This is a genomic window from Enterococcus sp. XAF26B05_ASV22 (assembly GCF_056727285.1).
The window spans coordinates 2,018,028-2,075,698 of the sequence record NZ_CM161538.1 but is presented as its reverse complement, the minus strand read 5'-3'; the positions used below and the strand labels follow the sequence as shown (position 1 = coordinate 2,075,698).

At 36.5% G+C, this 57,671-nt stretch carries 59 protein-coding genes, 3 pseudogenes and 1 riboswitch (1 of these 63 only partly in view); of the genes and pseudogenes, 46 read left to right on the top strand and 16 right to left on the bottom strand.

Annotated elements, in window-relative coordinates:
• Window positions 1–147: 147 nt before the first annotated feature.
• Window positions 148–966 (top strand): ZIP family metal transporter, encoded by an 819-nt coding sequence (locus AC1PU0_RS10335; RefSeq protein WP_111247515.1) that lies wholly within the window; start codon window positions 148–150, stop codon window positions 964–966.
• Between the two features lie 53 nt (window positions 967–1,019).
• Here AC1PU0_RS10335 and AC1PU0_RS10330 read toward each other — a convergent pair whose 3' ends face one another.
• Both AC1PU0_RS10330 and AC1PU0_RS10325 read right to left on the bottom strand, forming a co-directional pair.
• Entirely contained in the window at window positions 1,020–1,478 is a 459-nt protein-coding gene (locus AC1PU0_RS10330) for an S-ribosylhomocysteine lyase (protein ID WP_206849579.1), read from the bottom strand.
• 92 nt (window positions 1,479–1,570) lie between these two features.
• Window positions 1,571–3,217 (bottom strand): alpha-keto acid decarboxylase family protein, encoded by a 1,647-nt coding sequence (locus AC1PU0_RS10325; RefSeq protein WP_206849578.1) that lies wholly within the window; start codon window positions 3,215–3,217, stop codon window positions 1,571–1,573.
• Window positions 3,218–3,674: 457 nt separating this feature from the next.
• Between AC1PU0_RS10325 and AC1PU0_RS10320 the strand changes: the two genes are divergently transcribed.
• The 7 genes from AC1PU0_RS10320 (at window position 3,675) to AC1PU0_RS10290 (ending at window position 10,436) form a co-directional block, all read left to right on the top strand.
• Window positions 3,675–4,730, top strand: a complete 1,056-nt coding sequence (locus tag AC1PU0_RS10320) for an aspartate-semialdehyde dehydrogenase (RefSeq protein WP_206849577.1) — start codon at window positions 3,675–3,677, stop codon at window positions 4,728–4,730.
• 351 nt (window positions 4,731–5,081) lie between these two features.
• A complete protein-coding gene (dapA, locus tag AC1PU0_RS10315) occupies window positions 5,082–5,954 on the top strand; it encodes a 4-hydroxy-tetrahydrodipicolinate synthase (RefSeq protein WP_206849575.1) in 873 nt (290 codons plus the stop codon).
• Window positions 5,955–5,985: 31 nt separating this feature from the next.
• Complete coding sequence (locus AC1PU0_RS10310) at window positions 5,986–7,674, top strand: RNase J family beta-CASP ribonuclease (protein WP_206849573.1); 1,689 nt, start codon at window positions 5,986–5,988, stop codon at window positions 7,672–7,674.
• Between the two features lie 215 nt (window positions 7,675–7,889).
• Window positions 7,890–9,071, top strand: a complete 1,182-nt coding sequence (locus AC1PU0_RS10305) for an AI-2E family transporter (RefSeq protein WP_206849571.1) — start codon at window positions 7,890–7,892, stop codon at window positions 9,069–9,071.
• Between the two features lie 195 nt (window positions 9,072–9,266).
• The gene (gene amaP, locus AC1PU0_RS10300; protein ID WP_111247485.1) at window positions 9,267–9,830 is read left to right on the top strand and encodes an alkaline shock response membrane anchor protein AmaP; all 564 of its coding nucleotides are present in this window, start codon (window positions 9,267–9,269) and stop codon (window positions 9,828–9,830) included.
• A 12-nt stretch (window positions 9,831–9,842) separates the two neighbouring features.
• Window positions 9,843–10,076 (top strand): DUF2273 domain-containing protein, encoded by a 234-nt coding sequence (locus AC1PU0_RS10295; RefSeq protein ID WP_206849569.1) that lies wholly within the window; start codon window positions 9,843–9,845, stop codon window positions 10,074–10,076.
• 24 nt (window positions 10,077–10,100) lie between these two features.
• Window positions 10,101–10,436, top strand: a complete 336-nt coding sequence (locus tag AC1PU0_RS10290; protein WP_206849605.1) for an Asp23/Gls24 family envelope stress response protein — start codon at window positions 10,101–10,103, stop codon at window positions 10,434–10,436.
• 102 nt (window positions 10,437–10,538) lie between these two features.
• On the opposite strand, the gene AC1PU0_RS10285 is transcribed toward AC1PU0_RS10290, so the two are convergent.
• The gene (locus AC1PU0_RS10285; protein WP_206849567.1) at window positions 10,539–11,009 is read right to left on the bottom strand and encodes a methylated-DNA--[protein]-cysteine S-methyltransferase; all 471 of its coding nucleotides are present in this window, start codon (window positions 11,007–11,009) and stop codon (window positions 10,539–10,541) included.
• A gap of 91 nt (window positions 11,010–11,100) precedes the next feature.
• Between AC1PU0_RS10285 and AC1PU0_RS10280 the strand changes: the two genes are divergently transcribed.
• From AC1PU0_RS10280 to AC1PU0_RS10250, 7 genes and pseudogenes are all read left to right on the top strand, one after another.
• Window positions 11,101–12,480 (top strand): bifunctional metallophosphatase/5'-nucleotidase, encoded by a 1,380-nt coding sequence (locus tag AC1PU0_RS10280; protein ID WP_206849565.1) that lies wholly within the window; start codon window positions 11,101–11,103, stop codon window positions 12,478–12,480.
• A gap of 34 nt (window positions 12,481–12,514) precedes the next feature.
• Window positions 12,515–13,174, top strand: coding sequence for a YutD family protein (locus tag AC1PU0_RS10275; protein ID WP_206835116.1), 660 nt, complete (start codon window positions 12,515–12,517; stop codon window positions 13,172–13,174).
• Window positions 13,175–13,180: 6 nt separating this feature from the next.
• Window positions 13,181–13,951: a TIGR01457 family HAD-type hydrolase gene (locus AC1PU0_RS10270; protein WP_111247480.1), complete on the top strand. Its 771-nt coding sequence runs from the start codon at window positions 13,181–13,183 to the stop codon at window positions 13,949–13,951.
• A 1-nt stretch (window position 13,952) separates the two neighbouring features.
• On the top strand, window positions 13,953–14,600 hold the full coding sequence (locus AC1PU0_RS10265; protein WP_340689579.1) for a TIGR01906 family membrane protein: 648 nt from the start codon (window positions 13,953–13,955) through the stop codon (window positions 14,598–14,600).
• A gap of 440 nt (window positions 14,601–15,040) precedes the next feature.
• Complete coding sequence (locus AC1PU0_RS10260; RefSeq protein WP_069654390.1) at window positions 15,041–15,610, top strand: DUF1836 domain-containing protein; 570 nt, start codon at window positions 15,041–15,043, stop codon at window positions 15,608–15,610.
• The gene (locus AC1PU0_RS10255; RefSeq protein WP_069654391.1) at window positions 15,603–16,460 is read left to right on the top strand and encodes a DegV family protein; all 858 of its coding nucleotides are present in this window, start codon (window positions 15,603–15,605) and stop codon (window positions 16,458–16,460) included. Before AC1PU0_RS10260 ends, AC1PU0_RS10255 begins: the two co-directional genes overlap by 8 nt.
• A 145-nt stretch (window positions 16,461–16,605) precedes the next feature.
• Window positions 16,606–16,701: pseudogene (locus tag AC1PU0_RS10250) on the top strand (aquaporin); the annotation flags it as partial.
• Window positions 16,702–16,764: 63 nt separating this feature from the next.
• On the opposite strand, the gene AC1PU0_RS10245 reads toward AC1PU0_RS10250, so the two are convergent.
• Window positions 16,765–17,724 carry a S66 family peptidase gene (locus AC1PU0_RS10245; RefSeq protein ID WP_206835105.1) on the bottom strand — a complete coding sequence of 320 codons (960 nt, stop codon included), beginning with the start codon at window positions 17,722–17,724 and terminating at the stop codon, window positions 16,765–16,767.
• 184 nt (window positions 17,725–17,908) lie between these two features.
• Between AC1PU0_RS10245 and yycF the strand changes: the two genes are divergently transcribed.
• The 7 genes from yycF to AC1PU0_RS10210 all read left to right on the top strand — a co-directional run bounded on the left by yycF (window position 17,909) and on the right by AC1PU0_RS10210 (window position 25,524).
• A complete protein-coding gene (gene yycF, locus AC1PU0_RS10240) occupies window positions 17,909–18,613 on the top strand; it encodes a response regulator YycF (protein WP_010764627.1) in 705 nt (234 codons plus the stop codon).
• A gap of 6 nt (window positions 18,614–18,619) precedes the next feature.
• Window positions 18,620–20,449: a cell wall metabolism sensor histidine kinase WalK gene (gene walK / locus AC1PU0_RS10235; RefSeq protein ID WP_111247476.1), complete on the top strand. Its 1,830-nt coding sequence runs from the start codon at window positions 18,620–18,622 to the stop codon at window positions 20,447–20,449.
• Entirely contained in the window at window positions 20,446–21,753 is a 1,308-nt protein-coding gene (locus AC1PU0_RS10230; protein ID WP_111247475.1) for a YycH family regulatory protein, read from the top strand. Before walK ends, AC1PU0_RS10230 begins: the two co-directional genes overlap by 4 nt.
• Window positions 21,753–22,634 carry a two-component system regulatory protein YycI gene (locus AC1PU0_RS10225; protein WP_069654430.1) on the top strand — a complete coding sequence of 294 codons (882 nt, stop codon included), beginning with the start codon at window positions 21,753–21,755 and terminating at the stop codon, window positions 22,632–22,634. Before AC1PU0_RS10230 ends, AC1PU0_RS10225 begins: the two co-directional genes overlap by 1 nt.
• 52 nt (window positions 22,635–22,686) lie before the next feature.
• Window positions 22,687–23,493: an MBL fold metallo-hydrolase gene (locus AC1PU0_RS10220; protein ID WP_111247474.1), complete on the top strand. Its 807-nt coding sequence runs from the start codon at window positions 22,687–22,689 to the stop codon at window positions 23,491–23,493.
• A gap of 265 nt (window positions 23,494–23,758) precedes the next feature.
• Complete coding sequence (locus tag AC1PU0_RS10215) at window positions 23,759–24,664, top strand: permease (protein ID WP_206849560.1); 906 nt, start codon at window positions 23,759–23,761, stop codon at window positions 24,662–24,664.
• 14 nt (window positions 24,665–24,678) lie between these two features.
• A complete protein-coding gene (locus tag AC1PU0_RS10210; RefSeq protein ID WP_206849558.1) occupies window positions 24,679–25,524 on the top strand; it encodes a TIGR03943 family putative permease subunit in 846 nt (281 codons plus the stop codon).
• 195 nt (window positions 25,525–25,719) lie between these two features.
• On the opposite strand, the gene AC1PU0_RS10205 is transcribed toward AC1PU0_RS10210, so the two are convergent.
• The 3 genes from AC1PU0_RS10205 to AC1PU0_RS10195 form a co-directional block, all read right to left on the bottom strand.
• Window positions 25,720–26,148, bottom strand: a complete 429-nt coding sequence (locus tag AC1PU0_RS10205; RefSeq protein ID WP_069654426.1) for a GNAT family N-acetyltransferase — start codon at window positions 26,146–26,148, stop codon at window positions 25,720–25,722.
• An 80-nt stretch (window positions 26,149–26,228) separates the two neighbouring features.
• Window positions 26,229–26,711 (bottom strand): threonine/serine exporter family protein, encoded by a 483-nt coding sequence (locus tag AC1PU0_RS10200; RefSeq protein ID WP_069654425.1) that lies wholly within the window; start codon window positions 26,709–26,711, stop codon window positions 26,229–26,231.
• A gap of 41 nt (window positions 26,712–26,752) precedes the next feature.
• Window positions 26,753–27,505 (bottom strand): threonine/serine exporter family protein, encoded by a 753-nt coding sequence (locus tag AC1PU0_RS10195; RefSeq protein ID WP_069654424.1) that lies wholly within the window; start codon window positions 27,503–27,505, stop codon window positions 26,753–26,755.
• Window positions 27,506–27,736: 231 nt separating this feature from the next.
• Here AC1PU0_RS10195 and AC1PU0_RS10190 point away from each other — a divergent pair, with 231 nt between their 5' ends.
• The 9 genes from AC1PU0_RS10190 to AC1PU0_RS10150 all read left to right on the top strand — a co-directional run bounded on the left by AC1PU0_RS10190 (window position 27,737) and on the right by AC1PU0_RS10150 (window position 34,395).
• Window positions 27,737–28,435 (top strand): DUF554 domain-containing protein, encoded by a 699-nt coding sequence (locus AC1PU0_RS10190; RefSeq protein WP_479998295.1) that lies wholly within the window; start codon window positions 27,737–27,739, stop codon window positions 28,433–28,435.
• 97 nt (window positions 28,436–28,532) lie between these two features.
• On the top strand, window positions 28,533–28,922 hold the full coding sequence (locus AC1PU0_RS10185; protein ID WP_206833926.1) for a GyrI-like domain-containing protein: 390 nt from the start codon (window positions 28,533–28,535) through the stop codon (window positions 28,920–28,922).
• A 230-nt stretch (window positions 28,923–29,152) separates the two neighbouring features.
• Window positions 29,153–30,184, top strand: a complete 1,032-nt coding sequence (gene argC / locus AC1PU0_RS10180) for an N-acetyl-gamma-glutamyl-phosphate reductase (RefSeq protein WP_111247514.1) — start codon at window positions 29,153–29,155, stop codon at window positions 30,182–30,184.
• A 52-nt stretch (window positions 30,185–30,236) separates the two neighbouring features.
• Window positions 30,237–30,989, top strand: coding sequence for an acetylglutamate kinase (gene argB / locus AC1PU0_RS10175; protein WP_206849549.1), 753 nt, complete (start codon window positions 30,237–30,239; stop codon window positions 30,987–30,989).
• Window positions 30,986–32,173, top strand: a complete 1,188-nt coding sequence (locus AC1PU0_RS10170; protein ID WP_206849548.1) for an acetylornithine transaminase — start codon at window positions 30,986–30,988, stop codon at window positions 32,171–32,173. The genes argB and AC1PU0_RS10170 overlap by 4 nt, the downstream gene beginning before the upstream one ends.
• Window positions 32,170–33,102, top strand: a complete 933-nt coding sequence (gene argF, locus AC1PU0_RS10165; RefSeq protein ID WP_206849547.1) for an ornithine carbamoyltransferase — start codon at window positions 32,170–32,172, stop codon at window positions 33,100–33,102. The genes AC1PU0_RS10170 and argF overlap by 4 nt, the downstream gene beginning before the upstream one ends.
• A 244-nt stretch (window positions 33,103–33,346) precedes the next feature.
• Window positions 33,347–33,616, top strand: a complete 270-nt coding sequence (locus AC1PU0_RS10160; protein WP_069634732.1) for an IreB family regulatory phosphoprotein — start codon at window positions 33,347–33,349, stop codon at window positions 33,614–33,616.
• Window positions 33,613–34,041, top strand: a complete 429-nt coding sequence (ruvX, locus tag AC1PU0_RS10155) for a Holliday junction resolvase RuvX (protein ID WP_069654418.1) — start codon at window positions 33,613–33,615, stop codon at window positions 34,039–34,041. Before AC1PU0_RS10160 ends, ruvX begins: the two co-directional genes overlap by 4 nt.
• Before the next feature lie 45 nt (window positions 34,042–34,086).
• Entirely contained in the window at window positions 34,087–34,395 is a 309-nt protein-coding gene (locus AC1PU0_RS10150) for a DUF1292 domain-containing protein (protein ID WP_010760984.1), read from the top strand.
• An 84-nt stretch (window positions 34,396–34,479) separates the two neighbouring features.
• Here AC1PU0_RS10150 and AC1PU0_RS10145 read toward each other — a convergent pair.
• From AC1PU0_RS10145 to AC1PU0_RS10135, 3 genes and pseudogenes are all read right to left on the bottom strand, one after another.
• Window positions 34,480–35,547, bottom strand: a pseudogene (locus AC1PU0_RS10145) (site-specific integrase).
• A 154-nt stretch (window positions 35,548–35,701) separates the two neighbouring features.
• Window positions 35,702–36,031, bottom strand: coding sequence for a hypothetical protein (locus tag AC1PU0_RS10140; RefSeq protein ID WP_206849546.1), 330 nt, complete (start codon window positions 36,029–36,031; stop codon window positions 35,702–35,704).
• Between the two features lie 24 nt (window positions 36,032–36,055).
• Window positions 36,056–36,508 (bottom strand): hypothetical protein, encoded by a 453-nt coding sequence (locus AC1PU0_RS10135; protein ID WP_206849545.1) that lies wholly within the window; start codon window positions 36,506–36,508, stop codon window positions 36,056–36,058.
• Window positions 36,509–36,682: 174 nt separating this feature from the next.
• On the opposite strand from AC1PU0_RS10135, the gene AC1PU0_RS10130 reads away from it, so the two are divergent.
• Together AC1PU0_RS10130 and AC1PU0_RS10125 are read left to right on the top strand one after the other, a co-directional pair.
• Window positions 36,683–37,246, top strand: coding sequence for an SOS response-associated peptidase (locus AC1PU0_RS10130; protein WP_242596565.1), 564 nt, complete (start codon window positions 36,683–36,685; stop codon window positions 37,244–37,246).
• Between the two features lie 179 nt (window positions 37,247–37,425).
• Window positions 37,426–37,938 (top strand): annotated as a pseudogene (locus tag AC1PU0_RS10125) (DUF6731 family protein).
• Here the strand turns inward: AC1PU0_RS10125 and AC1PU0_RS10120 are convergent.
• Both AC1PU0_RS10120 and AC1PU0_RS10115 read right to left on the bottom strand, forming a co-directional pair.
• The gene (locus AC1PU0_RS10120) at window positions 37,935–38,096 is read right to left on the bottom strand and encodes a hypothetical protein (RefSeq protein WP_206849538.1); all 162 of its coding nucleotides are present in this window, start codon (window positions 38,094–38,096) and stop codon (window positions 37,935–37,937) included. The pseudogene AC1PU0_RS10125 and the gene AC1PU0_RS10120 overlap by 4 nt on opposite strands.
• Window positions 38,097–38,391: 295 nt before the next feature.
• The gene (locus tag AC1PU0_RS10115) at window positions 38,392–38,679 is read right to left on the bottom strand and encodes a hypothetical protein (RefSeq protein WP_206849536.1); all 288 of its coding nucleotides are present in this window, start codon (window positions 38,677–38,679) and stop codon (window positions 38,392–38,394) included.
• A gap of 831 nt (window positions 38,680–39,510) precedes the next feature.
• Between AC1PU0_RS10115 and AC1PU0_RS10110 the strand changes: the two genes are divergently transcribed.
• Window positions 39,511–40,023 (top strand): hypothetical protein, encoded by a 513-nt coding sequence (locus tag AC1PU0_RS10110; protein ID WP_479998291.1) that lies wholly within the window; start codon window positions 39,511–39,513, stop codon window positions 40,021–40,023.
• 79 nt (window positions 40,024–40,102) lie between these two features.
• On the opposite strand, the gene AC1PU0_RS10105 is transcribed toward AC1PU0_RS10110, so the two are convergent.
• From AC1PU0_RS10105 to AC1PU0_RS10095, 3 genes are read right to left on the bottom strand one after another with little or no spacing between them, the layout of a single operon-like run.
• A complete protein-coding gene (locus AC1PU0_RS10105) occupies window positions 40,103–41,272 on the bottom strand; it encodes an FtsW/RodA/SpoVE family cell cycle protein (RefSeq protein ID WP_069652954.1) in 1,170 nt (389 codons plus the stop codon).
• Complete coding sequence (locus AC1PU0_RS10100) at window positions 41,269–42,450, bottom strand: FtsW/RodA/SpoVE family cell cycle protein (protein WP_206849532.1); 1,182 nt, start codon at window positions 42,448–42,450, stop codon at window positions 41,269–41,271. The genes AC1PU0_RS10105 and AC1PU0_RS10100 overlap by 4 nt, the downstream gene beginning before the upstream one ends.
• Entirely contained in the window at window positions 42,447–43,373 is a 927-nt protein-coding gene (locus AC1PU0_RS10095) for an LCP family protein (protein ID WP_206849531.1), read from the bottom strand. Before AC1PU0_RS10095 ends, AC1PU0_RS10100 begins: the two co-directional genes overlap by 4 nt.
• Before the next feature lie 291 nt (window positions 43,374–43,664).
• Window positions 43,665–43,834: riboswitch (M-box (ykoK) riboswitch) on the bottom strand.
• 447 nt (window positions 43,835–44,281) lie between these two features.
• Here AC1PU0_RS10095 and alsS point away from each other — a divergent pair.
• The gene (gene alsS / locus AC1PU0_RS10090) at window positions 44,282–45,943 is read left to right on the top strand and encodes an acetolactate synthase AlsS (protein WP_206849530.1); all 1,662 of its coding nucleotides are present in this window, start codon (window positions 44,282–44,284) and stop codon (window positions 45,941–45,943) included.
• 13 nt (window positions 45,944–45,956) lie between these two features.
• Window positions 45,957–46,670, top strand: coding sequence for an acetolactate decarboxylase (gene budA, locus AC1PU0_RS10085; RefSeq protein WP_206849529.1), 714 nt, complete (start codon window positions 45,957–45,959; stop codon window positions 46,668–46,670).
• A gap of 100 nt (window positions 46,671–46,770) precedes the next feature.
• Here the strand turns inward: budA and rnhC are convergent, their stop codons facing one another.
• Window positions 46,771–47,709, bottom strand: coding sequence for a ribonuclease HIII (gene rnhC / locus AC1PU0_RS10080; protein WP_069652959.1), 939 nt, complete (start codon window positions 47,707–47,709; stop codon window positions 46,771–46,773).
• Between the two features lie 358 nt (window positions 47,710–48,067).
• On the opposite strand from rnhC, the gene rimP reads away from it, so the two are divergent.
• The 10 genes from rimP to AC1PU0_RS10030 all read left to right on the top strand — a co-directional run.
• Window positions 48,068–48,541, top strand: a complete 474-nt coding sequence (rimP, locus tag AC1PU0_RS10075) for a ribosome maturation factor RimP (protein WP_069652960.1) — start codon at window positions 48,068–48,070, stop codon at window positions 48,539–48,541.
• Between the two features lie 124 nt (window positions 48,542–48,665).
• Window positions 48,666–49,844: a transcription termination factor NusA gene (gene nusA, locus AC1PU0_RS10070; RefSeq protein ID WP_206849528.1), complete on the top strand. Its 1,179-nt coding sequence runs from the start codon at window positions 48,666–48,668 to the stop codon at window positions 49,842–49,844.
• A gap of 18 nt (window positions 49,845–49,862) precedes the next feature.
• Window positions 49,863–50,159, top strand: a complete 297-nt coding sequence (gene rnpM, locus AC1PU0_RS10065; RefSeq protein ID WP_069652962.1) for an RNase P modulator RnpM — start codon at window positions 49,863–49,865, stop codon at window positions 50,157–50,159.
• A complete protein-coding gene (locus AC1PU0_RS10060) occupies window positions 50,152–50,454 on the top strand; it encodes a YlxQ-related RNA-binding protein (RefSeq protein ID WP_069652963.1) in 303 nt (100 codons plus the stop codon). The genes rnpM and AC1PU0_RS10060 overlap by 8 nt, the downstream gene beginning before the upstream one ends.
• Before the next feature lie 12 nt (window positions 50,455–50,466).
• A complete protein-coding gene (infB, locus tag AC1PU0_RS10055) occupies window positions 50,467–53,049 on the top strand; it encodes a translation initiation factor IF-2 (protein WP_206849527.1) in 2,583 nt (860 codons plus the stop codon).
• Window positions 53,050–53,082: 33 nt separating this feature from the next.
• Entirely contained in the window at window positions 53,083–53,433 is a 351-nt protein-coding gene (gene rbfA, locus AC1PU0_RS10050; RefSeq protein ID WP_069652965.1) for a 30S ribosome-binding factor RbfA, read from the top strand.
• 195 nt (window positions 53,434–53,628) lie between these two features.
• Window positions 53,629–54,882, top strand: coding sequence for a PcsB-like coiled-coil domain-containing protein (locus tag AC1PU0_RS10045; protein ID WP_206849526.1), 1,254 nt, complete (start codon window positions 53,629–53,631; stop codon window positions 54,880–54,882).
• Between the two features lie 240 nt (window positions 54,883–55,122).
• The gene (gene truB / locus AC1PU0_RS10040; RefSeq protein ID WP_206849525.1) at window positions 55,123–56,043 is read left to right on the top strand and encodes a tRNA pseudouridine(55) synthase TruB; all 921 of its coding nucleotides are present in this window, start codon (window positions 55,123–55,125) and stop codon (window positions 56,041–56,043) included.
• A 17-nt stretch (window positions 56,044–56,060) separates the two neighbouring features.
• A complete protein-coding gene (ribF, locus tag AC1PU0_RS10035; protein WP_206849524.1) occupies window positions 56,061–57,008 on the top strand; it encodes a riboflavin biosynthesis protein RibF in 948 nt (315 codons plus the stop codon).
• Between the two features lie 221 nt (window positions 57,009–57,229).
• Window positions 57,230–57,671, top strand: the start of a protein-coding gene (locus AC1PU0_RS10030) for a glycerophosphodiester phosphodiesterase family protein (protein WP_206849523.1). Its footprint extends 1,349 nt past the window's final position; 442 of the gene's 1,791 nt are visible here — the first part of the coding sequence; the start codon lies at window positions 57,230–57,232; the stop codon falls past the right edge of the window.

The window sequence follows — 57,671 nt, the reverse complement described above, 5'->3', positions numbered from 1 at the left end:
CCGTTTCTATATTTGTCTTCTAGCTCAAGTATACTCTTTCTAATTTTTTGTACCAAATGAAAGCATTTTTAGGTTAGGCGTGGTCATAAAATCATTGGTGTGATAAAGTAAAGCTAACAAAAATTCAAGAAAGTTGGGGTGTTTAGAATAACAAACTGGTTGTTATCGTTAGAGGCTTGGCAACAAGCATTAGTTGGGACGGGTTTTACTTATTTTATGACGGCGCTGGGCGCTGGATTAGTTTTCTTTTTTAAGGAGATTAAAAAGGATGTATTGAATATGATGCTAGGTTTTGCATCAGGTGTGATGATTGCTGCGAGTTTTTGGTCTTTGCTAGATCCAGCAATTAAACAAGCGGAAGAAAATGGCAGTATTGCTTGGCTTGTCGTGAGTTTCGGTTTTGGTCTTGGTGGTTTATTTTTATATGTCGCAGATAAAACATTACCGCATATGCATTTCGGACCAAATCATGAAAAAGAAGGATTACCAAGTCATTTAAAACGGACGATTTTGTTGGTTTTCTCTATTACCTTACATAATATTCCAGAAGGATTAGCAGTAGGAGTGGCATTTGGTGCAGCGAATTTAGCAGAGGATCCGCAAAAAGCCGTCTTAGCAGCCATTTCCGTAGCATTGGGGATTGGGATCCAAAATTTTCCAGAAGGCGCAGCTGTATCAATTCCATTAAGACAAGAAAATTTAAGTCGGAAAAAAGCATTTCTTTACGGACAAGCTTCAGGAATTGTTGAACCAATAGCTGGAATAATTGGCGCTGTATTAGTAACAAAAGTTACATTGTTGCTGCCATATGCTTTAGCTTTTGCTGCAGGTGCGATGATTTATGTAGTTGTGGAGGAATTGATTCCAGAAGCCCAACAGACGGTGACTAGCAAACGGCATTTTGCAGTATTTGGCGTGATGCTAGGTTTTATTATCATGATGATTTTAGATGTCGCTTTAGGCTAGTTGAAAAAGACCAAAGCCCGAACAGGTCAAGCTTTGGTCTTTTCTTATCTGTCTTATAAAACACGTTCAAATGGATCTAAACTAATTCCTTTTGCTAAAACGATTTTCGCATATTCTTGTGCAGAGAATAAGGAATGATCTTTATAATTTCCGCATTCTTTAGCAGAAACTGCAGGAACAAAATCTGTTTCAGCGATAAAGTTCAAAACGTTTACTAAAGCATCACGAATTTCTTTTGGAGAATGTTCATTCCACATGATCATGTAAAAACCAGTACGACACCCCATAGGAGAAATATCGATAATTCCTTCCAAGTGATCACGTAAATTTACAGCTAATAAATGTTCTAATGTATGAACTGCAGCTGTTGGTAATTCATCTTCATTTGGTTGTAAAAAGCGTAAATCATATTTTTCAATCAATGCCTCACCATTTTTTTCAGTACCCGCTAGACGAACATAAGGGGCTTTAACTGTATTATGGTCTAAATCAAAACTCTCAACACGTGCCATAGTATTCACTCCTTCAAATTAAGTAAATGTCGCTTTTAACTATAACAAAATACATTAGAATGTCAATAGATTCTACGTAACAGTAGTTGTTTCTATGAATTTTGTTTTGCAAATGTCTTAGCTAGTTTTTTTAATAATTCAGGCACATCTTCTTGGTTCATCACAACTTCGATCCATTGTAAACGTTCAGTATCTTGTCTAGCAGACTTCATCACGTCTACTAACTCAATTTCTGTCGTAACCTTAAAAGTCGCGACTGTTTGACTAGTCCCACCGAAGACTAGAGGAAGTTTTTGATAATCCCACATAGGAATATTATTATATTGCTCTGTTGCACCATGAATTTCTCGTTCCACAGTATAGCCATTATTATTGATTACAAAAACAATAGGCGTCAATTTTTCTCTGATTGCCGTACCGATCTCCTGAACAGTCAATTGCAAAGAGCCATCGCCGATAAACAAAAGATGACGACTATCTTTATTGGCAATTTGACTCCCTAAGGTAGAGGGGAAAGTATACCCAATCGATCCCCATAACGGTTGTCCGATAAAACGCATATCTTTTTTTAATGGAACATTGGTCAATCCAAAGAAAGATGTTCCTTGTTCTCCAATTAACGTATCTCCTTGCAAAGTAAAACCTTCCACTATTTCCCAGAAACGTTTTTGAGTTAGTTTTACATCTTTTGTTTCTAAAGCGGATAGACGTTTTACTGGAAGTATTTCACCTGTGAATTTAGGAAAAGCTAGAGTGGTTAAGGCAGAGATAAAACGGTCTAGCTGAACAGTTTCATATTTTTCTCCATAAAGTGAGACTTCTGTTGCTCCGATTGAGATTATCTGTTTGTCGGTAAAGCCAAAACTAAAACCTGATGTTGCAGAATCAGTTAATTTTGCGCCCAAAAGCAGAACTAAATCAGCCTTATCAACACGATTTCTCAGCGTTTCTTCAGTTGGTGCGCCTGTATAAGTTCCAATGTAATGAGAATCTGCTTCGTTAAAGGCTCCTTTTCCTAGCGGCAATGTAGTAATTGGCAAATTAAATTTCTGAACGAACTCGTTTAATTGAGGCTCGATATGATAACTTAAAATTTCATGTCCAGCAATAATAACCGGATTTTTCGCTTGTTGTAACGCTTCTTCAAGTTTGTCTAAAAGGATAGTTTCAGAAGCTGTTAATGTTTTTATTGGTTGATTTAAGGGCGTATTTGGTTTGGTTATTTCAAATTCAGCGATATCGATCGGCAAATTAATATAAACAGGCCGTTTTTCATTTTGGGTGATGTTCAATACACGGTCGATTTCTGAGATAGCATTTTCGAAAGTTAAATGAGCAGTCGCCGCAGTTACTTCTTTATGCATTTTTTCAAAACGGAGGAAATCACCATCTCCTAGTGTATGATGTACAAGCTTTTTATTTTTTTGAACCGTGGTCGTCGGTGAACCAATAATTTCAATCACAGGAACGTTCTCTGCATAACTTCCCGCCAAACCATTGACTGCACTTAACTCCCCTACTCCAAATGTGGTCACCAAAGCCGAAATTCCTTTTGTTCGCGCATAGCCATCAGCCATATAAGCAGCATTCAACTCATTGGCATTGCCGATCCATTTAAGATCATCTCTTGCCGTGATATGATCCAAAAATTGCAAATTATAATCTCCAGGAACGCCAAATAGTTCGTCAATACCCAATTCTTTTAAACGATCCAATAAATAATCTGCTACAGTGTACATTTTATCATCCTCCTAATTTAAAAGCGTAGCGGGCTCGTTCAGCTCTGACAGGAAAATAGGAAAAATAGACTGTGATGCTTTTTGTCACATTCTATTTTTATCTTTTTCCCGAAGAGCTAGCCCGCGTAGCTAGATAACACATGGCAAAATAGTTTATTCAATCTTAAAAGGAAAACAGTAAAAACAACCAAGCCATTTTCACCATTCCCAAATAAGGTTCCAACTAAAGTAACTCGCAGAGCAAGTATAAGACTGTAAAATAAATTAGGCTACTATCATGCTCGAATCATAAGAATGTCATTAAAAATAGAGTTGGAAAGTTAGAATATCAAATTTTCTTTTTCATTTTTGACAAAATTAAATCAAAATCATTTTACTTCCTATGTAGTAAAAGACAATATTATGGTAAAATAGGAAAAGCAACTTTCTTCAGGAATTTGAGAGGAGATCAATAAGTATGAAAAAAGAATATAATGTTGCCGTGGTAGGCGCAACTGGTGCTGTTGGTACTAAAATGATCGAGATGCTAGAAGCAACATCTTTGCCAATGAATCAAGTAAAACTATTAGCTTCAAAACGTTCTGCGGGAAAAGAAGTAACGTTTAAGGGCCAAACCCTTGTAATCGAAGAGTTAGTACCTGAGTCATTTACTGGTGTAGATATTGCATTATTTAGCGCTGGTGGAACTATTTCAAAACAATTCGCACCTGAAGCGGTCAAACGAGGAGCAGTCGTCGTAGATAACACAAGTCATTTCAGAATGGATCCAGAAGTACCGTTAGTAGTCCCAGAAGTCAATGCGGAGGCACTGAAACGTCATAAAGGAATTATTGCTAATCCAAACTGTTCAACGATCCAAATGATGGTAGCTCTTGAGCCAATCAGGCAAGTTTACGGGTTGGATCGTTTGATCGTATCAACTTATCAAGCTGTTAGTGGTGCAGGGATCAAAGCAATGGAAGAACTGAAATCACAGGCATTGGCGTATATCAATGACACGCCAGCTAATAAACTAGAAGCAAATATTTTGCCATCTGGCGGGGATAAAAAACACTATCCAATCGCTTTTAATGCATTACCTCAGATCGATGATTTTGCAGATGCTGATTATACGTATGAAGAATGGAAAATGATCAATGAAACGAAGAAAATCATGGAAGACGACAGTATTAAAGTCGTTGCGACCTGTGTCCGTATTCCTGTATTATCTGGCCATTCGGAATCAATTTATATTGAAGTCAAAGAAGATGGCTCTGACGTTAATAAAATCAAAGAATTAATTGCAAAAGCACCAGGAGCAGTACTACAAGACGATCCGAGTCAGCAAATTTATCCGCAAGCGTTAACGAGTATTGACCGCAAAGAAACCTTTGTTGGGAGAATTCGTCAAGATATCGATATTGATAAGGGGTATCATATGTGGGTGGTTTCGGATAATTTATTAAAAGGCGCTGCTTGGAATTCAGTTCAAATTGCAGAAACATTGCACAAGATGGATTTAGTGAGGGTTTAAATAGAATCTGGACTTTTGCTTTGAAACACAGTAAATGAAGTGAACGGATATTGAAAATTACAGGTGAAGCAAAGCGGAACATTATTACCATGCGTTATCTAGCTCCGCAGGCTAGACTCTAGGAAAAAGATAAAATATGTCTGTGACAAAAAGCGTCACAAATCAATTTTCCTATTTCTCTACGAGTTCTGGCGAGAGCCCGTTACGCTTTTATTTTTATTTACAGCATGTGCTAGTCTCTCGGGAAAAAGGAAAAAACTGAGTGAGGTAAAGAGCACTTCAATTATTTGTTCCTATTTTTTAGTTGAGACTGAACGAGCCAATCCGCTTTTAAATTAGGAGGTAGTAAGTATGAATTTAGAAAATGCAACAATAATTACAGCAATGGTCACACCTTTTGATGAAAACGGTGAAATTGATTTTACTAAGCTTCCTCAGTTAGTTGAACATTTACTTGATCATCATACAGAAGGAATCATTTTAGCTGGAACGACAGGAGAATCACCAACATTAACTCATGATGAAGAAATCGAGTTGTTTAATGAAGTGATCCGGTTAGTTGAAGGACGAGTACCAATCATTTGCGGTGTGGGAACCAATGATACACGTGATTCGGTTGAATTTGTAAAAGAACTTTCTGCTATCAGAGGAATCGATGCAGGCTTGGCAGTCGTGCCATATTATAATAAACCAAACCAAGAAGGCTTGTATCAACATTTCAAAGCAATTGCTGAAGCGAGTGACTTGCCGATTATTTTATATAATGTTCCGGGAAGAACAGTGGCAAGCCTTGATGTAGCAACAACTCTACGTCTAGCTGAATTGGATAATATTATTGCAGTCAAAGAATGTTTTGGGCTAGATGCCTTGACCGAGTTAGTAGAAAAGGCACCAAAAGACTTTTTAGTGTATACTGGAGAAGACTCCTTAGCTTTTTCACTAAAAGCTATAGGCGGACAAGGGGTAATTTCAGTAGCTAGTCATGTATTTGGCACTGAAATGTACGAGATGTTCACTGCGCTAGATAACGGAGAAATTAAAAAAGCTGCAAGCATTCAACGACAGTTATTGCCAAAAATGAATGCATTATTTTCAGTTCCTTCTCCAGCACCAGTCAAAGCAGTACTGAATCAGATAGGCATTTCCGTTGGTGATTTACGTTTACCTCTTGTATCATGTACAACTGAAGAAAAAGCAAAAATTTTAAGCATATTGAATCTTTGATTCGGTATGAGAATATAGAGAGGTGAAATGAGTGAGTACAATAAAAATCGTTCCCTTAGGCGGCGTGCGTGAAAATGGTAAAAACATGTATATCGCTGAAGTGGAAGATGAAATTTTTGTACTGGATTGTGGATTAAAATATCCAGAAAATGAGCTATTAGGAATTGATGTGGTGATTCCCGATTTTACGTATTTGGTAGAAAATATTGACCGTGTTGCAGGGATTTTCTTAACACATGGTCATGCCGATGCAATCGGAGCATTACCGTATCTTTTATCTAAAGTTCATGTACCAGTATTTGGGACTGAATTAACGATCGAGTTAGCTAAATTAAACGTAGGAGATCATGCAGATTCGAAAGATTTTAATGATTTTCACGTAGTCGATGCACATACAGAAATCGATTTTGCGCATGCTACGATCAGCTTTTTCCGTACCACACATACGATTCCGGATTCTATCGGAATCAATTTAAAGACCAAAGAAGGCAATATCGTTTACACAGGAGATTTCAAATTTGACCAAAGTGCTATACCAATGTATCAAACTGATTTTGGTCGTTTAGCTGAAGTCGGTAACGAAGGAGTTCTAGCATTATTGAGCGATTCTTCTAATGCTGAAAATCCTACTCAAGTGGTTTCAGAGTCGCAGATTGCTGATGAAGTTTTTGATACGATCCGCTATTGGGAAGGTCGTATAATTGTAGCTTGCGTGGCAAGTAACTTACAACGCGTACAACAAATTTTAGATGCAGCTCATCGATCTGACCGCAAAATTGTTTTAACAGGTCAAGATTTCCAAAGAATCATCAACACAGCCATTAAACTAGACAAACTAAAATTACCAAGTGAAGATTTGATCGTTAGTGTCAAAGATATGAAAAAATACCAAGCAGATCAATTAGTGATTTTAGAAACTGGAACAATGGGTGAACCGATCAAGTCATTACAGAAAATGGCAAATGGCACACATCGTGTTGTGAAAATCAAAGAAGGCGACTTGGTGTATATCACGACAACGCCGACAACAGCGATGGAGACAGCTGTAGCTAAAACAGAAGATATTGTATACCGCGCTGGTGGTGTAGTGAAACAAATCTCTGATAATATGCGCGTATCTGGTCATGCAAGTCCAAACGACTTACAATTGATGTTGAACTTGATGAAACCAAAACACTTTATTCCGATTCAAGGTGAATATCGTCAGTTAGCAGCACATGCCGATTTAGCACATGAATTAGGAATTCCTTACAAAAATATTTTCATCACTGGGCGAGGCGACATTCTTGAATATAGCAAACAGAAAATGAACGTTGCTGGCAGTACAACTGCTGACAACATCATGATTGATGGGATTGGTGTAGGGGATATCGGGAATATTGTGCTTCGTGACCGTAGAATTCTATCTGAAGATGGTATTTTTGTAGCGGTGGTGACAATCAACCGACGTGAAAAACGTATCGTTTCACCTGCTAAAATCACGTCAAGAGGCTTTGTTTACGTCAAAACTAGTAAAGACTTGATGAAAGAAAGCAGTACTATTGTAACTGAGATTGTTGAAAAACATCTTAAAAGTAATGATTTTGAGTGGAGCAAATTAAAACAAGACATTCGTGAGCAGTTGAGTCGTTATTTGTTTGAACAAACAAAACGTCGTCCAGTGATTCTTCCAGTAATCATGGAAGCAACACAACGTAAAGGACGTAAAGCAGCGAATTAATAAATATGATCACTCAGTCAGTTTGCGAACGGCTGAGTGATTTTGTGTTTAAATAATGAAGTGAGTATATTTTTACAGATAACGATTTTTTCGCTACAATATAGGGGTGCTGTTGACTAGTTCTATGGGCTAGAAGCTATGAAAAAAGGTGAAATCCTATTTTTCATTCGAGCCAAAAAGGGCTCATTTGGCTTTTAAACTAAGGAGGGAAGAAAATGGAAAAGAAACAAGAAACACGCTGGATCAAATTTCTTGGTGGAAAAAATTTGATATTTACATTAGTAGCATTGCTGTTGCTAGGAGCAGTTATTTTTATTTTTCATCAGGTTGGGTTTATTTTTGGTCCGATTGGGGTTGTGTTCAAAACGGTTATTGGACCAACGATTTTAGCATTGATTTTGTATTATTTATTTAATCCAGTTGTCAATTGGCTAGAAAAACACAAAGTTAAACGGGTCTACGGCGTTTCAGCTATTTTTATTATTTTGGTTACATTGATCATTATTGGTATTATTCTAGTCGTTCCGATTATACAAAAGCAAGTAGATGGCTTAATCCAAAGTTTTCCGCAGTATATGGATGATTTGAACAAAATGGTCACTGATTTCTTCCACAATTCTGTGTTAGAGAAACCTTTAGCAAATGCATTAAATGGAATTCAAAGATGGTTCGGTAATGTCTCTGATGGAATCGGTAGTTACTTTAGCAAAGCTGTAGAAGGTGCTTCGACGGTATTTTCTACCTTGACTGGGTTTGCGTTGGTTATGGTGACGGCTCCGATCATTACTTTTTTCCTATTAAAAGATGATCAGAAGTTCTTCTCTTTCGTTTTGAAAATTATACCCCCGCGTTTTAGAAGTGATGCGAAAGAAATTGGGGCAACAATGAGTAGTCAGGTCGGTGCGTATTTAAAAGGACAAATTTTAGTATCAATTGCAATCGGCATTTTGACATTTATCGGTTTTTGGCTGATCAAAGTTCCTTATTCAGGCACTTTATCGATCATTGTGGGAATCACAGCGGTGATCCCATATATTGGTCCCGTGATTGCTTTTATTCCAGCTGCGATTGTCGCTTTGATGGTGTCATTTGGAATGTTTATTAAGATGAGTTTCGTTTGGATGCTTGTTCAAATGTTGAATGGCCACCTGATTGCACCTCAAGTGATGGGCAAACGACTTGTTGTTCATCCGTTAACGATTGTGATTGTATTATTAGTAATGGGTGATTTATTAGGGATGTTTGGATTGATTTTTGGGATTCCAATTTATGCGATTGCCAAAGTTTTAGTTACCTATATTTTCCGCAAATTTAAACAACGCTATAATCAATTTTATGGAGACAGCGGTGAGTATGAAGATACTGAATTTTCAAAAGAAGAGTATTTGGACGAATAAATAGAAAACGATCGGCTACATTTCTTCCAGCAGATTTTTGCAGGTATGAAACGGTTTGGTCGTTTTTTTTAAAAGTTTTCACAAGGATAAGTAGCTTATAGAGAAAAAAACAAATTCATATCTTTTGTAATACTTTTTTTTAGGCGTTACAATTTACCTAACAGCAAAACAATTTGACTATAAGGAGGGAAGTAAATGAAACGATTGCTGAAAATTGTTTTTGCATTAATTATACTCCTATTGTTTTTTGGAACATTGGGTTTACTTAGTCAGCTGATCGATATTCCTTGGTTGTCTTACCAAGTAGACTGGCTTCTGTACATTTATCCAGGGTTATTCATATTCTTTGAATGGATGTTACTTATTTTGGGAGGTCTGATGTTACTCACTTTGATTGTTGTACTTTTGGTTTCCGGAGGAAGAAAGCGTCTGATTGTGAAAGAGGGGAAGAACCAGATTGAGATTCCCAAAAGCACTGTTGAACAGCTTGTTAAGGAAGCGTACAGTACGATTATTCATCCAGATAAAACAAAATTGACCGTTAAAATCAAAGGTAAAGAGAAAGTAGCGGTTAAGTTAAAAGTCGATGTCCGAAGTAAGGAACGTTTTCAAGCGTTAGGAGAAGAAATCAAAGAAACAATACAAAGTACCTTGAACTCGGCACTAGAATCAATTGATAGCCACGTCACAGTTCAATTAAGAGAAAAAGAATCAACAGAGCCTACTGCTTTTGGTAAAAAACAATCGCGGGTAGTATAGAAAGGAGACGCCATGGATCAAAAGAAAAAAGAACGCTGGATCAATCAGCTTAGCCCTTATCGTTTTAGGATTATTTGGACGACTTTGTTTTTCCTATTAGCGCTCCTTTTATTACTGATTGGTTTTTGGAAAACAGTTGTCTTGCTAATTTTTGCGGCAGTCGGATATGTCATTGGGAAAATGCGCGACGAAAATTTGGATATTTATTCCTTGATAGAATCAATTCGATCTATGATAGGAATTTAAAATTATAATAAGAAGTTAGCGCTAATAGCAAAAACAGTAGAAAGCATCATCTGTGGATTAAAAGCGAAATCATCATTTGGAGTTGTCGTGAAAAAAATCATAAGCGTGGCGATTTCGGGCATTGGTATCGAAGTTGGCACAAAGCAAGCGGCAGTTGATGTGTCTGTAATTTGGAACTATAATGTCAATAATTCTATCGTTTTTGACCAAATTGTAGAAAAAGTAAGAGAAGCAATTGCTCATATGATAGGCTTATACTTGGTTAAATTTAACATGAACGCGAATGATGTAATGACCAAAGAACAATATTTAGAAAAATATCGTGGTAAAGATAGCGATGATAACAAAGGCAATATTTAATCGTTAGGAAGTTTATTTTTTATTCTATTAACACAACAAAAAATAATGGAAAGCAGAACATAGAATGTTTTGTTGTCCATTATTTTTTTGTTCTTATTGTGGCTAATCAAATTTATCGAGGGAAAAATTTTCCATATGCAGTAGGAATTTCTTAATGTTAAGCCCCTCTTGTTCAGAGCTACCTAAATAACCAGTTAATGCCCCATTTTTACCAATTACCCGATGACAAGGCACAATGATTGGGAGTGGATTTTTACTATTCGCCTGACCAATTGCTCGTACTGCTTTTGGGGATTCAATTGCTTGAGCAATCTCTTGATAACTTCGGGTTTCGCCAAAGGGTATTAGAGAAAGAGCGTGCCAAACTCTTCGTTGAAATACAGTTCCACTGTGAACAGACAAAGGAACGGAAAAACGTTTACGCTTACCAGCAAAATATTCTGTGAGTTCTTTGGCAGCGAGTTCTGTATAATGATTGGTTTTATGATTTGGAATCTCAAAAAAAGAAACAGTACTTAGACCTTCATCATCCGCGTCCAACCAAATCGTGCCGAAAGGGACATTAATTTTCATAGTTATCTCCTTTAATTGTGTAGTTCCTTTATTATACTCTAAGCTGAAGTATGGTACTATAATTTTATAGATTGAAATTGGGGGCGATACAATGGAAGAAATCGTCATCTTTCACACAAATGATTTGCATTCACATGTAGAAAATTGGCCCAAAATCAGAAGGTACTTGCTAGGTCAAAAAGAATGCTACACCAAACAGGGTAAAACCGTTTTAACAGTTGATTTAGGTGACTTTATAGATCGCTGGCATCCATTAACAGAAGCTACCGATGGTCAAGCGAATATCGAACGAATGAACGAAATAAGCTATGATGCGGCAACGATTGGAAATAATGAAGGAGTTGGGAATTCCAAAGAAGAGTTGAATCATTTATACGATCATCGAAATTTTGATGTCTTGTTAGGAAATTTAGTTGATTTAGAAACAGGACAAGCACCTGAATGGGCGATGCCATATAAGATTATCGAAACAAAAGAACAGACGAAAATTGGTTTGATTGCTTTGACGGCCCCATTTCCATTGACTTATCGTCCAAACGGTTGGGATATTTTGTCAATTAAAGAGATATTGCCGCAATTGATTAGGGTGGTTCGGCCACAATGTGATATTTTAATCTTAATGAGTCATTTAGGGATCGATGAAGATAGTAAAATCGCGAATGAATATCATGAAATTAATGTATTGCTAGGTTCTCACACCCATCATTTATTCAAGAATGGTGAAAAAATCAATGGGATACAACTTTCTGCTGCTGGTAAATTTGGCTATTATATTGGTGAAGTTCACTTAACGGTCGCCAACGGTACTATCCTCAATAGTGAAGCTAAAGCTGTATCCACTGCTGAGCTTCCTACATTATCCGAAGACCAAAGAGAGATTGAGAATTATCTTGCATTGGGGCATCAGTTATTAAAAGCCAAAAAAATCGCAAACATACCCCATCCTTTATTCGTGGATCTAAATGCAGAACATCCTTTGATCATAACCACTTTAAAAGCGTTGAAAGAAAAAGGGCGCACTGACGCGGCAATACTAAACAATGGCTTGTTTTTGACAGATATACCAAAAGGCATCGTTGATGCAGATCAATTGCATGAAACGTTACCTCATCCAATACATTTGATTCGCGTAACATTATCTGGTGCTGAATTGATTCGGTTAGTCAAAGAAATGGAAAAAAACCGTCAGTACTTGCGTAAATTTCCAATTAGAGGGATGGGGTTTCGCGGTAAAGTTTTCGGTGAGCTATATTATGATGGAATTGCATATGATAAGCAGAAAAAACAAGTTTTATGGCAGAATGCGCCTGTCGATTTAGAGTGTACCTATACGTTTACCACAATTGATCATTTTATGTTTATTCCTTTTTTTCCAACCATTGAGCTTGCAGGAGAAGTGGAATTTATCTTTCTAGAATTTATCCGAACCGTTTTAGGTAACTACTTGAACAAGCACTACCCAATCCTATAAAAACAAGGTATAATAAAATCTAGGCGGTGAAAAAATGACAGAAAAAGTAAAAAAACCTTACAAATCAACGAAACCAGTTAAACATAAAGAAGAACCAACAGCGACATTAACAGAAGAAATCACGGCTGTCCTTGAAGAAATAAAAGAAGAACCTGTCAAAGAAAAGAAAAAAGGCGAAATCGTAACACTCGCTGACGAGAATCATGTAATGATTGGGACTCGTGAATATCTTTTAGTGAAAAATCATCGGGAAGCCTTTGATGCAGAAAGACTAGGAGAACGTTTTAGTGATGTTCTTTCGAAATATGATTATATTGTTGGGGACTGGGGCTACGATCAACTACGTTTGAAAGGGTTTTTCAACGAATCGAATCGTAAAGCGGCACCAGAGCAGAGAATCGATACACTAGAAGATTATCTATACGAGTATTGTAATTTTGGCTGTGCTTATTTTGTGATCGAAAGAATTGGTGGAAAACGTGAAAAACAACAGACACGTCGCAAGAAACCAACTAAAAAAACAATGAATCAAAATCAGGCACATACAGAAGAAAAACGTGTACCTGTGACTAATAAAACGAAACCTGTGATTAAAAATCGCAAAGAAAATGAACCCAAAAAAGCAGTCATTGGAAAGAAAGATATGGCCGCCAATAAGGGACGTTCATTTACTATTCGTCAACGTGAGGAGTAAACATTCGTGAAAAATCATTATAAAGGCTATTTAATTGATTTGGATGGTACGATTTATTTAGGCAAAGAAGTTATTCCTGCTGGAAAACGTTTTGTTGAGCGTTTGCAAGAATTAAAACGGCCATTTCTTTTTGTCACTAATAATACGACAAAAACACCTGAGGCTGTCGCAGATCGATTAGCTAAGGAGTTTGATATTCATGTATCAGCAAAGACCGTTTATACAGCAAGCCTTGCGACAATCGATTATATGAAAGAACAAAGAAAAGGAAACCGAGTATACGTAATCGGAGAATCTGGTCTTACTGAGTTGATTTTATCAGCTGGTTTTGAGTGGGATGAAGAAAAACCGGATTATGTTGTTGTAGGTTTAGATACAGATATAAAGTATGAAAAACTTGCTACGGCAACCCTTTGTATCAGAAATGGCGCTACGTTTATTGGGACAAATCCAGACAAAAGTATTCCGACGGAGCGAGGATTATTACCTGGTGCGGGTTCATTTATATCGTTAATTCAAACAGCAACACAGGCGGATCCAATCATGATCGGCAAGCCCAATGCGATTATTATGAATGAAGCGCTAAAGGTGATGAAAATGAATAAAGAAGATGTCATTATGGTTGGCGATAATTATGAAACAGATAGTCAATCTGGTCTTCAAAATGGGATTGATAGCTTACTTGTGTTATCTGGCTTTACGGCGAAATCAGTAGTTTCAAGTTTACCTGAACAGCCTACATATGTAGTGGATTCTCTGGATGAATGGACGTTTTGATATGAAAGAAAAAAATTGGATTTGGTTTGAACGCGCTGGGATTGCGTGTTTGATTTTAACCATTGTCTCTTTAAGCATTACGATTACGATTAATTTCCGTCTGTTATATGTTTTTGAGATTGATTCATTAAAAATTTTAGACTACGTGGATATGGATAAGCCGACATTGCTGAAAAATTTTGACCAGTTGATGGCCTATTTAAATAACCCATTTATTGACACGCTAAAATTATCCGATTTTCCATCCTCAAAAAGTGGTGCGTTTCATTTTTATGAAGTAAAGCGTCTTTTCTTACTCTGTTATGGAGTATTACTCGTAACACTTATTCCAAGTGTTATCTTCGTTTTTCGTCTTATCAAGTCAAAACGAGTGTGGCGTTTGATTCGCCCATTTCAATGGGGAATGATCATTCCAGCATTTTTTGGTGTATTAATGGCAATCGGATTTGATCAATTTTTTGTGGCGTTTCATGGTGTATTTTTTAATAATGATGACTGGTTGTTTGATCCGGCTACTGACCCCATCATTAATGTTTTGCCAGAACAATATTTTATGCATTGTTTTATTTTGTTTTTTGTTTTGCTAGAGTTATTCTTTTTTATTGGAATTATTTTAGGAAAGAGAGAGCTAAAAAATATATCTAAATAATTTTCATCTCTGGTAGAAAACTTAAAGAGTTTCTATCAGGGATTTTTTTATTGTGAAGATATTTTTAGCTGAGAATAAGATTGGGTTCTTATTACATAATGGTTCAGGATTGACATTTTAAACAGGTGCCTGATTTATAAATGAACTTTATGGAGAAATCTAGTATGGAAAAACAAACATTGATGAACAGTCTCAAAGTTTACAATCAATGATGCAAAGATAGTTTATAAAGTGTCGTAGAGAACATCGCCTTTGTGACAATCCACATGGTGGGTAAGGAAGAGTGTTGAATCTGTTAAAACATCTAACTACTGGGTTTCACTTCGGACATCCTAGTAGTTCACTCTCTTTTTTATTATTTTCAATCTAGTTTTAGAAACCAGATTGAATGTTTATGAAAAAAATGTTAAACTATTACAGTAAGTAGGAGGAGGGATCTTGTGAATGAATTAAAATCCTCTTTGGAAATTTGGGGACAAGAGTTGGTAAATGTCCACTTGCCACGATGGCATGAACTACCTGAGTTAGAGTTATATATGGATCAAGTGATCACGCTTGTTGAACGATACTTATCACCAGTGATTTTAAAAGAAAAGCACACGTTACTAACGTCATCGATGGTCAATAATTATGTAAAATTAGGATTGATTCCAGCACCTCATAAAAAACGGTATAACCAAAAGCATTTGGCGTTCTTAATAGCTATTACGCTATTAAAGCAAGTTTTAACCATACCCGAAATCAAACAAGGCATTCTTTACCAAGGAGCAGCGGTTGGGATTCGCGAAGCATATAATCTTTTTTGCGATGAACAAGAAGCAGCTATAGCAGTGGTTGTTGCTCAAGCACTAGGAACAGAGCCAGTCGCAGCATTTGATCAACCTATACCAGTAGAATTTTTAATTGTAAAAGGTGCGACGTTATCATTTGCCACTAAATTATTTACTGAAAAGGCCATTGAATTAGCACAAACAAACTCAAAAGAAGATGGAGAAAAATTAGATGAATAAAGGAAAAATTGCATTATTAGTAGATTCAGGGACGGATGTACCTAAGGAGTTAATCGATCAGTATGGGATGTATATGATTCCATTGCAAATTATTTATAAAGATCGTATCTATACCGATAAGGTAGATATCACGCCAGAAGAAGTTTACGAGCGATTATCTGTAGAAATTCCGAGCACTTCATTACCAGATGGTGAAACAATCACGAAAATTTTCGAAAAAATCAAAGCAGATGGGTATGAAAAAGTATTGGCTGTTACAATTTCCAGTGGATTGAGTGGGACGTTTAATGTGATTCGTTTGATTGCAGAGGAATTTGAAGGGGTGGAAACGTTTGTTTTAGATACAAAAAATATTGGCATAGGTAGTGGTCTTCAAGCAATCGAAGCCGCTAAATTAATTGAGGCTGATCGTTCATGGGACGAAATCAAGACAGAATTAACGAGTAATGTTGCAAAAGCGAAAGTCTTTTTCAATGTTGCAACTTTAGAGTACTTGCAAAAAGGTGGACGCATTGGTTTGGTTGCCTCAATTTTAGGGAATGCGTTAAAACTAAATCCAATTATTTCGTGTAACGGAGAAGGCGTATACCACACCGTTGCTAAAGCTCGTGGGAGAAAAAAAAGCTTGGATAAAACCTTTGAGTTGGTAAAAGCATTTGTTGGTGACCATAAGAAATTTGTCTTAGCTGTTGCTCAAGGACAAGCCGTAGAAGAGGCAGAAACCTTTTACGAAAAGCTTAAAGAGCAGTTTCCGCAAGCGGAAAAGATTTATTTCGGTACGATTAGTCCAGCTTTAGTTGTACATACTGGACCCGGGCTTTTAGGAATTGGAATCCAATTATTAGATTAAGATTTAATACCAACAAGAGAGCATGTAGTAGATGCTCTCTCGTTGGTATTTTTTTATCAAGAACCCTTAAGAGGGTACTTTTTGGTTGTCATCTTACTTTTATTGTGATACTCGGTTTTGAAACAACAGAAGAATGAGGGGGATTAAAAAAGCAATGAAAAAACTTGTAGGAATCGTGATTGGTTTGACTTTAACAATGATTCATTTATTAGGTATTTCGTTAACTGTTATATTAGTAAACTAAGCGAGAAGCATAGGTCTAACAATTTTTGCTGGAAGCGAAGTATTGTCCGAATAGAGTTTTTTAGAAAAAAGTAATTTGTTTCTGTGACGTATCAACTGATGCTTGATCTCCAATTGGAATCGTAAAAATAGGTTGAGTATGGCCAAAATTCATGTCATAAATCACAGGAATTTCTCGTAATAGAGGATATTTTGATAAAATTGCTAAAAGTCGTTCTTCTGTCATTTTTGTTTGTTTAGGGAAACGACCGATTAGTAATGCTTGTGGATGCTTTACTATTTGAAGTAGAGCAGCCAAACCACGAGCAAAATCATGATAATCGTCTTCCTCTGCATTTTCGATAAATAAAATAGAACGTTCTAAATTTGGTTGAAAAGACGTACCAAATAGCAACTGAAAGGTATTTAAATGACCACCATAACAAGTCCCAGTGACAGGTTCAGCAGGATTGTAAACTTTCCAATTATTCGCAAATACTCTTCGTTTTGGATTGGGTAAGTACCATTCGTCTTGGCTCCATGTTTCAGAAGCAGACACAACAAACGCTTTTTCATCCGTCGTGGCATGTAAAAAAGTTTCGGTTTGATATTCTTGTAATTCATCCATTTGGAAACTAGAAAAATGTGGACCAACGTATGTCAGTAACTCTGTCTTAGCCGTAATGGCATTACACAAAGCTGTGATATCGCTATAACCGCAAAATACTTTTGGATGACGTTTGATCAAGTCAAAATCAAGGTAAGGCAGTAATTCATTACTATTGAAACCGCCGATTGCTGTTAAAATTCCTTTGACATTTTCATCCGCAAATGCGGCATGCAGATCTTTGACTCTGCTCATAATTGAAGAAGAGCCAAGAATATCGTGTTCAGTCGCATGTTCAGAAAATGTAACGTTAAATCCTAAAGCGGTCAATTTTTTTTCAGCGGATTTAATAGTCAATTCCGTCAAACTAAACAGACTACCTGCTGGTGCAATAACGCGGATTTCATCACCTGGTTGTAATCGTGGTGCTTTCATTTTTATCGCTTCCTTCTAAAACCGTATGTCTAATTATAGGCAGAAAGCCTTTTTTTTGCAAGATATAGATAGGAAAGAGTAAGGATTTTTACTCAAAGATGAAACAGTGGACAAAATAAGGTATAATAAGAGAGAATATGGTTAGACTACGAAAAGACAAAAGAAAAAAAGAGGTGCCTCTTATATGAAAAAAATATTAGTTGTAGATGATGAAAAGCCGATTTCGGAAATTGTGAAATACAACCTTACTAAAGAAGGATATGAAGTTTTTACAGCTTATGATGGCGAAGAAGCCGTTGAAAAGGTCAAAGAAGTAGAACCTGATTTGATTATCCTAGACTTGATGTTACCGAAAATGGATGGACTTGAAGTAGCGAGGGAAGTTCGTAAAACCTATGACATGCCGATTATTATGGTGACTGCTAAAGATTCTGAGATTGACAAAGTGTTAGGATTGGAATTGGGTGCCGATGATTATGTGACTAAACCATTTTCTAATCGAGAACTTGTAGCACGAGTTAAAGCCAACCTACGCCGTGGTGCAACAAGTGCCAAAGAAGCAGAATCTACTACGCAATCGGAACTTACGATTGGAGACCTAACGATCCATCCAGATGCTTATATGGTATCAAAACGTGGCAGTAAAATCGAACTAACACATCGTGAGTTTGAATTACTTTATTATTTAGCAAAACATATCGGTCAAGTAATGACTCGTGAACATTTACTTCAAACGGTTTGGGGATACGATTATTTCGGAGATGTTCGTACAGTGGATGTAACAGTTCGTCGCCTAAGAGAGAAAATCGAAGACAGTCCAAGTCACCCAACTTATTTAGTTACGCGTCGTGGTGTTGGGTATTATCTACGAAATCCTGAACAGGAGTAGTGATTTATGAAAAAAAAAGTTCACTTCTTTCAATCGGTCAATTTTAAGATTGCATTATCATTTATTCTATTATTATTGATTGCGATTCAAATTATCGGTGGATATTTCATCCGTGAACTGGAATCGACAACGATTAATGATTATAAACAAAATGTTGATCGACAGGTAATCCAATTAGCTAGCACACTTAGTCCAAAATTAGGTGAAAAAGAGCGTGATCGAACAGAGATCGATGCTAATTTGAAAAAAACATTGACTGATTTTTCAGCATCAGAGACGATTGAAGCTCGAGTCGTTGATGACAAAGGAATCGTAAGAGCGACAAGCGATTTAAATCGTCAAGGAATTGTCGGTAAGAAAAATGATTATCGTGACTTGAATGATTTCAGTGCAAAAAAATATTCAGCTATTGATAACGACAAACGCGTATACATTAATGTTCAGCCTATCCAATCCCCGACTGGCGACACAGTCATCGGGGTTCTTTATGTTAAAAGCAATATAGAAGGTAAATACCAAGAGATCACAGATACAGCTCGGATCTTTTTTACTGCGTCACTAATAGCAGGAGCAATTTCAATTATTGTGACGATTTTAATTGCAAGATCAATTACTCAGCCTATCGGTGAAATGAGGGAACAAGCCTTACGAATTGCTAAAGGTGATTATACTGGAAAAGTCCAAGTTTATGGAAAAGATGAATTAGGCCAACTGGCTGAGACATTTAATCAACTTTCTGAACGAATCGAGGAAGCACAAGAAACAATGGAAGCAGAACGAAACCGTTTAGACAGTGTCTTGGCTCATATGACAGACGGAGTTATTGCGACAGATAGACGTGGTAAAGTTATTACAATCAATGAAATGGCACTTTCTTTACTGAATGTAAAAGATGAAGACGTGATTGGCTCTTCTTTATTGGAGCTACTAGACATAGAGACTGATTACACATTACGTAAATTGTTGGAAGAGCCAGAAGAAATTTTGATCGATCGTTCATCTTCCTCTATGGAAGAAGATCAGATGATTATCCGCGTTGATTTTGCAATGATCCGTCGAGAATCTGGTTTTATTACTGGACTCGTTTGTGTACTTCATGACGTAACAGAACAAGAAAAAAATGAACGGGAACGTCGAGAATTCGTGTCGAACGTTTCGCATGAGCTACGCACACCCTTAACAAGTATGCGCAGCTATATTGAAGCCTTAAGCGAAGGCGCTTGGGAGAATCCAGAAGTTGCACCTAATTTTCTAAAAGTGACGCTAGAAGAAACGGATCGAATGATTCGAATGATCAATGATTTATTAAATCTTTCAAGAATGGACTCAGGTAACGGAGAATTACAGTTAGAGTATGTGAATTTTAATGAATTGATCAATTTTGTTTTAGACCGTTTTGATATGATGGTCGAATCGAATGATAAAAATTATACGATTCATCGTGAGTTTACTAAACGCGATTTGTGGGTGGAATTAGATACAGACAAAGTGATTCAGGTCTTGGATAATATTTTAAATAATGCCATCAAATACTCACCTGATGGCGGAGAAATCACATGTCGTCTGCTTGAAACGCATAATAACGTTGTTTTCAGTGTAACCGACCAAGGGTTAGGAATCCCTAAAAAAGATGTCAACAAAGTCTTTGAACGTTTCTATCGTGTAGATAAAGCACGCGCGAGAGAACAAGGCGGAACTGGATTAGGTTTGGCTATTTCAAGAGAAGTAGTGAAAGCACACAATGGTACAATTTGGGTTGAAAGTCAAGAAGGAAAAGGCTCTACCTTTTATATATCCTTGCCTTATGAACCTTATGAGGAGGATTGGTGGGAATGAAATTAACAGAAAAAATTGTGCGAATCGGTTTGATATTTTTGGTGTTGCTGAGTGTCTATTTTTCGGTTAGCATTTGGCTTAGCTCTTCAAAAAAAGAACAACCAATCAAAAATGATCCTCAACCTGCGACAACTGTCGTGAATGAACGAGTAGATACAGATGTATTTTTACCGCTACATTTAATTCGCATGCAGAATGGGAAGTCAGAAATGAATACGAGTGAAAATTTAATCACAAATATTCAAAACGAAATTAAGCATAGTTCATTTGGAAGTTTGGCTCAAACTGTTGCTGGAGATTCTGAACAGTTTGAAAAATATCTATCAATGGAGCAAGGATTTGAATTACTTTATGAAGGAACTTTCTTATTAAGTGAATATATATCTGTCTATAATTTAACTCTTCAATTAACCGATCTCAGTGCGGATCAAATTTATTTTACTTGTATTCAAGTGGATTTAACACAACACAAGATTCGATTTTTAGATTTCAATCGCAAAGATGTTTATGAAGCGCCGATTACGATAGATAACGAAAAAGTGTTAAATTTAATGAATAAAGTTGGCGTACAATATAATCAAATTTCAGAACAGCAGGCAGTTGCAGGAAAACATTATTATTTGTCTGAAGACCAAAAAATGAAAAAATATAGTTATATTTTAGCCTCCCAACCTGTAACAAAATTTAGAAATGCCTTTTTCTCTAACACCGATACTATCCAAACAAATGAAGATAGTAAAGATCTATCCTACACAAGCGGCAGTGAACGATTGACGGTAGACGAAAAACTAGGAACGATTCGTTTCAACGGTGATATAGAAGCCAGGAAGGCTAAAGACAATATTTATTCCGATAGTTTTAAGTATATAAAAAAATTAGGAACAAATATGGGAAATATCCGCTATTTTGATCGGACGGATACAGAGATTAACTATCGTACATTTGTAGAAGGATTTCCAGTTTTTAGTGAAAATGATAAAGGTCAAGTGCGAATCACAATTGGAAATGATAAATCTGAAAAATCAAGTATCGTAATCGAAACAAGTGTTGATACAATTCAAGTACCGATTCCTTCCGAAGAAGAGGTTGTGTTAAAAAGTACTGAAAGCTTATTAGAACAACTAATAATCAATGGAGCGAATCAGGAAAAAATCAACTCAATGATGATTGGCTATACTTGGCACAAAATCGAAGAAATAACGCAAGTGGTCGATCTTACTCCAGAATGGTACATTCGCTACGACAATAAATGGTATTCAGAACGTGAATTGTTGGAAAAACTAGCGAATTTGGAGGTGGAATAATGGACTTCAAACGAATTGAATGGATTTTTTTCCTTGCTTTTTTAGGACTGAACATGTTCCTCTTCGGTATTTATCAAGAAGGTTTAAAAGAAGAAAACAATGTGTCTTTTTCAGATCAGACAGATAGTATTGAAAAGCGATTAGACAAAGATGGGATTACCTACAAAGGAACTTTTTCAGGAGAAAAAAAGGAAGGATATTATTTAAGTGGCGAACAGACAAACTTTTATAATGTTATCCAAGCGGAACGTGAAACAAAAGACCGAAATTTCTTTAAAAACGGAGTGGAATGGACTGATAACACATTAACAGTATATCCTCAGATGAATTATGCTCAAACCAGTTACTTTATTGATGAAAAGAATATTGAAAAATCCTTAGATGCTTTTTTAAATGATAAAAATAGCGTTCTGTATGGTAGTCAGTACCGCTATTTACCTGAATTTTCTACTCTTCAAGGTGAGTTTCCCGAGATTATTGTTTCTCAAAGTTACAAGAGTATTCTTTTTAAGGATGATACAGCTCAAATTTCACTAAAATTGGAGAAATCAGATGAGTCTGACGGATTGCACAAAATTAATAAGTACACGCAAACTCATATCCAAGGAATCGAAGAACTACGTGATAAGATGGATCTATCATCCGAACGTGATGCAATTGAAACTTTGTATATCAATAATAAAATTCCAAGTAATGCTAAAATAACATTTCGAAAGCTCGCGTATACGAGAATTTATAAGATTCGTGAGAAGAATGTATATGTTCCTGTATGGTTCGTCGGCATCAAATCTAGTGGCAGTAATTTGCAGATTGAACAGGTGAATGCCATGAGCAATACCATCATTACAAATAATACTGTACCAAAGGTGGAAAATCAGTAGTGAAGGATGTATAATAAGAAGCTGTAGACCAAAGAAGGGAAGCGAAGAAAAAATGAGTCAGGAAAAAGCTTTTAATATCAGTATACTTGCTAGCGGTAGCACTGGTAATTCCCTTTTTATCGAAACAGAGAAGAAAAAGCTACTTATAGATGCAGGGCTAAGTGGAAAAAAGATTGCATCCTTACTAGCTGAAGTCGATCGTAAACCAGAAGATTTAGATGCTATTTTAGTTACACATGAGCATCGAGATCATATTCATGGGGTAGGAGTTCTTGCTAGAAAATATAAATTAGATGTCTATGCAAATGAAAAAACGTGGGCAGCAATGGATCCGTTGATCGGTAATGTTGCAGTTGAGCAAAAACATATTTTTGATATGGGCAAAGTTTTGACTTTTGGTGATATGGACATCGAGAGTTTTGGTGTTTCTCATGATGCAGCGGCTCCACAGTTTTATCGTTTCTTCAAAAATAATCGTTCTTTTGTAATGCTGACAGATACAGGTTATTGTAGTGATCATATTCGTGGAACAATCAAAGATGCAGATGCATACCTGATTGAAAGTAATCATGAGTTAGAGATTTTACGAATGGGTCCTTATCCTTGGAGTTTAAAACAACGAATTTTAGGAGACAAGGGACACTTGTCTAACGATGATGGAGCATTAACGATGGCAGATGTGATCGGGGCTCATACAAAACGAATTTATCTAGGGCATTTGAGCAAGGAAAATAATACCAAAGAGCATGCTAGGATGGCGATGGAGTCGATTTTAGCTGAAAAAGGTTTAGGTGTAAATGTTGATTTTAATGTTTATGACACAGATCCAGCATCAGCATCAGCATTATTTGCAATTTAAGAGCTAGAGAGAACATGTGAGGAAAAGTTGGTCAGGGTCGATGTGCTCTTGCAAATCACAACATACATGCGTTGTGATTTGCAAGATGCTAAAGATCCGACCTTTTTTGTTATGCAATGAATATATTATAGAAGTTTTAATTAATTTTACCGTGTCTTGAATTTTTGGCGTAGCTGCAGTATAGTTAACTATATTTTGGAATGTTAAAAAAACAGATGCAAAGAATAGAGTTGCGGGCGTTATTTTTAGCACTAGGAGGAATTAGATGTTTCAGTTTTTACCTCATTCAGTTTTGCAAATGGGCACTATTTTTTTATCGATCGTAATCGAAGCGTTACCGTTCGTCATGCTTGGCTGTGTGATATCTGGCGCATTACATGTATTTTTAACACCAGAACGAGTGAAACGAATACTGCCTAAAAATAAATTTTTGTCGATCATTGTGGGTAGTGTATTAGGTTTCTTTTTTCCTTCTTGCGAATGTGGGATCGTCCCGATTGTGCATCAATTTGTAAAAAAAGATGTGCCGACCTATACGGCGTTTGCCTTTATGATCACAGCACCGATCATTAATCCAATCGTTCTTTTTTCAACCTATATCGCTTTTGGCAATTCAGTGAAATTTGTGATTTGGCGGGTACTTGGTAGTATGTTGGTGGCACTTATCGTGGGTGTTTGGTTAGCTTATATCAATAAAGAACCTATTCTACAAGAGACTTCCTTTGATGGGACGTGTGTGATAGAGGAAGAAGAACATCAACAGGATAAAGAATCGTTTTGGCATAAATGTTGGGCTGTTTTGACTCATGGCATTGATGAGTTTTTTGATACAGGACGTTATTTGATTTTCGGTTCATTATTAGCTGCAGCGATGCAAACTTATTTACCGACTGGAGCGATGTTACAATTAGGCCATACCAAACTCTTAGCTATTTTGGTGATGCTGATTTTAGCCGCTACGTTGTCTTTATGTTCTGAGGCGGATGCATTTATTGGCTCATCGTTATTGAGTTTATTCGGTAATGGACCCGTGGTTGGGTTTTTAGTTTTTGGGCCAATGGTAGATATTAAAAATTTACTGATGATGAAACGATACTTCAAGACATCCTTTATGTTAAAATTTGTCGGCATTGTAACAGTAGTTGTTAGTCTTTATGCACTTGCAATCTAAGGAGGGAAGAATAGATGATTCGATTTTTGATTTTAATTGGCTATACGATGTTGATGCTGTTTTTACAAGTATCGGGTAGATTAAACCAATATATAAATGTTCATTACCGCTACTTAGCTATTTTATCGATGCTACTTTCTTTCGTTTTGGCAATGGTTCAGTTGATTCTTTGGAATAAAGAAGCGGACAAAAAAACAGAACATCACCACCATCATGAAGACTGTCATGACCATGGCCTAAATAAACCCTATCAAAAAGGGATCGCTTATGTTTTACTAGCGTTTCCTTTAGTTGTCGGTTTTATGTTCCCAACGGTTAGTCTAGATACGTCAATCGTTGAAGCGAAAGGGTTCAATTTTCCGTTGAGTAAAGAATCTGTCGGTGATCCTGATGTTCAAACGCAATATTTAAAACCAGACACCAGCATCTATTTCGATAAAACAGATTATAATAAACAGATGGAAAAGGCTCTAACACACTACATCAAAGATGATAAAGTGACGGTTACAGAAGAAAATTATTTAGAAGTGATGGAACTGATTTATAATTATCCGAGTGAGTTTATCGGAAAAACGATTACGTATAAGGGGTTTGCGTTTAATTCCTCACAAAACGAGGAGGCCAATATATTTGTTTTCCGATTTGGCATTATTCACTGTGTGGCTGATTCCGGAGTATTTGGTTTGTTGACTCATATGCCAGAAGGACAGACTTTTAAAAACAATGACTGGGTAGAAGTGACAGGAACGATTCATTCTGGTTATTATGCACCATTTAAACGAGAGGTTCCGATGGTGGATGTCACGAAGGTCAAACATGTTGAAGAACCGAAGAACCAATATGTCTATCGCTCTTTTTAAAAAGAGTTGGGACAGAATTTTAATCCTAGAGCGAAGTAGGTACTGTGTAACATCAATTTGTTCCTTGTTGTGCTTTAGCACTTAGAATTTGATGTGATCGAAACAAAGCGTATAGTTGCTTCTGCTACCACTTTTTATTCCGATTCCATAAGGCTGAGATTTGACTCGTAGAGTTATATCCCAGCCTTATGGAATTTATTTTTTCCACACAAGCTGATACTCCAACTCATTATGCTCGTCTATTTGCTGATTCAGTTGTTTAAATCCTTGTTTTTCATAAAATGTCACAGCATTCTGATTTTTGGCATAGACGGAAAGGCTTAACGTATCGTGAGCATGTTTCGCTTCGTTTAGTAGCTTCTGTCCGATGCCTCTACTACGATAGCCATTTTTCACGAAAATTCCAGCAATATAATGTGCATTCATCCCTAGAAACGCAATAATTTCATTGTTTTCACAATAAACATAAAGATCAGCTTGAGGCAGTTGTTCTCTTACGAACGCAAGATTACCTTGCCAGTATGCTTCTGGAATAAAAGGGTGTGCATCACAATTAGCAGTTAACCAAATTTTTAATATATTTTCTAATTCAATAGCTGTTAGTGTGTCGATTTTTTTGATCATCTTTGATTCCTCCTAATGGATTATTATGAAAGACTACAAATAGCATCCATTAATTCACCTCTTGATTATACTAGTTGATACTACTGTTTCTTTTCTTCTTTTTTTCTGATCAAACTGACTATTTCACGTTTTTCTCTAAAGTTGCGAATATTATGATTCAATACCTCAGATAAAACTAATCCTAAAGCAATTGCTCCTGCAATCATGATTGCTTGCACACTAGAATAAACAGCCGTTTCGTAGTTTCCAATAACTAAATTCCTTACGGCCTGATAAGCAAGTCCTCCGGGAACTAAAGGAACCATGCCTGGGATATTAAAAATAGTAACAGGTAATTTTAGTTTTCGTGAACAAATAAAGCTAACGGCAGCAACACTTAAGGCACCCAATAAAGAGCCTAAAGCAGCATTAGCACCTAGTTGAGTGGAAAACCAATAAAACATCCAACCTGATGCCCCAGATAGACCACAAGCAATCAAAGAACGTCTAGGTACATTCGTGATAATAGCATAAGCAGCCGAAGCTAAAAAACTAAATGAAAACTGAACCAGTAAAGTGGTCATTTAAGATCCTCCAAATTCTTAACATTATATGACGATGATGCTTAATAAAATAATTGAAAAACGAAAGCAATCGCAAAACCAATCATAGAAGCCGTCATCATTGCCTCTGTCCCTCTCGAAACGCCTGAAAGATAATGGCCAGCAAGCAAGTCACGCAGGGCATTTGTCATTTGTACTCCAGGAACAAGTGGCATGACACAACCGATAATAATCATATCCTGATTGATACCTAACCCGATTTTACTGCTAAAAAGAGCCGCACAGCCGATAAAGAAAGCAGCTAAAAATTCAGAAAGAAATTTGATGCGCAAAACTTTTAAGCTGGAGTAATAAAGCATATAACCAAAACCTCCAATCAAGCAAGTCAAAGGCAAGTCATTCCAGACGCCGCCAAATAAAATCATGATTGTTCCACTGACAACGGCCGCACTAACAAATCTTATCCACAAAGGAAAAAACTTTCGTTCTTGTTCTAAGCATTTTAGTTGTTCTAAAAGTTCATCCAGCGTATAAAGCCCAGTAACATACTCTCTGGAAAGTTGATTGATTCTAGATACTTTCTCTAAATTGATCGACCGATTTAAAATTTGGACCATTCGAATGGTTGATGTGCCATCTAACCCAACGAAAAGGCCTGTTTGGGTGACGTAGCTAACAAGGCGATAATCTCCTGATGCTAAAGCAATTCGGCTCATTGTATCTTCTACACGATACATTTCAGCATCACTTTCTAGCATGATTTTCCCAGCTAGCAAACACGTTTCTAAGACTTTCTCTATGTCTATCGTTGCCATTTATTTTCCTCACTTTTATGTTCTATTCACTTCTATATGATTAGTATAGTTGATTCTGCTTAGAAAAAATAGCATGGAACGATAAAAAGATCCTTCTCTATCAAGCAGATTGCACAAATACAAAAAAGCCTCGCTATTGTAAGAATAGTTAGATAGTATAATATCACTTTTCCCTTTCTTATCGTATAATAATAAATGTGTAGAAATAAAGAATGATTGGGATGAAAGAAAATGATTTTATTAGGATCTTTAGTCAATGGGATAGCGATAGTTTTTGGAAGTTTACTTGGTGCTGTTTTACGTAATATTTCGGAACAAATGAAAGATACTGTAACGAAAGGGATTGGTCTAGGCGTTTTAGTATTAGGTATTCAAATGGCTTTTAAGACTTCTTCTTTCATCATGATCATCATCAGCTTGTGTTTGGGTGCAATGTTGGGTGAAGCGATAGGGATTGAGGATAAGATGAACGATTTTGGTTTGAAGCTAGAAAAACGCTATGCAAAACCCGGTAGCAATTTTGCCGAGGGGTTTGTGACTGCATCGCTCATTTTCCTAATTGGCTCGATGGGGATTATTGGGGCAATTGAGAGTGGTTTCACAAATAACCATCAAACATTGTTTACAAAAGCTGTAATGGACGGTTTTATGTCGATTATGCTGACTGCTACATTAGGTGTGGGTGTTCTTTTTTCTGCAGTGCCTGTTTTTCTTTATCAAGGGGTGATTGCTGTATCTGCCAGTGTTTTGATGCGGTATATTCCAAAAGAGCTACTGGATTTGTTGATGGGGGAAATAAGTGCGATTGGTGGCTTGATGATTTTTGCAATTGGTTTAAATATCACTGGTATCTGTAAAATCAGAGTATCCAATTATTTGCCAGGAATTCTTATTTTAATTGGCATTATCACAGTACAGTACTATCTGTGATCAGCATAGAAATTTTAAAAGTTGAATGAAATGTTGACAGACAGTTGTCAGCATTTTTGTGTTACGCTCATTTTACAAATGTAGAGGAGTGAAAGAAATGACGATTCAATTAGCAGAAAAAATAATCAAAGGCAAGAAAATCCGTACCAATAATCATCGTTTAGACGAAATCATTACTTTATGGAATAAGGTTCCAGAGATGCAGTTAGAAGGAGAATTTTTTGCTGTTTATTCAAACTATGAAAGCAATTTCGAAGGAGATTATGATTTATTGATAGGAAGTGAGAGAGCTAATTTTCCTGAAAGTTCGATTATCTTTACGGGTCAGTACGTGGCAATACCTGTAAAAGAGTCCAGTCCAAAGGGTGTAGGAGAAGCCTGGCAGAAGATTTGGAAAGACGAAGCGTTAGAAAAAAGGCGTACGTATTTGTCAGATGCAGAACACTACAAAGCAGATGGAACAATTGCGATTTATCTTTCTGTATAATGCTACAAAAGAAGGCCAAAAAGGTTTTTTAAAGTCTGGAGAAAAGCTGAAAAAACTACTTTCCAGACTTTTTTATTCAACAAAAAATGAATACATCGTCATTTTTGTGCATAATTATTTGATTTTATTCAATAATTTAATAAAAAACCATTGACTTGTTTATCAGGAACCCATATAATATGAAAAACAGTACTTGTTGGATAAAAAATAAAAGAAAAGATGTGAAGCAAGTGAAGGTCTCAATTATTGGTGTGACAGGGTATAGTGGGTTAGAGCTTTTACGATATCTTAAGCAACATCCGTTTGTTGAAGTAAGTTCTATCCATAGTCATTCAGTGAATAAAAAAACTTTAGAGGAAATCATCCCTCATTTGAAACAACTTATTTCTTTACCATTAGAAAAAATTGATCCAGATGACATTATGAGAAAAAGTGAGTTAGTGTTTTTAGCAACTCCTTCAGGGATATCAAAAGAGATAGCGATCCCTTTTATCGAAGCTGATTTTCCTGTGATTGATTTATCAGGAGATTTTCGGTTAAAAGAAGTTGGTGAATATAACACTTGGTATGGAGCTGACGCAGCATCAATCGAGAGTATCCAAAAATTTGATTACGGTTTGGCTGAATATCGAGAAAAGCCACAAGCAAAATGGATTGCTAATCCTGGATGTTATGCTACGGCGGCAGAATTATCTTTGGCTCCATTATTAAAAGAGAATAGGTTGATTTTGGATTCTATCGTTATAGATGCCAAATCTGGTGTTTCAGGCGCAGGGAAAGGGCTATCTCAAACAACTCATTTTTCTGAAACACATGACAATATGTCTCTGTATAAAATGAATCGCCATCAACACATTCCAGAAATTGTCCAACAGTTAAAAAAATGGGCACCAGCTCTTTCGGCAATTCAATTTTCAACTTCGTTGATTCCAGTAACTAGAGGTATTTTCTTAACAGCATACGCTAAATTGAAAGAACCGATTTCTGACGAGAAGTTAGTTCAGATATATCAAACACATTTCGAAAAAAAGCCGTTTATACGGATTCAAGAGGTTGGTCATTATCCTGTACTTAAACAAGTAATTGGCTCGAATTATTGTGATATTGGGCTTGCCTATAATCCCAAAATGAACATGATCACGATTGTAACAGTGATTGATAATTTAGGGAAAGGTGCAGCTGGACAAGCAATCCAAAATTTAAATATTTACGCAGGATTTGATGAGCAATGTGGTCTAGAGTTGTTACCGATTTATCCATAAAAATTGAGTACTAAATAAAATGAAGGTTAAAAAAATAGGGGGAGCGGTAATTATGAAAAAAGTCATTGTTATCAAGATGGGTGGAGTAGCCAGTGATAATTTAACAAAATCATTTTTTGAGCAAGTCGATCAATGGCAAAAAGATGAAAATGAAGTTGTGATCATTCACGGCGGTGGGCATTATATCTCCGATATGATGCAACGCTTAAATGTGCCAGTAGTGATGCAAGATGGTCTGCGGGTAACAACGGAAGAGACATTGAAAATTACCCAAATGGTGTTGATAGGTCAGGTACAACCGACGATTACCAGTCACTTTCAACAAGAGGGCTTTTCGGTCGTTGGATTGAATGCTTCTTGTGGTCAAATTATTACAGGTACATTCTTGGATAAAAATAAATTGGGATCAGTTGGGAAAGTTGAACAAATAGAAACGGAATTATTAGAGCATCTACTTGCAACCAAGCATATTCCAATCATTGCGCCTTTAGGATTGACAAAAAAAGGCGAATGGTTAAATATCAATGCAGATCATGTAGCCTGTAAAGTAGCAGAAGAACTACAAGCTGAAAAATTATATTTATTAACAGATGTCCCAGGTGTGAAAAAAGAAAACCAGTGGCTAAAAGAACTTTCTACCAACGAAATTGCTACCCTTAAAACAGCTAAAATCATCAAAGGCGGAATGCTCCCAAAATTAGAAAGTGCAGTAACGGCAATTAAAGGTGGCGTTAAAGAAGTTCATATCACAAATCAAATTCAACATGCTGGAACTATTATCAAGTCCAAGGAGGTCGTTGCATGAGCCATTTATTTCCAAACTACAAAAGAAAAGAGTTGACGTTGATCAAAGGGGATAAAAATAGGCTGACTGATCAATCTGGAAAAAATTATCTTGATTTTACTAGTGGTATTGGCGTTGCGAATTTAGGGTATAATGATCCTAAACTAAATCAAGTATTAGTCGAGCAATCCAAGCTACTATGGCATACACCAAATTTATATGAGAATCAGCTACAGGAAGAAGTAGCTAAGAAGTTAGCAAATGGAAAAGAATATGTTAGCTACTTTTGTAATAGTGGCGCAGAAGCGAATGAAGCAGCCATCAAATTAGCCCGTAAAGCAACTGGAAAAAGTAAAATCATTACTTTTATAAATTCATTTCATGGTCGCACATACGGTGCCATGAGTGCGACAGGTCAAAAGACTATTCATACTGGTTTTGAACCGTTAGTTCCTGATTTTGTTTATCTACCCTTCAATGAAATCGAGCCATTAAAAAATGAAATCGATCCACACACTGCTGCAGTCATGTTGGAATTGATTCAAGGAGAGGGTGGTGTCTTACCAGCGGATGAGTCTTGGATTCAAGCGGTACAGTCTCTTTGTAAAGAATATGGAGTCTTACTGATTATTGATGAAATTCAAACTGGGATCGGCCGCACAGGTAATTTTTATGCACATGGATATTATCAGATCGAGCCAGACATTTTTACTTTGGCGAAAGGCTTGGGGAATGGGATTCCTGTTGGGGCAATGGTTGGTAAAGCTAATTTAGCAGCATTTTTTGGACCTGGTAGTCACGGGTCAACATTCGGTGGAAACAATTTAGCAATGAGTGTTGCCAGTATAGTTGTTGAGCGTATCAATCACCCAGATTTTTTGCAAGAGGTTCAGAATAGAAGTCAACAACTATTTACTGGTTTAAATCAATTAGCAGAAAAAAATAAGCTGATCAAAGCGGTTCGTGGCAAAGGATTGATGCTTGGGCTTGAATTTTCGGATCAAGAGACGTTAAATGTGATCTTAGATCAATTAGAAATAGAAGGATTACTTGCATTAAAAGCCGGTCAAACGGTGTTACGTTTATTACCACCATTAACCGTCACAGAAACTGAAATAGATGAAGGGGTAATGATCATTGAGCATGTTTTAAACAATTTAGCCTCCCGAACATTGCTTTCAAAAAAGGAGATCGATAACGAATGAATACCATGTACGGTAAAAGTATTTTAAATCTAACAGAGTTAACTAAAGAAGAATTTCTATCAACTATTGAACTAGCTGTAGCGATAAAAGCGAATCCAGAATCTTACCAGGGAATTTTAGCTGGAAAAATAATCGCGATGATCTTTGAAAAAAACAGCACAAGAACGCGGGTTTCTTTTGAAGCTGGAATCATTCAGCTTGGTGGTCAAGCGATTGTTTTAGATTCTAAAAGCACGCAAATGGGCAGAGGTGAGCCTGTCAAAGATACAGCAAACGTATTATCTAGTTATGTCGATGCTATCATGATTCGAACCTATTCAGACAAAATGGTAGCTGAACTAGCAGCAGAAGCATCCATTCCGGTTATTAACGGCCTAACAGATGACCATCATCCTTGCCAAATACTAGCCGATTTTCAAACAATTTATGAACAAAAAGGGAAGCTAGAAGGGATTCGCTTAACTTACATTGGTGATGGAAATAATATGGCTCATTCATTTTTGATTGGTGGAAGTTTGGTGGGAATGGATGTTACAATTGCAACACCTAAAGGATATGGACCGAAAGCAGAATTTGTAGAGGTCGCCAAAAAGAATGCAGAAATAAGTGGTAGTAAGATCCACATTACCCATGACCCTGAACAAGCGGCAAAAAATGCGGATGTTTTAATAACCGATGTCTGGGCAAGTATGGGAGATGAATCCGAGCAAAAGAAACGAGAAGAAATTTTCAAAACGTTTCAGGTCAATAACCGATTAGCTATTCAAGCAAAAAAAGATTACTTGTTTTTACATTGTCTACCAGCCCATAGAGGAGAGGAAGTGTCAGCCGACATTATTGATGGGATCCACTCTGCTATTTACCAAGAAGCTGAGAATCGTCTCCACGCTCAAAAAGCGCTGATGGTCAAACTCATGGCAAACCTATAACGAATAAAACGACTCTCGACGATTTTTCGTTGGGTGTCATTTTTTTGTTTATACCGTTATACAATCAGATAGACAAATGAAATGAAAGGGAAAATGTCTTTATTTATCCTATAATCAGCTAAATTCCTCAAATTTAAAGAAAATCTTTAATATATAGCAGAAAATGTTAAGTTTTGTTTGTAGTTTCTGCTTGTTTTTAGTAGAATGAAACTGTATGAATAGAATAGAAGTGAGGTGTAGATAAATGGGTTTTACAGATGAAACTGTACGTTTTGATTTTGATGACAGCCGTAAGAAGGAAGTAAGTGAGACTCTGGCTACTGTATACAAGGCTTTAGAGGAAAAAGGATACAATCCAATCAATCAGATTGTGGGCTATTTGCTTTCTGGAGACCCGGCCTACATTCCTCGTTACCAAGACGCTCGAAATTTGATTCGTCGTCATGAACGAGATGAGATCATGGAAGAGCTGGTTAAATATTACTTATCTAATCATGGAATCACTATTCGATGAGAGTAATGGGACTTGATGTTGGCTCTAAGACAGTAGGAATTGCTGTCAGCGATCCGTTTGGTTGGACGGCTCAAGGCGTGGAAATCATTCGAATCAATGAAGAGAAAGAAGAATTTGGTTTTGAACGTTTAGCGGAATTAGTCAAAGAATATGAAGTAACTCGCTTCGTTGTGGGTTTACCAAAAAATATGAATAATTCGATTGGTCCTAGAGCCGAAGCATCAATGGCCTACGGCAAGACAATCGAAGAGATGTTCCAGATTCCTGTTACGTATCAAGATGAGCGTTTGACCACGGTTCAAGCAGAACGGATGTTAGTTGAGCAAGCAAATACATCCAGAGCAAAAAGAAAAAAAGTAATAGATAAAGTAGCTGCTGTCATGATTTTACAAAACTATTTAGACGGTGCTAGTAATAAAATTTAATCGACTTGTAATAAAGCAAGTGTAAGATAAAAGGAGAGCAAAATAATGGCAGAAGAGCATAACCATGATCACGATCATGAAGGACATGAACACATCACTTTAGTTGATGAACAAGGAAATGAAACATTATACGAAATTCTTTTAACAGTTGATGGACAAGAAGAATTTGGTAAAAATTACGTACTTCTATACCCAGCTGGTGTTCCAGAAGAAGAAGACGTTGAATTGCAAGCATATGCTTACATTGAAAACAACGAAGGAACAGAAGGCGAGTTACAACAAATTGAAACAGACGCTGAGTGGGATATGATTGAAGAAGTTTTCAATACATTCATGGCGGAAGAAGAAGAATAGAGTTTAAAAGATAGCTGAACCCTTGATATATAAGGATTCAGCTTTTTCATTTGTTTTAGTGAATACGTTTTTAAATACGGTTTGTTAAAAATTTAAGTGTTTCACCAATTTTTCAATAGTTTTTTCTTTTGATTCTTGTGATAAATGACTATAAGTGTCCATAGTCATTTTTATTGAAGCATAGCGCAGTCTTTCTTGTACTTCTTTCATACTTGAGCCAGATTCTAACAATAAACTAGCATGCGTATGCCTTGTGACGTGAACACCTAGAAACGGTATACCGCATTTTTCTGTGATTGTCTGCAATCTTTGATAGATACTGTGGTGAGTAACTACTTGATTGTAGATACCACAGAAAATAAGTTTAGGATCAGTTATACCAATGGTTAGCATATACTTAAGTTGGTTAATTTGCCATTTTTTAAGAGTTTTTATCGTTGTGTCATCAAGAGTAAGGTTTGCAGAACTAGAATTAGTCTTAGGATCAGAAATTATATAGCCATATTTTGTTTGGCTTAATGTTTTATCAATATTTACAAGGTTGTTTTGAAAATCAATATCATTCCAGTTCAAGGCTAAAGCTCCACTGATTCTTATACCGCTATAAATCATGAAACGCATCAACGTTTTATCGTAATCGCTTCTTTATTTGATTTCTCACGCTTAGGCATAATAATTCTTTCTAAAGGGTTTCTGTCGATCGTTCCTAGGTTCATAGCTTAATTAAAAATACGACCTGCTGAAGAGTGTAGCACTCTGTATTGATCCGTTTCTTTCGCTCATTTATTGACAATCTTTTGTGCGTGCTTAACTGTAACTTCTTTGATGCTCATTTCACCATAAACTGGCAAAATCCATTTCTTGAACTTGATTTCATTTTTCAGAAGCGTTACTTCTTTTACAGTGGTTGAATATGATTCAAACCACAATTCAAAAATTTCTTTAAATGTTTCGTTATTATTCTTTTCTAGTCCGTTTTTCTCGAGGTTGACTAGAAGCCTATTCAATTTTAGTTGGGCTTCTTTTTTTGTGCCAAAACCTCGCCTGGTTGTACGTATTTCTTTTCCAGTCTCTTGGTTGATATCCTAGATAGGTTTGGAACATCCACAGCATAGAGCCGTCTTTTTTTGTATATTGTTTGATTGTTGCCATTTACTTTCCCTCCGTTGCTAGCGTGGGGCGCTTGGTGAGGGAAATATTATAGGTTCTCATTCCGTTTATCCATCTTTACAGGCGTTGCGTGATGGGAGAGGATTTTTTAATTAAATAAAATAGCCCTCCTGAAAAAAGGAGGGCTTAAATGTATTTAGAGAGTTTGCGAAAATGGATATAATTCAGGAATTAAATTAATGGAGAAAGCTTTAATAAACGCAACAAATACTTTTTTATCAAACTCAGTAGTTTGTGGGGCTATTTTATGAGCTTTCTCTATAAATTGTTCTAGAACCAAATCGTCGTACGAGTTATTATTTAATACCTGATTAAAACCTATGAAAAGTTTTCCCTTTTGATCATTGGATATACCATGAGTTAAACACAAGAAACTAAGTGATATGGGTTTTTCCAAACTGTCACCGACATGGTCAGCAATTTCACAAAGTGCGTCATAAAATAGTTGTTCTTTATCTTTCTCCATTTTAAATCTCCTTTAAAATTAAAATTAGAAGAACCAGCTAATTCCTTCTTTAATAGCTAGCGCAATCTGAGATGCGGTACCTTTTGCTACGCCAGAGTTAACTAAAGCTCTGTATACCGCATCATAAACTGCTTGGTAAGGAATATCTGCCCATTTTAGCAAAGGATTAAGACTTGCGCAAATTTTTGCGTAATGTTTTGCAAAGTTATTAGCTACGGTCTTACCTGCAACAGACCTTACTACATTTGTTGCTAGAGTTTTATTTTTAACAATAAATTTTATAGCTCCTTTGATAATTACAGTTGCAAGACTACGGGATTGAGGACCTCTAGAATAGTCTGATTCTTTTGGAGTAGGTAGTAATTCTACTGCAGATTCAGTTGGCTCCGCATTATTAGCAAAAGCTAAACTAGGTGCAAAACAAGAACTCAATAAAGTAAATACCGACAAACTAATTAAAAATTTTTTTAATCTCATACAATAAACCTTCTTTCATTTTTTTACTCATCACGATTGAGATACTATATATAATACATTGTTTGCCAAAAGTTGTAAATATATTTTTGGTTACTTTGCAGAAAATTCATTTCTTTAGCTTAGAATTTACCCTCCTGTTAAACTTAAACGAAGAATAGATAGGAGGGAATGCATATGTGTGGTCGATTTTCTTTAGAACCTGACGAGTCAAAAGAAATATGGGATATCGTTAGAGCTGTGGAAGAAAAACATAAAGCAATCAAAACGGGCGAGATTTATCCATCTAATGATGTACCAGTGATTTATAGTCCAGATTCTGATGATATTGATTATGATGCTATGACATGGGGATTTCACGGGTTTAAAAAAGGACAGTTGCTGATCAATGCACGATCTGAAACCGTGACTGAGAAAAAGACGTTTGCCAAAGCATTTAAAAGCACACGTTGTGTATTTCCAACCACGGGATTTTATGAATGGGATGCAAATAAAGAGAAATTTTTATTTACTGAGCAAGATTCTAACGCTGTTTACTTGGCAGGATTTTACAAAAGATTTGAGGATGGTAATCGAAGTATTATTTTGACGACCGCAGCTAATGAATCTATGCAGCAGGTACATGATCGGATGCCTGTAATTTTACCTAAAGAGTTTATTGATCAATGGATATTGGACGAGGACTTTGCAGAGTCTTTTATAAAACAGAGAATGCCGCAGTTGGTTATTCAGAGAATATAAAAATTTAGGAAAAAGATAATAGGAACTAGAGTTCTTTTTTAGTCTGTGTTAAAATAATAATTTGACCTCAAGTTTATTATATATGCTATGAAAGTTAATGAAACTAATGTCTTGTTAACTTTCTTCTGGTTTAATGTAGTTAGCATATAGTAACTAATAAATATCTGAAGGTATTTTTCATGGCAATCAAAAAGGTAAAATGCGAATATTATCAAATTGTGGAAGCAAAAACTAAAGGTAGAGAAAAGATGTTTGATCTAGAAAGATGGATAAAAAAGATTGATGTTTCTCTGTATCAAAAAAACAGTCGAGGATATTATGGAGACAAGATGAGAATAGAAAACATAAAATATAGCAAGATATACAAAGTGTGATTTCTAAGATTTCTAAGAATCAGAAGCAATGACAATCCTTCCTTGTGTACAGAAGATTCTCAGAGTGATTTTTTAGAACTTGGCGATAAATATGTCAGCGAAGATGTTACTTGTTTATATGATCCATCTAATAGTGTGATTATGATACAAAAAAATCTCCATAGTGTATCTCCTGTAGGTGTCGAGACTTATATTGGCGTCACTTGGAGCGGTAATGAGATTTTGTCTTTCAGAAGAGTTTTAGATCCTTCTGCTTTTAGTAAAGCAAGAAATGCTGAATCTTGTAGAAATATAAATGTTAGATTTGCAGATGTTTAAAATATAAAGAAAACAGGCGTTTTCAAACATTCTATTTCCGCAATCCTATCCTCAACATCCACGCTCAACACCACCAACCTATACAACTCCCAACGAGCCTTACCACTATCACAAACCAATCCTACAACGTTGCCATCTAATATAATTATCTGATCCATATAAAAATCTCCTTACGATAATATACGCAAGGAGGGGAGAAAATTATTTTCTAGTTGAAAATAATTAGAATAAATTGCACTTTGGTTGAGACACTTATCTGTCAACATTATTCTCATAAAAAGGCAAAGTGTTAACATGGCGTATGGTTAGTTGTAAAAAATGACTAAACTTGTAAAATAGTTGCAATAAGTAAATGCGGTTATTAAATACAAGTAAAATTGTATAATAGTTGTAAATAATAAAAAAGCTACTGATTATCAGCAACTTTTCGCATCTCGCAACGCCTATTTTGCTTTAATTTTGATTACTTAACATAAATCGATCTAATTCGGATGTTTGATAATATGCGACGCCGCTTTCAATTGGTTCGCAATGTTTCAAGCCTAATAACTCGTACTTTTTCAACGTTGCTGCATCGATACCGTCATAATATTTTAGTGTATTTTTTTGTTTAATGAATCTCGGTTTATTCACTCGTATCTCAGCTAGTTCAGTAAACTTGTCAAAATACTTTTCAAGTAAATTAAGTAACGAGTTTTCAAACCAGTTAGAAAAAATATTGCCCGCTTTTGGATTGTTCATTGAACTTACTTCTTTCTTTTGTCTAGCTACGTATAAGTTTATACAACTTAATAATAAGCAATCAATTTATCGTTGTAAATAGTTCTTTCTATGTATAGCGCCCTACGCTAATGAGAATTGGTGAATACGATATTGAATACGACTCACATTCGATTGTTTGAAATCAGTTGATACAGTATATTTGTTATCTCTTTAAAAAGTATTAAATGACGTTAGATAAAAGTCTATGAAATACGATCGTCATTCATGGCGGAAGAAGAAGAATAGAGTTTAAAAGATAGCTGAACCCTTGATGGATAAGAGTTCAGCTTTTTTGATAGATAATTTTAAATATTTATTATTGAAGGATAAATGGATGGAATCAAACCATTGGATCGCTAGTAATGTATTTGTTTTAGTTTAATTTTAAATCAATATCATTATAATCAATACATGGATTGTTGCCGATATGCATGCCTAAAGTATACCCAACTTTTATTTTAAAGAAGCTAGAGAATAGTTTACAAATTCAAAAAATTTAGTTCCATCACCTGAATATTGTGTTGTTTCAAATTCAAACCTAGGTGTGAACGTTGTTTCGTGCAAAATATTGTTTGGGTTTTCTACAATTCTATTTCTGACTTTGTACCCACTGCCGGGATAACTATAAAAATTATTTTAAGATAAACCAAAAACTACTCATATATAATTATTTCTTCGTTAATTATAACACTCCCTTTCCATCTATATAATGTAAACTTAACTTTAAGGTAAATTTTATTTAACATCTCATTTGATTTTTATTTTACTATATGTTATATTTTATTCACATTATGATAAAGGAGTGATTTTGTGTTAAATAAACGTTTATTCATGGCAAGTTGTCTGGTAGTATTAGGATTGTTTGGGCTATCTGATTTAGTAAAGGCCGAAGAAAAACCAACAGAAAAATTAAACTATGCTGTTGTACGCGCATTGCCACTTGTACAAGAAGCCGAACTTAAAGTAGGAGAGTATGTTGAGTTTAATGTTGGAGGATTTTTTAGTAATCAACTAGCTTCTAAATTTAAAGTGAAATTTAAAATTGAATCATGTGAACCTGAAACAATTGTTGTTGACAGATTTGGTTTATATAATGGGCGTCATCAACGTTACAGTTCTTTTGCGGAATATGGCACGTATGGAACTATTGATTTTGTTATACCTGAGGATTTACCTAGAGGAGAGAACCTTGTTGGAAAAGAAAGAATCAGAGTAATGAATGTATCTGCGACAACTCTTAAAATAAAAGTAGGATTAGCTTCTGGGATTCATGTAAAGTCGCAGGAAGTGGTAAATTATAATGATATAGATTTTAAATTGTAACAGAAGAAGGAGGGAGCATAAACGCGACCTCCTTGTTTTGTATCATTTATACTTCTCACTATACAGTTAAAACAACAGACTAGTTTTTTTCTTTCTGATAATACATCGAAAGAATCAACCCCACTCCAATGAAATTAGCCAAATAAGCTGTACCACCTTGACTAATAAAGGGTAAAGGAATCCCAGTCAAAGGAAGTAAACCAATATTAGAGCCAATATTTTCTAATATGTGAAATAAGAAATACATAATCACACCAGTCGTAATATACGCATAAAACTCTCGTTTTGCATTGAGCGTACAGATCAGCATTTGATAAATGAGATAAAAGAACAGCAGAATCAAGGTACAAGTTCCTATAAAACCATAGGCTTCACCAATCACAGTGAAAATCATATCGGACTCTCTAACAGGAACGTAAATTTGTAGATCGGTTAGTCCTTTTCCTAACATCTCTCCAGATCCGATAGCAGTTAACCCACGAGCTTGTTGAAATGAAATGGAGTCTGCATATTCGAAAGGATTCAGCCAAGCATGGATTCGATTAAACTGATAGGGCTGAAAATGAAGATAGGAAAGGATAGCTTGGCCTCGTTCCGTTAAAACCAACAAAATACCGCTAACACCAATCACACCTAAAATCCCAAATCCAACCGTTAAGATTTTCCAAGAACAACCAGAAACAAGCACCACACCAAGAAAAATCGAAATAAATACTAAACTTGTACCAAAATCTTTTTGATAAAACATCAAAGCAAAAACAGGTAGACTGACAAGAGATAATTCCCCTAATAATCGGAAATCTTCTTTCAAAGTAGAAGGATTTGAGGCCTTTTGCCGTCTTCTTGTCACGACATAGGCCAACATCAAAATATAGCCAAGTTTCATGAATTCTGATGGCTGAAACGAGAGTGGACCTAGTCGAATCCAACGTTTGGTGCCAGTTGCGGCGGCCATAACTGGGTCGTGAAATTTTATCAGCAAACTCATTAGTAACAGCGATAAACCATAAAGTGTAGGAGTAAATTTCCACAAATATTTAATTGGAATAAACATCGTGATAAACATTGCCACAATGCCTAAGATAGTCCATAGAAGTTGTTTTATCATCAAAGGAGTAATTGATTCAACAGACGGATCTGCATAAAATGCGCCATACTGGGCAATAAAGCCGACAACTATCAAAAGAAAAACAGGTAAAAGAAGCGCATAATTCACAGGTTCACTATTTGGATTTACGTTTTGTCTCATGCCAGTTCTCCTTTTTGCTTCCCTATTTCTCTCATTTCCGTCGCACGGGCATTCAATGCAATACCAAGTGTAATGCTCAATATCAGCAAACTAGATCCACCATAACTGATGAAAGGGAATGTCAATCCTGTCATAGGGATAAACCCTAACAAGCTCCCTACGTTTACGGATACTTGAAGTAAAAGTAACATCCCACAACCAATATAAAGATAGGAGTAATAAAGGATTTTTGATCTTATCGCAAGTAAAAATAAACGAGCAACCATAAAGAATACTAAAAATAAAATCACTAAAGAAACAATCAATCCCAGCTCTTCGATACAAATGGCAAAAATAAAATCTGTATCAGCAGCTGGCAGGAACCCCTTTTTTTGAATACTATTGCCTAAACCTAAGCCCCAAAAACCACCATTATGCATGGCATAATAAGCATTTGACGTTTGAAACCCTTTGCCAGTCGGATCAATGAAAGGATTTTGCATCACTTCGAAACGAGTTACTAAATACCCGAATTTTTCAGGCATCCAATTTGTTGGAATCGACAATAAAAGAACGGTTCCTAAACGTTTTATCGCAACGAAACCAATTAAAGCTATCGACATAAATAAAGGAGATAGTCCGCTGGATAAAAACAAGACTAAAACAAGGATAAAAATCATTGACGCTCCAGCAATATTTGGTTGTAAAGCTACAAAAAACATAAAGAACATAGCCACAAATAAAGAACGTTTATGATCTTTGAACCTAAAAGGAACGAGCGTGTCTGTTTTAGCCAAGTTTGCAGCTAAATAAAGAACGAGTACTAAAGGAACTAACTCAGATGGTTGAAACAAAAGTACGCCTAGATTGATCCAGCGCTTAGCACCACCAACACTTGTTCCAATAAAGGGCAAAGCAACAATAGATAAGAACGTCATCGCCAAAATAACATACATCATTTTAGGTTTACGAAGAACGGACAAGTTAATCCGATAAACAAAACTCATACACACGATACTAAAAAGAAAATACATCGTTTGTTTGATTGCTTTACTCGACGTTCCAAGGTCACTATCTAATAATTGATAGGAACTTGAACTATAGACCATTAAAATACCTATGATTGACAAAATAAAATAAGGGACCAAAACATAAAAATCTAAATAATGCATCTTAGAGAATCTCTTGGATTGTTTCATTTCGCTGCCCCATCATCCAAAAAGCTATGAATAGCTTCTTCATTTTGTTTCTCGTCTATTTCTAAGACACTTCCAGCATCAGTATAATCGTTAAATGCCCAGCTCCCTTTAACTGGTACAGATAAAGTTTCAAGCGTTTTGACATTGCCTGATAGAAAATCTTTTGCTAAATCTATAAGAAGATCAGTGGGGATATTCGTATCTAAGTAACCGACCGCTTCGCCCGCTATTTTCGGAAGTTGTAAGAAGGAGACAGCATCTTTAGATTGTTTTGCCAGTGCGTCCATAACTTGTTGTTGTCTTCTTACTCGACCAAAATCGCCCTCTTCATCCATTCGAAAACGAGCATACTGTAATAACGTGTTACCATCCATGAGTTGTTTGCCTTTTTTGATGTCGACATTGTCTAGGTTGATATCTTTTTCTGCATCGATTTCAATCCCTTTTGGATAAAGTTCATTGATTAATTGAACAAAATGAGTAAAATCTGCCGAAATATAATAATTGATTGGCAAACCAAATGAGTCATTGAGGACCTTTCGTGTTAATTCGGCTCCGCCGTACGCGTAAGCAGCATTGATTTTCTCTAATCCATGTCCAGGTATTGACACATAAGAATCTCTCATGATTGATATTAATTTTGGTTGTTTTGTTTCACTGTTGTAGTGGGCGACCATTAATGTATCAGCACGTCCGCCATCTTCATCATCTTCACGACCGTCATCACCAATTAACATAATCGTGATCTCTTTCAGATTTGTCTGTTGATCACCAGAGAAGTTAGTATTCTTGTTCTTATTCACTTGGGATTGAGCCATTTTTTTTCCATTATGAAAATTTATTGCGGTGTAACTCCCAATTCCTGTAAAAATCAAGAGAACAAAAAGAATTATACAAATTAACCATTTTATTCCAGTTTTCATAGTTTATTCCTCGCTAATCATTTTAATTGATCATCAAATAAAGTTTGGCATTAGGAATTGATTTAGATGGGGGACAAAAAGATCTTTATACTAAAATAATGAATCACAGTAAGTCAAAATTAAAAGAAGTATCTCTAAACCATTAAATCATAATGAAGAGATGTTTTCTCCTTCGATTTGTATATCCACCTCCTGGAAGTAAAATTCTGTCAACATTATCTATCAAAACAAAAAACCTTCGCTTAGAATAACTCAGCGAAGGTGGATTGATTTCAGCACAAAAAGAGCTTTTCATCATTCTCATCGTTGAGTTTTAGCACTATGAAACGTAAAAAGCAGAGCTTTTAGCTACTTTGTGAAAAGCCTTAATTCGACAATTCCTGTCCTACCCATTCCTGTCTTTCGACATTTTTGAGCAGTAGCCTGTGTTTCCATAGGAGCCTCACCTAACAAGTTATTCAGATCGCCCTAAATATAGTGAATATCTTCGTTAAAGTCAATAAAGTAAATATTAATTTTTTTATAATATGTCGATCTGAAACGGATAAACTTGTTATTTAAAGTAGAAAATTCCGTTTTCTAGAGGGGTATAGCGGTCGAGTTGAAAAGAGTGGAAAATGACTACGTACTATTTTCTTTACTCTTTCTTAAACATAGCCTCAAATAATTGCTATCTAATGATTTAGAAAGAATATCGGAAAGCATGAACCTTTATGTTTCGGCGTTGTCTTATTTTTGGGGATCAAATGATTAAACAAATAATAGGCAACATGCTATAATTGAAATTGATACAGGGTTTGTAACTGTACTATAAAATACGGTTTTCCTTAATGTAGATTCTTTATATTCTTTTTTGTATAAGGGAATTGGTTTAATGAAACATGATTTCAGAAAGGGTGTAACACGTAATGGGTAAAAGCAGAAATGGTGCCGAAGTGATTGTTGAGAGCTTGAAAAATCATCAAGTCGATTATGTCTTTGGAATTCCAGGAGCAAAGATTGATGGTCTGTTTAATGCGTTAGTCGATGATGGCCCAGAATTGATCGTAACGCGTCATGAACAAAATGCAGCCTTTATGGCAGCTGCCGTTGGTCGCTTGACTGGAAATCCAGGTGTAGTTGTTACAACGAGTGGTCCAGGTGCGAGTAATCTCGCTACAGGGTTAGTAACAGCTACAGCAGAAGGCGATCCTGTACTGGCGATCGGTGGTCAAGTAAAACGAAGAGACTTATTAAAATTAACCCACCAAAGTATGAACAATGCTGCTTTATTCGAGCCAATCACGAAGTACAGTGCAGAAATTCAAGATCCAGAGACCATTTCTGAAGTCTTAGCAAATGCTTATCGATTGGCAAAGTCGTCAAAAAAAGGAGCTAGTTTTATCAGTATTCCGCAAGATGTAGTTGATGCTCCAGTAGAATCTGTCGGCATAAAACCATTGAGTGATCCGAAAATCGGCTCTGCTTCATCAAAAGATATCGACTACCTTTCACAACGGATTCAAGCGGCTGAGCTGCCTGTGTTATTGGTCGGGATGCGTGCCTCTACAGATAAAGAAGCAAAGGCAATTCGCGCAATCGTTGAGAAAACGAACATTCCAGTCGTTGAAACGTTCCAATCTGCAGGAGTGATTTCTCGAAAATTAGAAGACCACTTCTTCGGACGAATCGGTTTGTTTCGCAATCAACCAGGTGATATGCTATTAAAACGCAGTGATTTGGTGATTGCGGTCGGCTATGATCCAATAGAATATGAGGCTAGAAATTGGAATGCAGAAGGAGATTCGGCGATTATAGTAATTGATGATACACCGGCTGAAATCGACCAATATTTCCAACCGGAACGAGAACTGATCGGCGACATTGCTGAGACATTAACCGTTCTTTTACCAAGTATTGAAGCGAAAGGATTATCTGATAAAGCGATAGGATATTTAGATTTATTGCATGAAAAACTGGTTAAACGAGACGATGTGAAAGAGGGGACAACAGAAGGATTGATTCACCCTCTAGAAGTGATCGAAACATTGCAAAATATAGTAACAGACGATATGACAGTCACTGTTGATGTAGGGAGTCATTATATTTGGATGGCTCGTCATTTTAGAAGTTATGAGCCGAGACATTTACTTTTTAGTAATGGGATGCAGACATTAGGTGTTGCGCTTCCTTGGGCGATTTCAGCAGCATTGGTTCGACCAAACACGCAAATACTATCAATTTCAGGGGATGGTGGCTTTTTGTTTTCTGCTCAGGATCTTGAGACGGCAGTCCGAAAAAAATTAAATATCATTCATTTGATTTGGAATGACGGACGTTATAACATGGTTGAATTTCAAGAGCAACTTAAATATCATCGAATTTCTGGTGTGGACTTTGGACCCGTCGATTTTGTGAAATATGCTGAGGCTTTTGGAGCCAAAGGATTACGCGCTGAGAATGTTCAAGAATTAAAAGCAGCAATTTTAAAAGGAATTGAAACAGAAGGGCCTGTTGTGATCGATATTCCAATTGATTACCAAGATAACGAAAAACTTGGCGAAACGATTTTACCAGATCAATTTTATTAGAAAGGTGATAACAATGACAAAAGAAACAGTCTTATATCAGCACGGAACTTTAGGAGCTTTAATGGCAGGCTTGATGGATGGGACTGAAACAATCACTAATATTTTAAAAAAAGGTGATTTTGGGATCGGTACTTTATCTGGTTTAGATGGGGAGTTAATCATTTTAGAGGGGAAAGCTTTTCAAGGAAGGGAAGATGGGGCCTTGGTTGCACTAGATGGCAAACAAGAAACACCTTATGCAGCTGTGACTACATTTAAACCAACAATCACTTTTCCAGTGGCTGGTCCTATAGATTATTCAAAAACAAATAAATTAATCAGCGAACATTTAAAGAGCGAAAACCTTTTTCATGCAATCAAAATTCATGGGAAATTTAAAACAGTCCATGTTCGAGTGATGCCCAAACAGCAAAAACCTTATAAACGATTGGTTGAAGTATCCAAAGAACAGCCTGAGTTTGAAAAAGAAATGGTTACTGGCACTATACTTGGCTTCTTCACACCAGAACTATTTCAAGGTGTTGCAGCAGCAGAGTTTCATTTGCATTTTATAGGCGACAAGCAAACGTTTGGCGGACACCTGATAGATTTTGAATTGGAATCAGGGGTGATTGAGATTGAACCCATGGACTCATTATTTCAACATTTTCCCAAAAATGATGAAACATTTATTCATACAGCCATTGATTATGCTGATTTAGATAAAGAAATCCAAGAAGCGGAATAGAAAGGGTGTGGGACAAAAGTAAAAATCACTTTTGTTTCACACCCTAGTTGCGAATAAAAGGCGAGAGCAGAAGCAATCCCTTGGGAAATAAGCTTCTGTCTCAGGCTCTTTCATTTTGAAGCAATTTTTTCGCTTTTTCTGTATTTGCAAAATGAAGTTTCACATATTTACTTAGTAATGTCATCCCACCTTTAGCCAACACTTTCGCTGCAACTTTATCAGAAACAGCGCCCGCACCAGAAGGAACTTTCATTCCTAATTCTTTGGATTCTTTATCTAGTTCTTCTAAAAAAGCCGCTCGGCTAATGATTGAAGCCGCTGCTACTGCTACATGATATTGCTCACCTTTTGTAATGAAGAATAATTTTTCATTGACTTGATTTTGTTCACTTCGTACATACTTTTTATAATTGGCTTCAGGTGTAAATTGATCGATCAAAATACCGTCTGGTTTCGTTGGTGCGATGTCGTTCAATAATAAATGGATTGCTTGATTATGTAATGCGACTTTCATATGAACCGCATTATATTTTGGCTGGATCTGATTGTATTTTTCTGGCTCAACAATCAATAGTCTATAAGGAACCAGTTCTTTGATGACTGCTGAAAGTTGTACTATTTGCGGATCAGTCAGTTCCTTGGAATCTCGTACGCCAAGTGCTTTTAGTTTTGCCACCATCGTTTTGTCGACGTAAGCAGCGCAAACTGTTACGGGGCCAAAATAACTACCATTGCCAACTTCATCACTACCTAAGACTGAAAGTTGACTGAAATTAGCAGGTAACGCTGTTGCTTTTTTTGATGTCGATCGACTTGTTCCTTTACTTTCAAGTGAACTGCCCCATTTTGCTGCTATCTTTTCGGCATCCCCCCCTTGAAATACGACTTTACCAGAGGTATAAGCTGTAATCGTTGTATTTCCAACTCTGGCAACGAAATCAGTGTAAGGCACAGTTTTATTTAAACGATTTTTCTCATAATAGACATGCATTTTTTTCATTGTATCTTTGTTTACTTTGATTACTTGTGTTTGTGACATAGGGAGCTCCTTTCAAATCTTCTTATTCATAGTAAAACAAAAGAATGGAAAAGTGAAGTATGTTTCTTTGAGTGAAACACAAAAATAAAGCAAAGATAATAGCGGTGTAATAACGTAGATTTGAGTTTTCAGAAAATCTATGGTAGAATAGCTTATAAGTAATGATACTAGTTTGAGTGAGCGGATTTCTGCTCACTCTTTTTAATGGAATAACATAGAAAGAAAGTATGATAAAACGTCGATTTGCTTGACTTTTGTTGTCTGGTTGTATCAATCGACACTTTCTATGATTTAGCTATACGAATCAGGCTTGCTAAAAATCTAGTACGTTACATAAATCTCGAAGGAGGCGAAAATTTTGAGTAGTGTTGTGGAAACTGTTACCGAGTTAGTCACACCAATCTTAGAAAAACAAAATTTTGAACTTGTAGAAGTAGAGTTTGTCAAGGAAGGAAGAGACTGGTTTCTCCGCGTCTTTATTGATAAAGAAGGCGGTATTGATATTTTAGACTGTGCACTTGTGAGTGAGCAGCTAGATGAAAAGCTTGATGCTATGGATCCTGATCCGATTCCCCAAGCGTACTTCCTGGAAGTGTCCTCACCGGGAGCTGAACGTCCGTTGAAGAAAGAAAGCGACTATGAAAAAGCAGTTGGAGAATACATTCATGTTTCACTCTATCAAACAATCGATGGTGAAAAACAGTTTGAAGGTATTTTAAAAACAATAGACAAAGATCAGTTGACCTTGACAGTCAAAATCAAAACAAGAGTCAAAGACTATACATTTGAACGAAAAAACATTGCAAAAGCTCGTTTAGCAATTCAGTTTTAATTGAGTAAAACACGAAGCAGAACGTTCCAGTTTTGACTTATCACGAGATGCAATAAGCGACTTGATAAAAGTCGAGCAGCTCCGTTCGCCTTTCATTTAGACAGTAGGAGGAAATGATAAAAAAATGAGCAAAGAAATGTTAAATGCACTAGATGCATTAGAAGCTGAAAAAGGTATTTCTAAAGAGATTGTGATTGATGCATTGGAAGCAGCATTAGTTTCCGCATACAAAAGACATTATGGACAAGCCCAAAACGTTGAAGTTGAATTTGACGGTAAAAAAGGGAATATCCATGTTTATGCTGTTAAAGAAGTAACGGAGGAAGTCTTTGATTCGCAACTAGAAGTTTCATTAAAAGAAGCGATGGAAGTGAATAAAGCATACGAAATGGGTGATAAAATCCGTTTTGAAGTAACACCAAAAGATTTCGGTCGTATTGCAGCTCAAACAGCAAAACAAGTTATTTTGCAACGTGTTAGAGAAGCAGAACGAAACATTATCTATAACGAATTCAGTGCGTATGAAAATGACATTATGCAAGGAATCGTTGAAAGACAAGACCGCCGCTACATCTATGTGAACTTAGGAAAGATTGAAGCTGTTTTATCAAAGCAAGATCAAATGCCAAACGAGTTTTATCAGCCTCATGATCGTATTAAAGTATACGTTTCGAGAGTTGAAAATACCTCAAAAGGCCCGCAAGTTTTCGTAAGCCGTAGCCATCCAGATTTACTGAAGCGATTATTTGAACAAGAAATCCCAGAAGTGTATGATGGAATAGTAGAGATTGTGAGCATTGCTCGTGAAGCAGGAGATCGTTCAAAAGTTTCTGTTCGTTCAACTGATTCGAATATCGATCCTGTTGGGACATGTGTAGGACCAAAAGGCCAACGTGTTCAAGCCATCGTTAACGAATTAAAAGGGGAGAATATGGATATCGTTGAATGGAGTGAAGACCCAGCAGTTTTCATCAGCAACGCATTGAATCCAGCCCAAGTAGTAGATGTTATTTTCGACCCGAATAACAATAAAGCTTGTACTGTAGTCGTTCCAGATTATCAATTATCACTGGCTATCGGTAAAAGAGGACAAAATGCACGTTTAGCTGCAAAATTGACTGGCTTTAAAATTGATATCAAACCTGAATCTGAAATGGAGAGTTACTATGCAGAACATGCAGAAAACGAAGAAACTCCTGAAGAAGAACATGATGAGGCGATTGTCGCATCTGATTTAACAGCTGATGAGTACGAAAATATCGAGTTTGAAGAAAAAACAGCCGAAGACGAAGAACAAGTTTAACGATTTGGAGGGAATCAAATGAAAAAAAGAAAAATCCCGATGCGTAAATCTGTTGTTTCAGGCGAAATGAAACCGAAAAAAGAATTGGTTCGAATCACGCGTTCGAAAGATGGCGAAGTCGCAATCGACCCTACAGGGAAATTGCCTGGACGAGGAGCTTACGTTTCACTCGAGCCCAAAGAAGTCCAAGAAGCTTGGGACAAACACATTTTAGACCGTGTCTTGGAAACGAAGTTGACAGATGATTTCTACCAAGAATTATTGGATTATGTTGAACACCAAAAAGCACGTAATGAGTTGTTCGGCAATGGCTAAAGAAAAGGTACTGAATTTATTAGGTTTGGCTATGAGAGCTGGAAAACTAGTGACCGGTGAAGAGTTAACAATCGGTGATATCCGCAGTAATAAAGCGAAATTCGTTTTTGTTGCTGGCGATGCTAGTGAGAATACAAGAAAAAAAATCAAGGACAAATGTTCTTATTATAACGTTCCTTGTAGTGAGTCGTTTTTACATTCAGAATTAAGTCACGCAATCGGTAGAACGCGTATGGTGATTGGAATCAATGATCAGGGCTTTGCGACGAAATTCAAGGAACTAATCAAAGGTTAGGAAGGTGATTGCATGGGGAAAAAAAGAATTTATGAACTAGCAAAAGAGATGAATCAATCGAGTAAAGATGTTGTCGAAAAAGCACATGCTCTAGGTATGGATGTGAAAAACCATATGGGCGCAATTTCTTCTGAGGACGAATCAAAGCTTCGCAACTCATTTGGAGGAAATAAACCTGCAAATACACAACAAAAACCCGCTGCGAAACCACAAGCGCAAAGTGGTCAAGGGCAAACAAAACCAGCAAATCAAAAGCCAGCTAACCAAAATGGAAATAGACCAAACCAAAATCAAACTAGACCGCAACAACCAAATGGACAACAAAATCGTCCACAGCAAAATAACCAAAATCGTCCAGCACAACAAGGACAACAAAATAATCAAAATCGTAACAACCAAAATCGAAACATGCAAGGAAGCAGCCAAAATATGACTCAAAACCGTACGAATCAAGGACAGCAAAATCGTCCGCAACAAAACAACCAAAATCGTCCAGCACAATCAGGACAACAAAACAACCAAAATCGTAACAATACACAAAACCGCAGCACGCAAGGAAATACTCAAAACACAAACCAAAACCGTCCTGCTGCAACACAATCAGGTCAACAAAATCGTCCACAACAAGGACAAAATAACAGCAACACGCAAGGAAATCAAAACCGAAACAATACGAACACTGGAAACCGCAACAATAGTTTCGGTGGAGGCGGCGGTCAAAACCGTAACCGTAATGGCTACAATAACCAAAACCGTAATAGATTCAATAAAAAAGGCAAAAAAGGCAAATACCAAGAATCAACAAAACCAGCAGTTCCAGCACGTAAATTCCGTGAATTGCCTGATGTACTAGAATACACAGAAGGAATGAACGTAGCAGATATCGCGAAGAAAATTCACCGTGAGCCAGCTGAGATCATCAAAAAACTATTTATGATGGGTGTCATGGTCAATCAAAACCAATCCCTAGATAAAGAAACGATTGAATTGTTGGCAGTAGATTACGGAATGGAACCACAAGAAAAAGTTCAAGTTGATGTCGCAGATATCGATAAATTCTTCGAACCAGAAGCACTAGTTGAAGAAAATCTTGTGACACGTCCTCCGGTTGTAACAATCATGGGACACGTTGACCATGGTAAAACAACATTGCTTGATACGTTACGTAATTCGCGTGTAACCTCAGGTGAAGCGGGCGGTATCACTCAACACATCGGTGCCTACCAAATCGATATTGATGGAAAACCAATTACATTCTTAGATACACCAGGACATGCTGCCTTTACGAGTATGCGTGCGCGTGGAGCAGGTATAACAGATATTACAATCTTGGTCGTTGCAGCAGATGACGGTGTAATGCCGCAAACAGTCGAAGCAATCAACCATGCGAAAGCGGCAGAAGTGCCAATTATCGTAGCTGTAAACAAAGTTGATAAACCAGGTGCTAATCCTGATCACGTAAAACAAGAATTGAGCGAACATGGTTTGATTCCAGAAGAATGGGGCGGAGAAACAATCTTCGTAAACATTTCAGCAAAATTCAATCAAAATATTGATGAATTACTTGAAAACATTCTTTTGATCGCTGAAGTAGAAGATTTAAAAGCAGACCCAACACAACGCGCAATCGGTACAGTAATCGAAGCACGTTTGGATAAAGGGAAAGGTCCAGTTGCGACACTGCTTGTTCAGCAAGGTTCATTACGCGTTGGGGACCCAATCGTTGTTGGGAATACATTTGGACGCGTTCGTGTTATGACGAATGATCTTGGACGTCGTGACAAAGCTGTAGGTCCAGCAACACCAGTTGAAATTACTGGATTAAATGATGTACCACAAGCAGGCGATCGTTTCGTGGTCTTTGAAGATGAAAAAACAGCGCGTCAAGCAGGTGAAGAACGTGGCAAACGTGCACAACTTGAGCAACGTTCATCTACTAATCGTGTAACCTTAGATAATTTGTTTGAAAGTCTAAAAGAAGGCGAATTAAAAGATGTTAACGTCATTATCAAAGCAGATGTACAAGGGACCGCGGAAGCTCTTGCAGCAAGCTTACAAAAAATCGAAGTTGCGGGTGTCCGCGTGAAAATCGTTCACTCGGCTGTTGGAGCAATCAACGAAAGTGATGTAACACTTGCCGCAGCAAGTAATGCGATTATCATTGGGTTTAATGTTCGCCCAACACCACAAGCAAAACAACAATCAGATCAAGAAGAAGTAGATATCCGTTTACACCGTATCATCTACAAAGCAATTGAAGAAATCGAAACAGCAATGAAAGGGATGCTAGATCCAGAATTTGAAGAAAAAATTACCGGTCAAATGACGGTTCGTGAACTTTACAAAGTATCTAAAGTTGGAACGATTGCTGGTTGTTACGTAACAGAAGGCTCTATCCGTCGTGATAGTGGTGTTCGTGTGATTCGTGACGGAATCGTTATCTTTGAAGGCAAACTTTCTAGCTTGAAACGCTTCAAAGATGATGCCAAAGAAGTGAAACTTGGCTTTGAATGTGGTGCGATGGTTGAAAACTTCAATGATCTTAAAGTTGACGATGTAATTGAAGGCTTTGTTATGGAAGAAATCAAACAATAACACCAAATAAAGTAAGAAAGAAGGAGAAACAGTATGGCAAATTATCGTGACCGCCGAGTAGGTCAAGAAATCATGCGTGAAATCAATGATATATTGAGAAAACGTGTCAGAGACCCACGTGTGCAAGATATTACAATTACCGATGTTCGAGTAACTGGCGATCTGCAACAAGCGACGATTTATTACAGTTTGTTATCTGATCTAGCTTCTGATCACCAAAAAGCGCAACAAGGATTAGATAAAGCAAAAGGATTGATTCGTAAAGAATTAGGACAACGGTTGACATTATACAAAACACCGGAACTGATTTTTGAAAAAGATGAATCGGTTCAATATGGGAATCACATCGATGAGTTGATTCGTAAATTGAATCAAGGGAACTAGAAAAATAATGTAAAAAAGCCGAAAGGAAGTGATCCTTTTCGGTTTTTTTTACATTAAATTTGTCACAGAACTGCTTTTTGTAACTATATTGAAAAGAACTGTAATATTTTTATCGATTAAATTAACATGATTTATGCTATTATTTATAGTGTAAGTTTTAGTGAAGATATGGTTAAAGAAAATGGAGGGTTAATAGTGAAGAAAAAGAATTTGTCATTATTAATAGTTAGTATGGTTACAGTTGCAGGGACAATCTTACCGATTAGTTCGTTAGCAGAGACAACTGATAAAAAAATAGAGCAACAAGACAAAGAAATTTCAGCATTAAAAGAAAAGCAAAAAGATGTAGTTGCGCAAATTGCCTCTTTAGAAGATGAAATTTCTTCAATTTTTGATGAAGGAATAACTTTAAACAAACAAAAAACAGCATTAATCAAAGAATCTGAACAATTAAAAAAAGATATTGCTGCATTAGACGTGCGAATCAACAAACGAACTGAAGCGATTCAAAAACAAGGAAGAAATGTTCAAGTTAACGGACAAGGAACTCAAATTCTTGATATGATTTTAAATTCAGAATCAATCACAGATGCAGTCGGACGAGTTCAAGCAATTTCTTCCATTATGACAGCAAACAATGATTTAATTAAACAACAAACAGAAGATAAAGCACTGGTTGAAAGTAAAAAATCAGATATCCAAACGAACTTAGCTAATGTAGAAAAAGCAAAGACTCAGCTTGAAAAAGAAAAACAAAATCTTGTTGCAAAACAAGCAGACTTGAATGTTTTAAAAGCAGAAGTAGATTCTGAAACATCGGGTGCGGAAAGCTCAAAAAGTAAATTATTAAAAGAGCAACAAGAAGCGTTAAAAACGCAACTCGCAAATGAAGCGAAAAAGAAAGACGTAAAAAAAGCCGAGACACCTAAAAAAACAGATAAACCATCTACTCAAAGCGAAAGCACTACTGAAACAGCTACTGCTCCAGCAGAGACAGCAGAATCTAACGGGGAAAATTCAAGTAAGCCTGAGGAGAATAACAACGAAAATAATTCAAATAACCAAGGGAATGTTGAATTACCTGAAACTCCTGAAAAACCAGTAACACCACCAGCAACTTCAGCTGACGCAACATTTCAAGCTTTAAATGCATTACGTACGGCGAACGGATTGAATCCAGTGAGTTGGGATGCTGGTCTTGCAGCATCAGCTAGTGGAAGAGCAGCAACGATGCAGAATTTTCAAGTCCCATCTGACCATTGGAATCGAGGAGACGAAGTGATTGCATTCATGTTTGCTCCTGGTAACTCCGTAATCATGGCTTGGTATAATGAGACAAACATGCAATCACCATCTGGAACAGGACACAGAGATTGGGAAATGAACCCTAGTATGACACGCGTTGGATTTGGTTATGCCGGCGATGTGATTGTAGGACACTCTGCTTAACGTTAATACAATAAACTCTTGAGCGTAAAACAAAACTAGCTAAGCGTTTTGTTTTACGCTTTTTTTTAAGATTGTATAGAGGCTAAAGCGTTTCACAGTACTATATAATCTTGAAACGGGCGCAACGATTTAAGTGAGAATCAGGTGTTTTATGAAAACCCCATTTTTTTTAAATGAATTTCTATTCTCTTCTATGCTATAATAAATCAGTTGATACTTAAATTTTGGAGGAACAATTAAATGGATGGTATTTTACCTTTATGGAAAGAAACTGGCATGACAAGTCATGACTGTGTTTTTAAACTAAGGAAAATTTTACATACGAAAAAAATCGGTCACGGTGGTACTTTAGATCCTGATGTATCTGGGGTTTTGCCGATTTGCATCGGAAAAGGGACAAAAGTTATTGAATATATGGTTGATTCTGGTAAGACATATGAAGGTGAAATTACTCTTGGTTTTTCTACGACAACAGAAGATGCAAGCGGAGAGATTGTTGAAAAAACAACATTATCATACCCTTTTTCAAACGATGAAATCGATGGCGCTATGGAACGGATGACAGGTGTTATCACTCAAATTCCGCCGATGTTTTCAGCAGTAAAAGTTAATGGCAAACGCCTTTACGAATATGCTCGAAATGGCGAACAGGTGGAACGTCCGGTTAGAAAAGCGATGATTTATTCTTTTGATCGAATAAGTGAGCCTACATTTGATCAAGTACAAGGCACACAAAGTTGGCGTTATAGGGTAGTGTGCGGCAAAGGAACTTATGTTAGGACATTATCAGTTGATACAGGTCTTGCTTTAGGCGTTCCAGCGCACATGTCCGATTTAACACGTACGGCAAGCGGTGGCTTAAAGGCTAAGCAATGTTTGACTCTAGCACAAGTAGCGGAAAAAATGACACAAAATCAACTGAATGACATGCTATTACCGATTGAAACGGCTGTTGAACGATTTCAACGAATCGATTTATCTGATGAACTTTATCAGAAAGTCAAAAACGGAATGCGATTAAGCCCAGCTGAATTGACTTTAAGCGAAATGCCTCAAGACTTAGTGGCTTTATTTTATCAAGGTCAAGTCGTGAGTTTATATATGGCTCATCCAACGAAGCCCAATGTATTGAAACCTAGTAAAGTATTACGAAATAATTAATAGAAAGAAGTTTTATCATGCAAATTATTCCAATTCGTCATCCTTATAATCCAGAACAAATCCCATCAAATGATGTTGCGATGGTCTTAGGTTTTTTTGATGGTGTTCATCGAGGACATCAGAAAGTAATCGAAACAGGTAAAGCATTTGCGGAAGAAAAAGGCTTAAAATTAGCAGTAATGACATTTAATCAACACCCTTCTATTGTGTTTCAAAAAGTTTTACCTGAAAATATGAAATATTTGAATACCCTAGAACAAAAAGAACAATTGATGGAAAAGCTGGGGGTAGATATTTTGTATGTCATCGAGTTTACTTCAGCGTTTGCTTGTTTAACCCCGCAGGAATTTGTGGACCAATATATTGTCGGATTACATGCTAAAGCGGCGGTTTCAGGGTTTGATTACACATATGGACCTAAAGATATAGCGGATGTTGCGCACTTACCAGGCTATGCTAAGGAGCGATTTGAGGTTATTACAGTAAGCAAGGAAGAATTAGATGGAGCGAAAATTAGCTCTACAAGGATTCGCGAATTGATGGAACAAGGGCGAATGGAAGACGTTACTGTATTGCTCGGTTATGTATATGAAACAGATGGGACGGTTGTTCACGGGGATGCCCGAGGACGCTTGTTAGGCTTCCCTACGGCCAATATCAAAGTAAAAAGTACGGTTCGTTTACCTAGAATCGGTGTTTATGCTGTGAAAATCAAAGTCGGAAATAAATGGTACATCGGTATGGGCTCTATAGGTCATAATGATACTTTTGGTGATGGTCGTGACTTGACAGTGGAAGTTTATATTTTAGATTTCCATCAAGATATATATGGTGAACAAGTAACAGTACGTTGGAATCATTATTTGCGCGATCAAGTCAAGTTTGACGGGGCAGAAAATTTAATCGTGCAACTAAAACAAGATGAACAAGATACAGCAGATTATTTTTTAGAAATGAATCAATAATAATCGCTTTAGAAGAATGCTCATTAGTAACGAATCAGTAAACTGCATAACAGCATCTGTTTAAGAGTCTGTTCATGCAGTTTATTCTTTTAACAAGATATAAAAATAAAATACAAAGTTTATACAAAAAAATGAATTATTCCAACATCAGGTAAAAATAAATTGGTATAATAGAAGTGCACTATCTAAATGAAAAGTAATGTTATTTCAAGGGGAAATATATGAAGAAAAAAGAAAAAGATGTAAAAAAAAGTAGAATTTTTAGTCTTCTGACTTTATTTATAGCTCTTATATCAGGAGGAGCCGCTGTTTTCATTTGGTTTTATATCACTATTGATTATCAAGATAACTCTAATCCCTCTTATGATGGTTATCGCGTTTCACCAGTAAGCTTCGACATGACCGCTACCCAATTTTTTAAAGAGGGTAGCCTCCAGAAAGACAATCATGTAAATCCTGAATTTGAAGACTTAGAGATCAACGCTAAAATAAAAAACGATGGAGTGAAATACCCGGCAACAAGGCCTATTTTTCGGCTAGTGAATATGGATAATAAACAGACTGTATATCGAGTAAAAGCTGATTTATCAAGTGTGAAGCATATAGCAAAAGTTGAATTTCCAGCATTTGGGGAGTTAAACGGATCGAATGATTTACAAGTAT

Bases quoted from the DNA above. Each gene is read 5' to 3' on its own strand.
- AC1PU0_RS10295 (WP_206849569.1), top strand. From the start codon at position 9,843: ATGGATCAAAAGAAAAAAGAACGCTGGATCAATCAGCTTAGCCCTTAT.
- AC1PU0_RS10120 (WP_206849538.1), bottom strand. From the start codon at position 38,096: ATGGATCAGATAATTATATTAGATGGCAACGTTGTAGGATTGGTTTGT.
- argB (WP_206849549.1), top strand. From the start codon at position 30,237: ATGAAAAAAGTCATTGTTATCAAGATGGGTGGAGTAGCCAGTGATAAT.
- AC1PU0_RS10160 (WP_069634732.1), top strand. From the start codon at position 33,347: ATGGGTTTTACAGATGAAACTGTACGTTTTGATTTTGATGACAGCCGT.
- AC1PU0_RS10100 (WP_206849532.1), bottom strand. From the start codon at position 42,450: ATGAAACAATCCAAGAGATTCTCTAAGATGCATTATTTAGATTTTTAT.
- AC1PU0_RS10150 (WP_010760984.1), top strand. From the start codon at position 34,087: ATGGCAGAAGAGCATAACCATGATCACGATCATGAAGGACATGAACAC.
- ruvX (WP_069654418.1), top strand. From the start codon at position 33,613: ATGAGAGTAATGGGACTTGATGTTGGCTCTAAGACAGTAGGAATTGCT.
- AC1PU0_RS10285 (WP_206849567.1), bottom strand. From the start codon at position 11,009: ATGAAAATTAATGTCCCTTTCGGCACGATTTGGTTGGACGCGGATGAT.
- AC1PU0_RS10220 (WP_111247474.1), top strand. From the start codon at position 22,687: ATGAGTCAGGAAAAAGCTTTTAATATCAGTATACTTGCTAGCGGTAGC.
- AC1PU0_RS10305 (WP_206849571.1), top strand. From the start codon at position 7,890: ATGGAAAAGAAACAAGAAACACGCTGGATCAAATTTCTTGGTGGAAAA.
- rnpM (WP_069652962.1), top strand. From the start codon at position 49,863: ATGAAAAAAAGAAAAATCCCGATGCGTAAATCTGTTGTTTCAGGCGAA.
- infB (WP_206849527.1), top strand. From the start codon at position 50,467: ATGGGGAAAAAAAGAATTTATGAACTAGCAAAAGAGATGAATCAATCG.
- AC1PU0_RS10280 (WP_206849565.1), top strand. From the start codon at position 11,101: ATGGAAGAAATCGTCATCTTTCACACAAATGATTTGCATTCACATGTA.
- AC1PU0_RS10325 (WP_206849578.1), bottom strand. From the start codon at position 3,217: ATGTACACTGTAGCAGATTATTTATTGGATCGTTTAAAAGAATTGGGT.
- AC1PU0_RS10330 (WP_206849579.1), bottom strand. From the start codon at position 1,478: ATGGCACGTGTTGAGAGTTTTGATTTAGACCATAATACAGTTAAAGCC.
- AC1PU0_RS10115 (WP_206849536.1), bottom strand. From the start codon at position 38,679: ATGAACAATCCAAAAGCGGGCAATATTTTTTCTAACTGGTTTGAAAAC.
- AC1PU0_RS10130 (WP_242596565.1), top strand. From the start codon at position 36,683: ATGTGTGGTCGATTTTCTTTAGAACCTGACGAGTCAAAAGAAATATGG.
- nusA (WP_206849528.1), top strand. From the start codon at position 48,666: ATGAGCAAAGAAATGTTAAATGCACTAGATGCATTAGAAGCTGAAAAA.
- AC1PU0_RS10140 (WP_206849546.1), bottom strand. From the start codon at position 36,031: ATGGAGAAAGATAAAGAACAACTATTTTATGACGCACTTTGTGAAATT.
- AC1PU0_RS10245 (WP_206835105.1), bottom strand. From the start codon at position 17,724: ATGAAAGCACCACGATTACAACCAGGTGATGAAATCCGCGTTATTGCA.
- AC1PU0_RS10275 (WP_206835116.1), top strand. From the start codon at position 12,515: ATGACAGAAAAAGTAAAAAAACCTTACAAATCAACGAAACCAGTTAAA.
- AC1PU0_RS10060 (WP_069652963.1), top strand. From the start codon at position 50,152: ATGGCTAAAGAAAAGGTACTGAATTTATTAGGTTTGGCTATGAGAGCT.
- AC1PU0_RS10215 (WP_206849560.1), top strand. From the start codon at position 23,759: ATGTTTCAGTTTTTACCTCATTCAGTTTTGCAAATGGGCACTATTTTT.
- AC1PU0_RS10200 (WP_069654425.1), bottom strand. From the start codon at position 26,711: ATGACCACTTTACTGGTTCAGTTTTCATTTAGTTTTTTAGCTTCGGCT.
- ribF (WP_206849524.1), top strand. From the start codon at position 56,061: ATGCAAATTATTCCAATTCGTCATCCTTATAATCCAGAACAAATCCCA.
- AC1PU0_RS10230 (WP_111247475.1), top strand. From the start codon at position 20,446: ATGAAATTAACAGAAAAAATTGTGCGAATCGGTTTGATATTTTTGGTG.
- AC1PU0_RS10190 (WP_479998295.1), top strand. From the start codon at position 27,737: ATGATTTTATTAGGATCTTTAGTCAATGGGATAGCGATAGTTTTTGGA.
- AC1PU0_RS10210 (WP_206849558.1), top strand. From the start codon at position 24,679: ATGATTCGATTTTTGATTTTAATTGGCTATACGATGTTGATGCTGTTT.
- AC1PU0_RS10320 (WP_206849577.1), top strand. From the start codon at position 3,675: ATGAAAAAAGAATATAATGTTGCCGTGGTAGGCGCAACTGGTGCTGTT.
- rbfA (WP_069652965.1), top strand. From the start codon at position 53,083: ATGGCAAATTATCGTGACCGCCGAGTAGGTCAAGAAATCATGCGTGAA.
- AC1PU0_RS10095 (WP_206849531.1), bottom strand. From the start codon at position 43,373: ATGAAAACTGGAATAAAATGGTTAATTTGTATAATTCTTTTTGTTCTC.
- AC1PU0_RS10135 (WP_206849545.1), bottom strand. From the start codon at position 36,508: ATGAGATTAAAAAAATTTTTAATTAGTTTGTCGGTATTTACTTTATTG.
- yycF (WP_010764627.1), top strand. From the start codon at position 17,909: ATGAAAAAAATATTAGTTGTAGATGATGAAAAGCCGATTTCGGAAATT.
- AC1PU0_RS10105 (WP_069652954.1), bottom strand. From the start codon at position 41,272: ATGAGACAAAACGTAAATCCAAATAGTGAACCTGTGAATTATGCGCTT.
- amaP (WP_111247485.1), top strand. From the start codon at position 9,267: ATGAAACGATTGCTGAAAATTGTTTTTGCATTAATTATACTCCTATTG.
- budA (WP_206849529.1), top strand. From the start codon at position 45,957: ATGACAAAAGAAACAGTCTTATATCAGCACGGAACTTTAGGAGCTTTA.
- dapA (WP_206849575.1), top strand. From the start codon at position 5,082: ATGAATTTAGAAAATGCAACAATAATTACAGCAATGGTCACACCTTTT.
- alsS (WP_206849530.1), top strand. From the start codon at position 44,282: ATGGGTAAAAGCAGAAATGGTGCCGAAGTGATTGTTGAGAGCTTGAAA.
- rnhC (WP_069652959.1), bottom strand. From the start codon at position 47,709: ATGTCACAAACACAAGTAATCAAAGTAAACAAAGATACAATGAAAAAA.
- AC1PU0_RS10195 (WP_069654424.1), bottom strand. From the start codon at position 27,505: ATGGCAACGATAGACATAGAGAAAGTCTTAGAAACGTGTTTGCTAGCT.
- AC1PU0_RS10170 (WP_206849548.1), top strand. From the start codon at position 30,986: ATGAGCCATTTATTTCCAAACTACAAAAGAAAAGAGTTGACGTTGATC.
- truB (WP_206849525.1), top strand. From the start codon at position 55,123: ATGGATGGTATTTTACCTTTATGGAAAGAAACTGGCATGACAAGTCAT.
- AC1PU0_RS10185 (WP_206833926.1), top strand. From the start codon at position 28,533: ATGACGATTCAATTAGCAGAAAAAATAATCAAAGGCAAGAAAATCCGT.
- AC1PU0_RS10265 (WP_340689579.1), top strand. From the start codon at position 13,953: ATGAAAGAAAAAAATTGGATTTGGTTTGAACGCGCTGGGATTGCGTGT.
- AC1PU0_RS10255 (WP_069654391.1), top strand. From the start codon at position 15,603: ATGAATAAAGGAAAAATTGCATTATTAGTAGATTCAGGGACGGATGTA.
- AC1PU0_RS10225 (WP_069654430.1), top strand. From the start codon at position 21,753: ATGGACTTCAAACGAATTGAATGGATTTTTTTCCTTGCTTTTTTAGGA.
- argF (WP_206849547.1), top strand. From the start codon at position 32,170: ATGAATACCATGTACGGTAAAAGTATTTTAAATCTAACAGAGTTAACT.
- walK (WP_111247476.1), top strand. From the start codon at position 18,620: ATGAAAAAAAAAGTTCACTTCTTTCAATCGGTCAATTTTAAGATTGCA.
- AC1PU0_RS10205 (WP_069654426.1), bottom strand. From the start codon at position 26,148: ATGATCAAAAAAATCGACACACTAACAGCTATTGAATTAGAAAATATA.